General features: G+C 40.6%; 50 protein-coding genes and 1 pseudogene (2 of these 51 running past the window's edge). 22 read left to right on the top strand and 29 right to left on the bottom strand.

From position 1 onward, the window contains the following. Positions 1–1,288 carry the 3' portion of a nucleobase:cation symporter-2 family protein gene (locus FTV50_RS04955; protein ID WP_180023717.1) on the top strand. Its footprint begins 92 nt before the window's first position, so only the last 1,288 of its 1,380 coding nucleotides appear in the window; its start codon lies beyond the left edge, outside the window; its stop codon occupies positions 1,286–1,288. Between the two features lie 201 nt (positions 1,289–1,489). On the opposite strand, the gene FTV50_RS04950 is transcribed toward FTV50_RS04955, so the two are convergent. Then, positions 1,490–1,990: an ureidoglycolate lyase gene (locus tag FTV50_RS04950; protein ID WP_180023716.1), complete on the bottom strand. Its 501-nt coding sequence runs from the start codon at positions 1,988–1,990 to the stop codon at positions 1,490–1,492. Between the two features lie 89 nt (positions 1,991–2,079). Further along, positions 2,080–3,087 carry an allantoicase gene (alc, locus tag FTV50_RS04945; protein ID WP_180023715.1) on the bottom strand — a complete coding sequence of 336 codons (1,008 nt, stop codon included), beginning with the start codon at positions 3,085–3,087 and terminating at the stop codon, positions 2,080–2,082. Between the two features lie 208 nt (positions 3,088–3,295). On the opposite strand from alc, the gene hpxO reads away from it, so the two are divergent. After that, positions 3,296–4,453: an FAD-dependent urate hydroxylase HpxO gene (gene hpxO, locus FTV50_RS04940; protein ID WP_180023714.1), complete on the top strand. Its 1,158-nt coding sequence runs from the start codon at positions 3,296–3,298 to the stop codon at positions 4,451–4,453. Positions 4,454–4,554: 101 nt separating this feature from the next. Here the strand turns inward: hpxO and FTV50_RS04935 are convergent, their stop codons facing one another. Continuing rightward, complete coding sequence (locus FTV50_RS04935) at positions 4,555–5,484, bottom strand: LysR family transcriptional regulator (protein ID WP_180023713.1); 930 nt, start codon at positions 5,482–5,484, stop codon at positions 4,555–4,557. A gap of 248 nt (positions 5,485–5,732) precedes the next feature. On the opposite strand from FTV50_RS04935, the gene FTV50_RS04930 reads away from it, so the two are divergent. Beyond that, the gene (locus FTV50_RS04930; protein ID WP_180023712.1) at positions 5,733–6,788 is read left to right on the top strand and encodes an aromatic ring-hydroxylating dioxygenase subunit alpha; all 1,056 of its coding nucleotides are present in this window, start codon (positions 5,733–5,735) and stop codon (positions 6,786–6,788) included. An 87-nt stretch (positions 6,789–6,875) separates the two neighbouring features. Here FTV50_RS04930 and FTV50_RS04925 read toward each other — a convergent pair whose 3' ends face one another. After that, the gene (locus FTV50_RS04925; RefSeq protein WP_078190743.1) at positions 6,876–7,316 is read right to left on the bottom strand and encodes a DUF2147 domain-containing protein; all 441 of its coding nucleotides are present in this window, start codon (positions 7,314–7,316) and stop codon (positions 6,876–6,878) included. 524 nt (positions 7,317–7,840) lie between these two features. On the opposite strand from FTV50_RS04925, the gene FTV50_RS04920 reads away from it, so the two are divergent. Both FTV50_RS04920 and hcaR read left to right on the top strand, forming a co-directional pair. After that, positions 7,841–8,677, top strand: a complete 837-nt coding sequence (locus FTV50_RS04920) for an SDR family oxidoreductase (RefSeq protein ID WP_180023711.1) — start codon at positions 7,841–7,843, stop codon at positions 8,675–8,677. A gap of 323 nt (positions 8,678–9,000) precedes the next feature. Beyond that, positions 9,001–9,894 (top strand): DNA-binding transcriptional regulator HcaR, encoded by an 894-nt coding sequence (gene hcaR, locus FTV50_RS04915; RefSeq protein WP_180023710.1) that lies wholly within the window; start codon positions 9,001–9,003, stop codon positions 9,892–9,894. Positions 9,895–10,273: 379 nt separating this feature from the next. On the opposite strand, the gene benE is transcribed toward hcaR, so the two are convergent. From benE to catA, 6 genes are all read right to left on the bottom strand, one after another. Then, complete coding sequence (gene benE / locus FTV50_RS04910) at positions 10,274–11,497, bottom strand: benzoate/H(+) symporter BenE (protein WP_180023709.1); 1,224 nt, start codon at positions 11,495–11,497, stop codon at positions 10,274–10,276. 63 nt (positions 11,498–11,560) lie between these two features. Then, positions 11,561–12,346: a benzoate diol dehydrogenase BenD gene (gene benD, locus FTV50_RS04905; RefSeq protein ID WP_180023708.1), complete on the bottom strand. Its 786-nt coding sequence runs from the start codon at positions 12,344–12,346 to the stop codon at positions 11,561–11,563. Positions 12,347–12,360: 14 nt separating this feature from the next. Next, on the bottom strand, positions 12,361–13,377 hold the full coding sequence (benC, locus tag FTV50_RS04900) for a benzoate 1,2-dioxygenase electron transfer component BenC (protein WP_111884641.1): 1,017 nt from the start codon (positions 13,375–13,377) through the stop codon (positions 12,361–12,363). Between the two features lie 94 nt (positions 13,378–13,471). Next, a complete protein-coding gene (benB, locus tag FTV50_RS04895; RefSeq protein WP_180023707.1) occupies positions 13,472–13,981 on the bottom strand; it encodes a benzoate 1,2-dioxygenase small subunit in 510 nt (169 codons plus the stop codon). Next, positions 13,978–15,375: a benzoate 1,2-dioxygenase large subunit gene (benA, locus tag FTV50_RS04890; protein WP_180023706.1), complete on the bottom strand. Its 1,398-nt coding sequence runs from the start codon at positions 15,373–15,375 to the stop codon at positions 13,978–13,980. The genes benB and benA overlap by 4 nt, the downstream gene beginning before the upstream one ends. Positions 15,376–15,460: 85 nt before the next feature. Beyond that, positions 15,461–16,381 carry a catechol 1,2-dioxygenase gene (gene catA, locus FTV50_RS04885; RefSeq protein WP_078193335.1) on the bottom strand — a complete coding sequence of 307 codons (921 nt, stop codon included), beginning with the start codon at positions 16,379–16,381 and terminating at the stop codon, positions 15,461–15,463. A 281-nt stretch (positions 16,382–16,662) separates the two neighbouring features. Here catA and FTV50_RS04880 point away from each other — a divergent pair, with 281 nt between their 5' ends. The 4 genes from FTV50_RS04880 (at position 16,663) to FTV50_RS04865 (ending at position 23,069) form a co-directional block, all read left to right on the top strand. Continuing rightward, on the top strand, positions 16,663–17,577 hold the full coding sequence (locus FTV50_RS04880) for a LysR family transcriptional regulator (protein ID WP_180023705.1): 915 nt from the start codon (positions 16,663–16,665) through the stop codon (positions 17,575–17,577). 191 nt (positions 17,578–17,768) lie between these two features. After that, a complete protein-coding gene (locus tag FTV50_RS04875; RefSeq protein ID WP_180023704.1) occupies positions 17,769–19,142 on the top strand; it encodes an MFS transporter in 1,374 nt (457 codons plus the stop codon). A 126-nt stretch (positions 19,143–19,268) separates the two neighbouring features. After that, the gene (locus FTV50_RS04870; protein WP_180023703.1) at positions 19,269–20,570 is read left to right on the top strand and encodes a DcaP family trimeric outer membrane transporter; all 1,302 of its coding nucleotides are present in this window, start codon (positions 19,269–19,271) and stop codon (positions 20,568–20,570) included. A gap of 369 nt (positions 20,571–20,939) precedes the next feature. Continuing rightward, the gene (locus tag FTV50_RS04865; RefSeq protein ID WP_180023702.1) at positions 20,940–23,069 is read left to right on the top strand and encodes a TonB-dependent receptor domain-containing protein; all 2,130 of its coding nucleotides are present in this window, start codon (positions 20,940–20,942) and stop codon (positions 23,067–23,069) included. A 107-nt stretch (positions 23,070–23,176) separates the two neighbouring features. Here the strand turns inward: FTV50_RS04865 and FTV50_RS04860 are convergent, their stop codons facing one another. Both FTV50_RS04860 and FTV50_RS04855 read right to left on the bottom strand, forming a co-directional pair. Continuing rightward, positions 23,177–24,613, bottom strand: a complete 1,437-nt coding sequence (locus FTV50_RS04860; protein WP_180023701.1) for an amidase — start codon at positions 24,611–24,613, stop codon at positions 23,177–23,179. Between the two features lie 120 nt (positions 24,614–24,733). Then, entirely contained in the window at positions 24,734–26,158 is a 1,425-nt protein-coding gene (locus FTV50_RS04855; protein WP_180023989.1) for a PLP-dependent aminotransferase family protein, read from the bottom strand. Positions 26,159–26,355: 197 nt separating this feature from the next. On the opposite strand from FTV50_RS04855, the gene FTV50_RS04850 reads away from it, so the two are divergent. Then, positions 26,356–27,153, top strand: coding sequence for a hypothetical protein (locus tag FTV50_RS04850; RefSeq protein ID WP_180023700.1), 798 nt, complete (start codon positions 26,356–26,358; stop codon positions 27,151–27,153). A gap of 241 nt (positions 27,154–27,394) precedes the next feature. Here FTV50_RS04850 and FTV50_RS04845 read toward each other — a convergent pair whose 3' ends face one another. Together FTV50_RS04845 and FTV50_RS04840 are read right to left on the bottom strand one after the other, a co-directional pair. Then, complete coding sequence (locus tag FTV50_RS04845) at positions 27,395–27,553, bottom strand: hypothetical protein (RefSeq protein WP_168379604.1); 159 nt, start codon at positions 27,551–27,553, stop codon at positions 27,395–27,397. A 121-nt stretch (positions 27,554–27,674) separates the two neighbouring features. Further along, positions 27,675–28,556, bottom strand: a complete 882-nt coding sequence (locus FTV50_RS04840; RefSeq protein ID WP_218950709.1) for a LysR family transcriptional regulator — start codon at positions 28,554–28,556, stop codon at positions 27,675–27,677. Positions 28,557–28,719: 163 nt separating this feature from the next. On the opposite strand from FTV50_RS04840, the gene FTV50_RS04835 reads away from it, so the two are divergent. The 8 genes and pseudogenes from FTV50_RS04835 to FTV50_RS04800 all read left to right on the top strand — a co-directional run bounded on the left by FTV50_RS04835 (position 28,720) and on the right by FTV50_RS04800 (position 39,429). Next, a complete protein-coding gene (locus FTV50_RS04835) occupies positions 28,720–30,237 on the top strand; it encodes a CoA-acylating methylmalonate-semialdehyde dehydrogenase (protein ID WP_180023698.1) in 1,518 nt (505 codons plus the stop codon). Between the two features lie 15 nt (positions 30,238–30,252). Continuing rightward, positions 30,253–31,143 carry a 3-hydroxyisobutyrate dehydrogenase gene (gene mmsB, locus FTV50_RS04830; protein WP_180023697.1) on the top strand — a complete coding sequence of 297 codons (891 nt, stop codon included), beginning with the start codon at positions 30,253–30,255 and terminating at the stop codon, positions 31,141–31,143. Positions 31,144–31,232: 89 nt separating this feature from the next. Beyond that, positions 31,233–32,888 (top strand): AMP-binding protein, encoded by a 1,656-nt coding sequence (locus FTV50_RS04825; RefSeq protein ID WP_180023696.1) that lies wholly within the window; start codon positions 31,233–31,235, stop codon positions 32,886–32,888. Positions 32,889–33,009: 121 nt separating this feature from the next. Continuing rightward, the gene (locus tag FTV50_RS04820) at positions 33,010–34,137 is read left to right on the top strand and encodes an acyl-CoA dehydrogenase family protein (RefSeq protein WP_180023695.1); all 1,128 of its coding nucleotides are present in this window, start codon (positions 33,010–33,012) and stop codon (positions 34,135–34,137) included. Between the two features lie 80 nt (positions 34,138–34,217). Further along, positions 34,218–34,991 (top strand): enoyl-CoA hydratase, encoded by a 774-nt coding sequence (locus FTV50_RS04815; protein WP_180023694.1) that lies wholly within the window; start codon positions 34,218–34,220, stop codon positions 34,989–34,991. Between the two features lie 23 nt (positions 34,992–35,014). Further along, positions 35,015–36,040: an enoyl-CoA hydratase/isomerase family protein gene (locus tag FTV50_RS04810; protein WP_180023693.1), complete on the top strand. Its 1,026-nt coding sequence runs from the start codon at positions 35,015–35,017 to the stop codon at positions 36,038–36,040. Between the two features lie 205 nt (positions 36,041–36,245). Further along, entirely contained in the window at positions 36,246–37,583 is a 1,338-nt protein-coding gene (locus FTV50_RS04805; protein ID WP_180023692.1) for an MFS transporter, read from the top strand. Between the two features lie 1,157 nt (positions 37,584–38,740). After that, a pseudogene (locus FTV50_RS04800) lies at positions 38,741–39,429 on the top strand (cupin domain-containing protein). Between the two features lie 5 nt (positions 39,430–39,434). Here the strand turns inward: FTV50_RS04800 and FTV50_RS04795 are convergent. The 12 genes from FTV50_RS04795 to paaA all read right to left on the bottom strand — a co-directional run bounded on the left by FTV50_RS04795 (position 39,435) and on the right by paaA (position 50,472). Next, on the bottom strand, positions 39,435–40,034 hold the full coding sequence (locus tag FTV50_RS04795; protein ID WP_180023691.1) for a gamma carbonic anhydrase family protein: 600 nt from the start codon (positions 40,032–40,034) through the stop codon (positions 39,435–39,437). A gap of 39 nt (positions 40,035–40,073) precedes the next feature. Beyond that, complete coding sequence (locus FTV50_RS04790; protein WP_180023690.1) at positions 40,074–41,015, bottom strand: PaaX family transcriptional regulator C-terminal domain-containing protein; 942 nt, start codon at positions 41,013–41,015, stop codon at positions 40,074–40,076. A 57-nt stretch (positions 41,016–41,072) separates the two neighbouring features. After that, the gene (gene paaK / locus FTV50_RS04785; RefSeq protein ID WP_111884657.1) at positions 41,073–42,365 is read right to left on the bottom strand and encodes a phenylacetate--CoA ligase PaaK; all 1,293 of its coding nucleotides are present in this window, start codon (positions 42,363–42,365) and stop codon (positions 41,073–41,075) included. 46 nt (positions 42,366–42,411) lie between these two features. Continuing rightward, positions 42,412–43,632, bottom strand: a complete 1,221-nt coding sequence (gene pcaF, locus FTV50_RS04780) for a 3-oxoadipyl-CoA thiolase (protein ID WP_180023689.1) — start codon at positions 43,630–43,632, stop codon at positions 42,412–42,414. Between the two features lie 10 nt (positions 43,633–43,642). Continuing rightward, positions 43,643–45,190, bottom strand: coding sequence for a 3-hydroxyacyl-CoA dehydrogenase (locus FTV50_RS04775; RefSeq protein WP_180023688.1), 1,548 nt, complete (start codon positions 45,188–45,190; stop codon positions 43,643–43,645). Positions 45,191–45,193: 3 nt separating this feature from the next. Then, on the bottom strand, positions 45,194–45,985 hold the full coding sequence (paaG, locus tag FTV50_RS04770; RefSeq protein ID WP_180023687.1) for a 2-(1,2-epoxy-1,2-dihydrophenyl)acetyl-CoA isomerase PaaG: 792 nt from the start codon (positions 45,983–45,985) through the stop codon (positions 45,194–45,196). Beyond that, on the bottom strand, positions 45,985–46,755 hold the full coding sequence (locus FTV50_RS04765) for an enoyl-CoA hydratase-related protein (protein ID WP_180023988.1): 771 nt from the start codon (positions 46,753–46,755) through the stop codon (positions 45,985–45,987). Before FTV50_RS04765 ends, paaG begins: the two co-directional genes overlap by 1 nt. Positions 46,756–46,780: 25 nt before the next feature. Continuing rightward, positions 46,781–47,839 (bottom strand): 1,2-phenylacetyl-CoA epoxidase subunit PaaE, encoded by a 1,059-nt coding sequence (gene paaE, locus FTV50_RS04760; protein ID WP_180023686.1) that lies wholly within the window; start codon positions 47,837–47,839, stop codon positions 46,781–46,783. A 61-nt stretch (positions 47,840–47,900) separates the two neighbouring features. Then, positions 47,901–48,401 carry a 1,2-phenylacetyl-CoA epoxidase subunit PaaD gene (paaD, locus tag FTV50_RS04755; protein ID WP_180023685.1) on the bottom strand — a complete coding sequence of 167 codons (501 nt, stop codon included), beginning with the start codon at positions 48,399–48,401 and terminating at the stop codon, positions 47,901–47,903. 27 nt (positions 48,402–48,428) lie between these two features. After that, positions 48,429–49,184: a 1,2-phenylacetyl-CoA epoxidase subunit PaaC gene (gene paaC, locus FTV50_RS04750; RefSeq protein ID WP_078193736.1), complete on the bottom strand. Its 756-nt coding sequence runs from the start codon at positions 49,182–49,184 to the stop codon at positions 48,429–48,431. Between the two features lie 15 nt (positions 49,185–49,199). Then, the gene (gene paaB, locus FTV50_RS04745; protein ID WP_078193737.1) at positions 49,200–49,490 is read right to left on the bottom strand and encodes a 1,2-phenylacetyl-CoA epoxidase subunit PaaB; all 291 of its coding nucleotides are present in this window, start codon (positions 49,488–49,490) and stop codon (positions 49,200–49,202) included. Between the two features lie 37 nt (positions 49,491–49,527). After that, positions 49,528–50,472, bottom strand: a complete 945-nt coding sequence (paaA, locus tag FTV50_RS04740; protein WP_111884663.1) for a 1,2-phenylacetyl-CoA epoxidase subunit PaaA — start codon at positions 50,470–50,472, stop codon at positions 49,528–49,530. Positions 50,473–50,734: 262 nt separating this feature from the next. Between paaA and paaZ the strand changes: the two genes are divergently transcribed. The 4 genes from paaZ to FTV50_RS04720 all read left to right on the top strand — a co-directional run bounded on the left by paaZ (position 50,735) and on the right by FTV50_RS04720 (position 55,998). Continuing rightward, positions 50,735–52,849: a phenylacetic acid degradation bifunctional protein PaaZ gene (gene paaZ / locus FTV50_RS04735; protein ID WP_180023684.1), complete on the top strand. Its 2,115-nt coding sequence runs from the start codon at positions 50,735–50,737 to the stop codon at positions 52,847–52,849. Between the two features lie 303 nt (positions 52,850–53,152). Then, positions 53,153–54,538 (top strand): MFS transporter, encoded by a 1,386-nt coding sequence (locus FTV50_RS04730; protein ID WP_180023683.1) that lies wholly within the window; start codon positions 53,153–53,155, stop codon positions 54,536–54,538. A 396-nt stretch (positions 54,539–54,934) separates the two neighbouring features. Beyond that, a complete protein-coding gene (locus tag FTV50_RS04725) occupies positions 54,935–55,171 on the top strand; it encodes a VF530 family DNA-binding protein (protein WP_078193741.1) in 237 nt (78 codons plus the stop codon). Between the two features lie 128 nt (positions 55,172–55,299). Beyond that, positions 55,300–55,998 (top strand): DUF1826 domain-containing protein, encoded by a 699-nt coding sequence (locus FTV50_RS04720; protein ID WP_180023682.1) that lies wholly within the window; start codon positions 55,300–55,302, stop codon positions 55,996–55,998. A 58-nt stretch (positions 55,999–56,056) separates the two neighbouring features. On the opposite strand, the gene FTV50_RS04715 is transcribed toward FTV50_RS04720, so the two are convergent. The 3 genes from FTV50_RS04715 to FTV50_RS04705 all read right to left on the bottom strand — a co-directional run. Then, complete coding sequence (locus FTV50_RS04715; RefSeq protein ID WP_180023681.1) at positions 56,057–56,266, bottom strand: hypothetical protein; 210 nt, start codon at positions 56,264–56,266, stop codon at positions 56,057–56,059. A gap of 194 nt (positions 56,267–56,460) precedes the next feature. After that, positions 56,461–56,742 carry a cation efflux protein, CzcI-like gene (locus FTV50_RS04710; RefSeq protein ID WP_257223855.1) on the bottom strand — a complete coding sequence of 94 codons (282 nt, stop codon included), beginning with the start codon at positions 56,740–56,742 and terminating at the stop codon, positions 56,461–56,463. A 194-nt stretch (positions 56,743–56,936) separates the two neighbouring features. Further along, a protein-coding gene (locus tag FTV50_RS04705) for an amino acid permease (protein ID WP_180023680.1) crosses the window boundary here: on the bottom strand, positions 56,937–57,671 show its 3' portion. The gene runs 669 nt beyond the window's last position; 735 of the gene's 1,404 nt are visible here — the last part of the coding sequence; its start codon lies off the right edge, out of view — the gene reads right to left on this strand; its stop codon occupies positions 56,937–56,939.

The raw sequence follows: 57,671 nt of genomic DNA, 5'->3' as shown, positions 1-57,671 counted from the left end.
GTATGGTGGTATTATTGCTCCACCATTGATTATTGGTACAGCCGCGGGACTTGAACCTGCGCAAATCGGTTTATTGATTGCGGCAGCGCTTTTTGTCGGTGGCTTGGCGACCATACTACAAACTGTAGGTGTGAAATATATCGGTGCAAAATTACCCTTAGTTCAAGGGGTTTCATTTGCAGGTGTGGCGACGATGATTGCCATAGTAACCGCAGGCGGTGGGCTTTCTGCTGTTTATGGTGCGGTGATTGTTGCATCTCTAATTGGCTTTTTCCTAGCACCTTATTTTTCAAAAATTATTCGTTTTTTCCCACCGATTGTGACTGGTTGTGTGATCACCGTGATTGGTCTTTCATTGCTGCCTGTAGCGGTACGCTGGATGATGGGGGGGAACAATAAAGCACCAGACTGGGGAAGTGCTGAGAACATCAGCTTGGCATTTTTAACGTTGGGTATCGTGATTGCGCTGAATTTAACACGTAATGCAACCATCCGACGTTTATCTATTTTGTTGGCCATCGTTTTCGGTACGGTGCTGGCTTATGCCTTTGGCTTTGGCGATTTTTCTAAAGTTGCAAATGGTAACTGGATTCAATTTCCAAGCTTCTTTGCTTTCGGTATGCCAACTTTTGAGTTAAGTGCCATTATTGCCATGCTGATCGTAACTTTAGTGATTATGACTGAAACGACAGCAGATATTATTGCCGTTGGGGAAATTGTTGGTACTAAAGTGGATGCTGAGCGTATTACCAATGGCTTACGCGCTGATATGCTATCTAGTGCAGCAGCGCCAATCTTTGGTTCATTCATGCAAAGTGCTTTTGCACAAAATGTCGGTTTAATAGCGATTACAGGCGTGAAAAGTCGCTTTGTTGTCGCAGCGGGTGGAATGATCTTGGTCGTATTAGGCGTTCTGCCAATTATGGGGCGACTAATTGCAGCGATTCCTGTCCCTGTATTAGGTGGTGCTGGTTTAGTTTTGTTTGGAACGGTTGCGGCAAGTGGTATTCGTACCTTGGCGAAAATTGACTATAACGAGCAAAAGAATCTCATCATAGTTGCGACTGCGATTGCAGCAGGGATGATTCCAATTATCGATCATTCTTTCTATGCAAACTTCCCGAAATGGGTGCAAACACTCTTTCATTCAGGTATTAGTTCAACTTGTTTGATGGCGATTATTTTAAATATTGTGTTCAATCATCTGAATTTATTTAAAAATAAAGAAGTGACTATGAGCAAAGATCAGGTTAAAAAACCAAGCATGGCGATAGATGTGCATCATTAATCATGGCAGATCTTGGGTCTTGAACCATACGATGATTCATAGAATATAGTTTGTATCGAAAAATAAAGCCCTCGAAGTAGAGGGCTTTTTTAATGCGTTATTTTTTAATTAAACTATATCAAGAGGTGAAATTAATTATGTATTAACAATTGGTTAAGTGATTTTTAGTCTATTTAACTGTAAGTGTTTAAGCTAATAAAATTAATTTGAAATGTTAATAGGCGTAGGGAACTGGAACACATCACAATTATGCCCAGTCCCAATACGATCGATGACGGCAAAGCTACTTGGTGCTTCGAGTGTCAGGAGAGGATGATGCCATGTTCCTGCACGATAGTTGACTCCTTGGCTACCATCAGTAATGAAAGCACGTAGCTGTGTAAGATCGGGACTGTGATCATCTAACGCAGGTGCAACAACCACTAAAAAAGCCTGTGCTTGCATTGGAATAAAAGCTTGCGAGCCGTTGGGATGACGCTCCAACATCGAAATTCTAAAAGGTAATTCAGTGGTTTTGATATTTCTAAAGATGCTAATTCCAGCAACCGCATCACCTGAAATTTCTGTTTCTACGAGGGCATGATATCGCTCTGTATGTGCGTCATTGATGTGGAAAAAATCATGTCCAGTCGTACAAATAACCTCACCAAAAGGCGCAAAGCCTTCAATACTTAGAGCTTGTATTTTTATGCTGTGAGTCATGTTTAGATATCTTATAGGGTATTTAATTAAAAAAATTGAAACCATACACATAGGAAGCACGAAGGCTTCCTATTTGATTAACACTGCAATTAAGGATGTATTTTCCCCCATAACCGTATGCGACTAATCCCCCCGTCAGGAATCATATTGATGCGGATATGCGATATTTTTTCATGCTTTAAAATCTCACTCACAAAGCTATGAATATGATCCATCTGCATATCTTGTGCGTTTAGCAAAAATGGCCAGAACATACTTTGCGGAATCAGTTGAGGGTCAGTGGCATCTTCTACATAAATCGCTTGTATGGAAACCTGCGAAGGGAAGTTGCCTTTAAAATGGGCAGTATCAATATCAATTTTCTCTATTGCACCAGATTGGCCCAAAGCCAAAATGCACCAGTCAAAACCTGGTGCACGGCGACGTTTAGTTTCCCAACCATCTCCCATATTGATGCCGCGACCAGGGTTAATTAAGTTTCGTGGATGTCCAAAATGAGCATCACTATAAGCAATAACACGTCCACCATTTTCTAGTGCAACGAGGTCTAATGTGCTCGTACTGTCTTGAATTTGAACCTGAACTTCACCATAGATTTTAAATCGTGCAATACCGCCGTCTGGATATATATTTAAACGCACATGGGTAAAAACCTGATCAGTTGAGACCTTCAATATATGGTGTTGGCTCGGGCCCAATACGGTATTGCCTAAGATATTGACCCATGCTGCCTGTGCTAGTTCACCACTCGGTGCAAAGCAGGCTTCAACTGATGCGGAAGCTGGATAATTCCCTGTAAAGAATGTTGTATCAATATCTAAGGCTTGAATTCGACCAGCGACACCGAGTTGGATAATTGCCCAATCATAACCTGCATGGCGTTTACGACGCGTTTCCCAACCATCCATCCATTTGCCATGATCATCAAATTTATCTTCGACAAAGATAGGTGCATTAAATTGAAGCATGCGTTTTGCTTCTGCAAAAAAATCATCTGAACATTCAAGTATTTTTGCACCAATACGGTCATCTGCTAAATTTGTAAGTGTCTGTAATTGTGCAGGAATATCAAAACTTGGTGCGAGTAAAGTCGCCATATATAAAATCCATTCACTATTTTCATTTAAAACATATGCATTTTGTTTTCAGTGTTAAAAATTTAACATTTGATAAAAACAAGCATTTACACGTGTTTAGAAGCACAGCGTGTGCCAACTTTAGAATTTTTTATTGCTTGTTTGAAAAAATGGCATGCTTTTCGCTTTTTAGGAGAAAGATATTTAAAAAAACACAGGGGAGTTATAGATGGACATTACAATTATTGGTGCAGGTATGGCGGGCCTAACGACAGGGATCGCTTTGAAAAAATTTGGACACCAAGTAACCATCTATGAACAGGCAGAACAAATTTTACCTGTTGGAGCCGCTATTTCTTTATGGTCTAACGGTGTCAAATGTTTGAACTATTTGGGGCTAACCGAACAAGTCGAAAAGCTCGGTGGCAAGATGGATCACTTAGCCTATATTGATGGCTTAACGGGCGATGTTATGACGCAGTTTAGTCTGTTTCCTTTAATCGAAGAAGTTGGACAGCGACCTTATCCCGTTTCACGTGCTGACTTACAAAATATGCTTATGGATGAATTTGGTCGTGAGAATATTCATCTTGGCAAAAAAATGGTGAGCTTCTCAGAACAAGACGATCAAGTGATCACGCGTTTTGCTGACGGAAGTGAGGTTCTGGCTGATTTATTGGTTGGCGCCGATGGTACACATTCATTGACACGGGCGTATGTATTGGGGGAACAAGTTGAGCGCCGCTATGCAGGTTACGTCAATTGGAATGGTTTAGTCGACATTTCAGAAGAATTTGCTGCGGAAGATCAGTGGACGACATTTGTAGGAGAAGGTAAACGTGTTTCGCTGATGCCCGTTGCCGACAAGCGATTCTATTTCTTCTTTGATGTCCCTTTAGCAACAGGTTTAGAAAATGACCGCACACAATATAAGGCCTTATTTAAAGAATACTTTAAAGGTTGGTGTGAACCGGTTCAAAAGTTGATTGATGCCATAGATGCCCAAAAAACCAATCGGGTAGAAATTCATGATATTGAACCTTTTGCAGATTTCTACAAAGGTCGCGTGGTGATTGTGGGTGATGCAGCACACAGTACAACGCCGGATATTGGACAAGGCGGCTGCCAAGCAATGGAAGATGCAATTTATTTAGCTCGTTCTTTGCAAATCAATACTTTGGGCTTACAAGATTCATTGCGTCGTTACCAAAATAAACGTAATGAGCGTGCCAATGAATTGGTTCTGCGAGCGCGTAAGCGCTGTGATGTGACCCATATGAAAGATGAAAGTGTGACGCGTGAATGGTATGCAGAACTGCGTAAGGAACAAGGCAATCATATTATGAAAGGTATTATTAGTAATATTGTGGGTAATCCATTGGATTAAAAAAATAAACTGATAAAACTTTAGCTTTCAGCAACCAGTACGGTTTATTTGTACCGGCTTTTTTTATGAAAGTTTTGCGACCCCAAAACTTAAATAATGGTTTAGGGGTTCAAAGATTTTAAATTGATCTTAATTTCTTCCATTTTTTCCACCAAAAGATTAATCATGATCTGAGAAATTCGAGAGGTTTGGCGTTTCGATGCGACACATAAAGCGATGGTCAAACTGTGTAAGCCTTTTTCACGGATTGGTTTAAAAATAATCTTTTTATTCTCAAGCAGTGGCAAAGCATCCATGTATGACATCACACTGATGCCTAATTGTTGCTGAACCAATGACAATATCATTCTAATGTCATTACATTCGATCTTTTGAATCGGACTAAACTTATGATGTTTATATAAAGTCTGTACATATTCACTAATAATGAGTGGTTCACTCGGTAAAATATGCCGTTCATTTAACGTATCTGAAAGATAAATTTTATCCATCCCACCCAAGGTATGATGCGGTGACATTACAAAGCCCAACGGAATTTCTATAAAGGATAAAATCTCTAATTGGCTATGGCTTTTTGGATTTAAGATAATGCCAAAATCTAATTCTGCATCGACGATTTTTCTGGATATATCATCACTGCTATTCATGCTGATGTTGAGGTTGATCCACGGATAAGTCTCAGCCATCTTTTGAATACAGTCGACGACAAAACTGTCATTCAAAGCTGCAATAAAGCCCATTTCAATGTTTCCACGGTTTAAGCCTTGGATTTCATCAAATCGAGTTCGTGTCAGTTGATATTCTTTTTGCCACTTTAATAAATCGGCATACAGTAATTCACCCGCGAGCGTCAGTTTTAAACCCTGATGTAATCGTTCAAATAGGGCAACCCCGAGTTCTTCCTCAGCCAAAACGATTTGTCGATGTACTGCCGAGACTGAAATAAAAAGTTGTTCAGCGGCTTTGCGTAGACTCCCAGTCCGTGCAACCGCCATAAAATATTCAGAAAATCTAGAAAAGGTAATCGACATACAGGCTTCAATCTCTATCGCGTCATCAGCGAATCATAATGTTATGTATTTTAAGCGATATTCATGCCAGCTTTATCAAATCGTGCAGCGCTCAATGCTTAATGTTCTAAAAAATAGAACAATCTATGCAAATCATTCTAATAGACAGAAATGTGTTTAGAATTTAATTTCGACTTAGAAAATAAGGATTTAGCAAAATTTAAATAGCGCTAAATGCTGAAGAAATATTGAAAATGTCGAGATAAACTATGAATGCCATTCCTGTACTCAATTTATTTACCCAACCTCAGTGCAGTACATTTGATGCCAACGACTGGAATATTTTGGCGCAGCATTGGTATCCCGTTGCACGTGTAGAAGATGTTTCAATTGAACCGCAACAAGTGCAATTACTCGATGTAAAAATGGCGTTATATCAAACTGAAAGTGGAAAAATTCATTTGGTTCGTGATATCTGTCCACATCGAGGGGTGCCATTAACTAAAGGCTGGGTCAAGGGTGAAGACATTATTTGTCCATATCATGGTTTACATTATAACGGCGCAGGAAGGTGTGTAAAAATTCCTGCACAGCCAGAGCTGACACAAATTTCAGAGCGTTTTTCATTAACTAAATTTCCAGTTGTATTGAAATATGGATTGGTGTGGACCAGTTTATTTAACCGAGATGAATCTACGGCCAATTTTCCAAATTTAGACACGTGGGATAACGAGCAGTACCAATCTATATTGCCACCTTATGTAGATATTGGTGGTTCAAGTGGGCGCCAGCTCGAAGGCTTTATTGATGTTGCACATTTCGCATGGGTGCATCATGAAAGCTTTGCAGACCGTGAAAACCCTAAAGTACAAAAATATTCGACAGTGCGTACAGACTATGGACTACATACAGAATATCTTAGTGATGTGAGTAATTATCCGCATGGCTTACAACATTTAGCGCCAGAAGATTTTTTATGGAAAAGAACATTTGATGTCTATCCGCCATTTTCAGCAATTTTAACCATCGATTTTCCTGAAAATGGGGTGTTGAAAATCTTAAATGCCTGTTGTCCTGTATCGCATAATAAAACCCGTTTATTTGTGCCTTTAACTCGTAATTTTGATACCACAGGAGATTTACAAGCGGTCTATGATTTTAATGCACAAATTTTTGCTGAAGATCAGGACATGGTGGAAAGTCAAAAACCTGAGGAATTGCCACTGGATATCAGTATGGAGGCGCATTTCGAAGCAGATCGCTCATCCACAACGTATCGTCGCATATTAGCCGAATGGGGGCTAAGCAAACGTTATACCGTTTAAATTTTATATTCGAATAATTTTATATTTGAAGTATTCATGCAAAAAAGCGACTCAATCGAGCCGCTTTTTGAATTTGTACACTAAGGATTAGTTTACACGTATCCATGTTTGGCTGCGTCCAAGCGCAGATACACCAATATAGCCACGACCATTTAAGGTCTTACCGTCATTCGACATTTTGGCATTGAAGCTATAGGTTTTACCATTTTTCGGGTCAGTAATTTTACCGCCGTCATAGGTATTTTTACCGGTATTTTTCAAACCATTCACGATTTGTACACCGAGTAATGGTTTATTGTGGAATTTACCAACACATTTTTGGCAGTTTTCTGCTTCACCCGGGGTGAGTACATCAACGATTTTTGCAGATAAAACGCCATTTGAGGTTTCGTTAAATTGAACTACAGATAAAGGTTTTTTTGTTTGGTCATCGATGGTTTTCCATTTAGTACCATGCAATGGATCAGCAGCCAAAGCTAAGCTAGACACCAGTGACAAACCGATTAGGCTAAGAGTTGTTTTTATCATTTTAGAACCTCTATTAAACATAGTAAGAGATGTGCATCCCTGATCTTCCAAAAGGTGGATACACAAGACTTGGAAAATTACAAAGCATCAGCCTTGCTGTCTTCAAGGGCTATATTCACAAAAAAATAAGTATATATTGTGGATTTTATATACTGATTTTGAATATCTAGAATCTGGATCGTGTAGAAAAATAGAATAAATGTTGAGCTTTGTTTATAACATTTGGGGTTTGTATCACTTTTATAAATATCAAACGCAGTTTGATTTAAAAGAATTGGAGCTACAATCCGTAAAAAAGCATGAGCTAAGAAGCTCATTAAAGCTTTTAATTTTTGCTCTAATCATGACGAATTACATTCATTTGATTTGAAGAAATAACGCTAAAGAGCTATGTATAGCATTCATATTTTAGAATTAAATAAAATCATTTCATTCATAGATTAGAACTCGTTAAGCTTGTGCTATGAATAATACGAAAATGCGGCTTGATCACTGAACTGGATTAAGTGTGTATAGGAATAACGATGAAAAATTTTAACAACAAAGTCGCAGCCATTACTGGAGCAGGTTCAGGTATTGGGCAGCAGTTAGCTATTCAACTTGCTCAAGCAGGTGCGAATCTAGCATTAAGTGATCGGAACCTTGACGGTCTTGCACAAACGGCTGAAATGATTAAGCACACCGGTGTGAAAATAACTCAGAACCAGTTAGATGTATCTGATCGTGCCGCTATCGAGCAATGGGCGGCTGCAACCCAAGCTGAATTTGGTCAGGTCAATTTGATCTTTAATAATGCGGGTGTCGCGCTAGCCAGTACAGTAGAAGGTATGCATTATGATGAAATTGAGTGGATTATGAATATCAATTTCTGGGGCGTGGTGTATGGGACAAAAGCATTTTTACCGTACTTAAGACAAAGTGGCGATGGACATATTGTGAATATTTCCAGCTTATTTGGTTTGACAGCTCAACCGACTCAAAGTGCCTATAATGCAACTAAGTTTGCAGTCCGTGGTTTTACAGAATCTTTACGTCAAGAATTAGATTTGGAAAATGTCGGAGTGAGCGCTACCTGCGTGCATCCGGGTGGAATTCGAACCAATATTGCAAATACCGCACGTATGAGTGACAGTATTCGCGCGTTGGGTATGAATCCAGATAGAGCCACGAAAGCCTTTAATAAAGTGCTGAAAACACCGCCTGAAGTTGCAGCAAAAGTGATTTTAGATGCAGTGAAACAGAATAAACGTCGTGTTTTAATCGGCAATGACGCCAAAATCATTGATTTAATTCAGCGGATTGCACCTACACGATATGCCCAAGCCATAGATCTGCTCAGTGGTAAGAAAAAACGTAAATAATTCAAAGATCAATAACAAGGGATGATGCAACATGATCCCTTTTTTTTTTTTTGTTTTTGTTTTTGTTTTTGTCAAAATATATATTTGAAAATGTATTTCTAAAATGAATTAAGCGGTGCTAGAGAAGACGCTCTTTTGAAATCACATAATTCCAGCATGAGTTCAATTGATTAAAAATTTTGAACTATTTAGAAGTAAAATATGAGAAAAAATGATATTTAAATAAAAAATGAACACTTCACCACAAAATATAAGACTATTTTAGTTTGCTAACGGAATTGTATTAAAAACGTCCTAAGGATTGGACTACACAGGTGACTTAAATGGAATTAAGACATTTAAAATATTTTGTCATGGTTGCACAAGAACTTAATTTTAGCCAAGCGGCCTTAAAACTTTATACGGCTCAGCCTTCTCTTAGCCAACAAATCAAAGACCTCGAAGAGTTTATTGGCGTACAGTTATTTATTCGCTCTAAACGTAAAGTTGAACTGACCGATGAAGGAATTGTGTTTTTAGAACATGCCAAAAACATTTTAGAAAGTGCCGATAAAGCAGTTGCAATGACGCGCCAAGTCAAAAAAGCCAAAGAGCAAAAAATCACCATTGGTTTTGTACCAGTTGCAGAAATGAAAATTTTTCCTTTTATTATTCCGAAACTCACAAAGATGTTTCCTGACTTAAAAGTTGAACTTTTGAGCTTAAATGACACGCAAATCGTCAGTGATTTACATAATGGGCGTATTGATATCGCCATATCAAGGGCAGATGTTAATAACCATGAAATTTCGAGCCAGTTGATATTTGAAGAGCCTTTGATTTTCTTGATGAATAATCAGCATCCATTTGCAAATCAAAATAAAATATCAGTCAAATCTTTAGAAGAAATAGATTTTATTATTCCGGCTGAGGAAGTGTCGTCAGTTTTGCATCATAAGATTTTAAAATTTGCAGAAGACAAAAAGATCAACTTAAAAATCATCCAGCGCGCCAGTAATATTTTATTCAACATTAATTCAATCAATATCACACAGTCGTGTACGATTTTACCGAGTTATATTGCAGATATTGCTTATGAAAATATTATTGTCAAAAAGTTAGATACGGACCTTCCAACAATCAACTTATATATGAGTAAGCGAAGTACAAATGCGTCGCAAAGTGTGCAGGCATTTATTAATTTAATTAACGATTTTTTTCATTTGAAGTTTGATTGAAGTTTATCATTTAGTTAAGTGATTCTATTCAATAAATAATCTTCTCAGGGGGGTAAAAACCTTTAAATTTACGCTGCTGATAAAGTTTATGTTGGTTCAAATTAGATGGTTTTTTTTAAACTAAGGCTAGGTGGCGATTACTTCATCATAAAAATTGAATCTGTGTGGTGCTATGCTTATTTGCCTAAAGGGTTCACTGGATTCCTAAAGTTGTAGAGCTTTTATTGACTGCTATGGGATTAGATGTGCAAGAAGCTTTTGAAATCGCTCATCGAGAATTGCCTGAATTAACCGAAGTCTAAACGGAAGCATTTTATTTTTGATTAAACAAAGAAGATGTAATTTTCCATCTTCTTTGTATTAGCAATGCGTTTGGATATTATGAACTTTTAGAATCTTGAGTCGTTGTCATCGGCGCTTGTGTAGTTACACGGTTGGTCAAAATGATATGTGCCGCAACACCGATACAAATCCCCCAAAAAACTGAGCTTAGCCCTAAAAAATGCATACCTGAGGCTGTCGCTAAAAAGGTGATCAGCGCTGCATCACGGTTAGCCTCATTTTTCATTGCAACCGACATATTTGTTCCAATCGCACCTAATAACGCTAGACCTGCAAGTGCAGCGACCAACTCTTTAGGTAATAGGCTAAATAACATGACAATACTGCCTGCAAATAAGCCGCCTAAAATATAAAAAATACCATTGGCAATACCGGCTATATAGCGTTTTTCCTTAAGTTCATGTGCATCTTTGCCCATACACATGGCTGCGGTAATAGACGCTAAAACAATGGTAATGCCTCCGACACATGCGACAGCGAGCGAGGCAATACTGGTCGCTGTGATAATCGGCTTGGCTGGCGTGTCATATCCACTGAGTTTCATGATCGCCATCCCCGGAAGGAATTGACCACTCAGACTGACTAAGATTAAGGGAATTGCCAAATTTAAAGTTGAGTTCCAAGTCCAAGTTGGAGCAATAAACTGTGGTATAGCGAGCTGAAAATTTACATCAACAGGATTGATTTTCCCTAATGTAAAACTCAGGACAACACCAGTCAGTAAGACCCAAATCATCGCGTAGCGTGGCGATAGTCTTTTAGAAATAAGAAAGACTAATAACATGCCAAAGACAATGATCGGCATACTATCTGTAGCAGTGAACAGTCCAAGCCCAAACTGAAATAAAATACCTGCCATCATCCCCGCAGCGACATCTTGAGGAATCCATTTTAAGAGTTTGTCAAAATAGCCGGTGATGCCAATCAAAAATATAACGATAGCGGATGTGATATAAGCCGCTATGGCTTCATTCAGTGAAATATTCGGAAATAGGGTGACTAAAAGAGCCGTACCGGGCGCTGACCACGCGTTAATCACCGGGGTTTTATATTTAATAGAGAGATAAATACCCGTCAGTGCTGCACCAATAGAAATGCCCCAAATCCATGAAATCATCATGGCTGGGGAGACTTGGGCTTTTTGTGCGGCTTGGAAAAAAATAATCAATGGGCCTGAATATGAAATCAGCACGGCTAAAAATCCTGCAACCGTCGCTGAGATCGACCAATCTTCTTTTAATGTTTTTAACAGGGGTGCCATCGCTTTTGCCTCCATGCAACTATGTCAATGAGCCTGTTGAATTTAACCAATGATTTTTAGAGATTAACCTTGATCTCCACCACCAACAGGGACGACCGTTCCAGTCATATAAGATGAATCATCGGATGCCAAAAATAGGATGGCATTGACTTGTTCCTGAATTGTGCCATAGCGCCCCAAGAATGTACGGTCAATGGTTTGATCGACCACGTCTTGCATCCATTGTTTTTCATGATCTGACAATGGGTTTGCGTTTCTTGGTACTTTCCGTGGTGGCGCTTCTGTGCCACCTGTGGCTACGGCATTGACTCGAATACCATCTTTTGCATGCTCAAAAGCGAGTGCAGCGGTTAAGCCATTGACCCCACCTTTTGACGCTGAATATGGCACACGGTTAATACCACGGGTTGCAATAGAAGATACATTTACAATCGTCCCTTGCTGATTTTGAATCATTTCAGGTAACACGGCTCGGCAGCACCACATAGTTGGAAATAATGAACGATTAACTTCCTTAACGATTTCTTCTTCTGAAAACTCTTGGAAGGGCTTCATCCAAATCGCACCTCCGACGTTATTGATCAAGATATCAATTCGGCCATATTTTTCAATGGCTTGGGTAGTAACTGATTGAGCGCCTGCATATGTTTCAAGATTGGCTTTAACAATAATGGCATCGCCATTATGGGCTTGAATATCGTTCAGCGTATCTTCAACAAAATCTGAGAGATCTGCCAATACCACTTGAGCGCCTTCTCGAGCCACTTGTAGTGCCACTCCACGACCGATACCTTGAGCGGCACCGGTAACGATGACAACTTTATTGTTAAATCTGGCTTGTTCTGACATTAAACTATTCTCCCTTAATTCGCTGAGAATTTTTCAAACAAGAAGTTTGCAGGTTTAACGCCTTCGGTATCTAACCAGCCACGTACAGCTTCAACCATCGGCACAGGACCACAGAGATAAATATCTACATCGCCGTTGTTTAACCAATCTTTTTCAACATGACTGGTCACATAGCCTTTACGTTCATGCTGTGACTCAGGGTGAGCGACCACAGTACGGTATTCGAACCACGGGAGTTTGCTTTGTAATTCATCGAGCTTGTCTTTTGCCACGATGTCAAAGTCATTGGTTACGCCAAATACAAGACGAACAGGTTGTTCAGAACCTTTTTCTTCAAGCACTTGTAACATGGACATAAACGGCGCAATACCTGTACCACCTGCAAGCATGACCACAGGGCGGACAACATTACGCAGATAAAAACTACCAAAAGGACCTTTGAAGGTCATTTTGTCGCCGGCTTTCGCATCGGCACTCAGGAAGGTACTCATTTTTCCTTCAGGGACATTACGAACCACGAAGCCTGTTAAACGATTGCCCGGCTTTGAACTAAACGAATACGAACGAGTTTCTTCAGTCCCCGGAATGCCGACATTGACGTATTGACCTGCCAAGAAGTTAATGTCAGGTTGATCTTCATCCAGTTGAATATCAAAGGTAATCGTAGAATCCGACATATTTTCAACACGAGACAATGTGCCTTGAAACTCATGAATTTCAGTTTTACACACGTCAGATGATGCACTGATTTGGAAAACCGCATCTGAACTTGGACGACATTGGCAAGCTAAAATATAACCTTGCTCAGCTTCTTCGGGGGTTAAAGCGTCTTCGATATAAGATTCTTCAGGCATGTCGTAAGTACCCGACTCACAAAATGCACGGCATGTCCCACAGGCGCCATCACGGCAATCTAGAGGGATATTGATTTTTTGACGATAGGCTGCGTCGGATAGGGTTTCACCTTGAGCAACACTAATAAAACGAGTAACGCCATCTTCAAATTGAAGTGCAACATTATGGTTTGACATGGCTGAATATCCTTTTGAAAATCTGGTATAACGTGTCCTTTCAGCCAAATATCCTTCTGGCTGAAAGTAAAAACTTGCTTAGTGAAATAAGCTTTTAGAGGTGATAAATATCAATAACTTGGTTGATATAATCGTTTTTCAGAACAACATATTTGCTGAGGATTTTTGGCTGCTCACCTGAAAAATCAATTTCATAACGTGACATGCCAAAGTAGCTATAGTTGGTTTTGTAGCGGAAACTTAAGGTGTTCCAGTTAAAACGCACCGTCACTTTGTCGCCATCACGTTCAATAATCTCGACGTTATTGATGTTATGGCTGGTTCGGGTATCCGGCATCGTGGCAGATGAACGCTCAGTTTTAATGCGGAAGATACGGTCTTCTAAACCTTGGCGGTCTGGATAATAAATCAAAGAAATCTCAGACTGCGGATCTTCTGTCAGCCGGTCATCGTCATCCCAAGCAGGCATCCAAAATGATGCAGATGGGGCATAGCACTCTAGCCATTCATCCCACTTTTCATCATCTAAAAAACGCGCTTCGCGGTAGAGGAACTGAGATACAGCTTCAATGCTTACGCTGTCTAAATGTGCAGTTGCATTCATGCGACATCTCCTTGTTCATTTGCGACTTGTTGTGCCAATTCTTTTTCTTCAGCAATAGCGTGTTTCATGGTTTTTAACCAATATTGATGCTGAGCAAGGTAAAGACCTTCATCTTCGGTTTTGATGCCACTTAAAAGCGGTTTTAATCCAATTTCATTGGCTGCATCATCCGGTCCATGAATCCAGTGTTTTGAACCACGGCACATGTCGTTCCATTCCAGTTCAATCCCTGCATAACCTGCTTGGCAGGCACGGAATTCTTCTAAATCGTCAGGTGTTGCCATGCCTGAAGCATTAAAGAAGTCTTCATATTGACGAATACGACGTGTACGTGCTTCTGGCTCTTCACCGACAGGGGCGATACAGTAAATGGTGACTTCAGTTTTATTGACAGAAATCGGGCGTAAAACTCGAATTTGTGAACCGAATTGATCCATTAAATAAACGTTTGGATAAAGACATAGGTTACGTGAACGTTCAATCATCCATTTCGACATCGGCGCGCCAAATTTTTCGGTATATTCATCGGCTTTGCTAAAGTTTGGACGGTCTTCTGGGTTAGCCCATTGGGTCCACAACAACATGTGACCACTGTCAAAACCATAAGAACCACCGCCTTGCTTGCCCCAAGAACCCGCACTCATAGCACGAATATTATCCGCTGCTTGTGCTTCTTTGCGGTGCTGTGTGGTGGCTGCATAGTTCCAATGCACGGCTGAAACGTGATAGCCATCTGCGCCATTTTCAGCTGTCAGTTTCCAGTTACCTTCATAGGTATAGGTAGATGAACCACGTAAAACTTCTAAACCGTTTTCCGACTGACCTTCAATCATGTCGATAATTTTGGTGGTTTCACCTAAGAATTCTTTAAGGCTTGGCACATCAGGATTTAAGCTACCAAATAAAAAGCCTTTATAACTTTCAAAGCGCGAGACTTTTTTCAAGTCATGTGAACCATCTTGGTTAAAGCAATCTGAATAACCCGCTTCAGCAGGGTCTTTAACTTTGAGCAATTTACCTGAGTTATTAAAAGTCCAACCATGGAATGGACAGGTATACGTCGCTTTGTTGCCTTTTTTATAACGACATAACTGTGCGCCACGGTGTGAGCAGGCATTGATCATTGCATTCAGTTCACCATTACGGTTACGTGCAATGATGATCGGCTGGCGACCAATATGAGTCGTGTAATAATCATTGTTATTTGGAATTTGGCTTTCATGTGCCAAATACACCCAGTTACCTTCAAAAATGTATTTCATTTCAAGATCAAATAACGCTTGATCTGTAAATACTGAGCGGTGCAGTTTAAATTCACCAGTGTCAAAATTATCGACAAGAAGTTCATCAATACGATCTAGATGGCTGGTGTTAATTACAGGAATACGTGGCATGTCCATTCTCCGACTGTCCAATGAGGGGATAGTCGCCGAGTTGTCAAACTTGGATGAGACAGCTCGGCTTCCTTTGAGTGAGTAATTAAGCGCTAGCGCGTCGACGATCTACTTCAGTATTTGGTGCAGCAGCTTGTTCTTTAACTAACTCAACATTAAAGCTAATGTGCTTAAACGGTTGGTTTAGACCACGACGCGCAATTTCAGCTTCGTCTGTGATATCAACAGCAGTTGCCACCAGACCATCACGAGTTGCAAAGGCAAAGTCGTCCCAAAGGTATTTATCACCTTCGATGTTGAATTGAGTAGTTAGCTTGCGGTAACCCGGTGCAGAGATAAAATAATGTACATGTGATGGACGGTTACCATGACGGCCTAGTTTGTCTAAAACAAATTGAGTTGTGCCTTCTGGAGGACAGCCATAACCAACGGGCATCGTAGTTTGTGCAACATATTTACCGTCTTGGTCAGAAAGAATCGTACGGCGAAGGTTAAAGTCAGATTGAGACTTATCAAAGAAAGAATAGTTACCTAGGCTGTTGGCATGCCAAATTTCAACTTTAGCGCCTTCAATGATGTTGCCTTCGGTATCTGTTACTGTACCTTCAATAAACAGTGTTGGAATTTTATCGGTTTCCGTACCATCATCCATACGAGCAAAGCCCACTGATTCAGGTGCGCCAGCCACATATAAAGGGCCTTCAATAGTACGTGGTGTACCACCTGTAATACCTGCTTTCGCATCAGCTTCATCCGCACGTAAATCAAGATAGTGCTCTAAACCTAAACCAGCGGCTAAAAGACCCAATTCGTTTGCTTGACCCGCGTCTGTAAAATACTCTAGACCTTTCCATAGTTCAGTTTGAGTAATATCTAGATCTTCAATCGCTTGGAATAAATCACCCAATAAACGTACCACAACTTGCTGTACACGTTGGTCAACAGGCCCTGTCGCTGTATCTACGTTCATTTGTTTAACCAGAACATCAATCTCTTGACGGTTCATACTATATCTCCTTAAGTATGCATTTAAGTATGGGTGGCTATCACTCGATAAAAGAGGTCTTTGGCTGCCACGTTCCTTGTTTGGTTGTCTAACAATACTTTTTAAGTTGTTTCGTGTAGCGGCTGAAGTTTCTTTCAGGTAATGCGCTGCACGATGTTTTTGATCTGTTGGATGGGATTAAATTTGCTTAATCCTGTCTATGTGATATACCTTAAAAGAATAAAATATTCACGTCGAAGATCAAATTTGCATTTTATTATACTTAATAGGTATTGATGGCCATGGAACTAAGACACTTAAGATACTTTGTCGCGGTGGTTGAAGAGCAGAGTTTTACCAAAGCGGCAGAAAAACTATATATAGCTCAACCACCTTTGAGTCGGCAGATTCAAAATTTGGAACATGAGCTTGGAATTCAGTTATTTGAACGAGGTAGCCGTCCGCTTAAGACTACGGAAGCAGGCCAATTTTTTTATCATCATGCTTTAAAACTTTTGTCTAATGCAGAAGAAATTAAATCGATGACGAAACGAATCGGTTTGACAGAAAGAACAGTGACAATCGGTTTTGTGAGCTCTTTATTGTTTGGTTTACTCTCGAATATTTTATATTTATTCAAACAACAACATCCACATTTAAAAATAGAAATGGAGGAAATGGCGACCACTGAACAAATCAAAGCATTAAAAGAAGGTCGTATAGATGTCGGCTTTGGGCGTTTGCGTATTTCAGACCCCGCGATCAAACGGGTTTTACTGCGTGAAGAACGCTTAGTGGTAGCCTTACATGCAAGTCATCCTTTGGCACAAAAAAAGGAAGGAGTCTATCTTGCAGATCTGATCGATCAGCAATTGATTTTTTACCCAAATCACAACAAACCAAACTTTTCGACCCAAGTGCGTGGCATATTTTCAGAGTATGGTTTGGAACCTAAAAAAGTACGTGAAGTACGTGAATTACAACTGGCCTTGGGCTTTGTTGCAGCGAATGAAGGAGTTTGTATCACCCCAATGAGTGCCCAAAGTGTGCAATTAACACATTTAACATTTGTTCCTATCTTAGATGAAGCCGCGATTAGTCCTATATTTATGGCTGTACGTCATATGGATGAAAGCGAAGATATTCGTGGTTTATTTGATAGTGTTTATCAAGTGTATGATTTAGAAGCGATTCCATATGATCGTGCTGTGTTTTGAGTATGTTGTCGCTAGACGTTCAGATGAACTGCAGTTATGAAATGATCTATTTAAATAAAGCGGAATCAAGGGATTAATTTGTATTCAACTTTTTAGGTATACAAACATGCCTAATCGGTTTTGGACATTAAGCACCGACTTATTCATTGTGAAAAGCGAATTTTACAAGCTTCACAATTAGGAGGTGGGCTATGCAAAACCAGAAAATTAATATTAATACCTTGGTTGATGAAGCCAAATTTACGCCATTTCATTGGGGTGTTTTGATTTGGTGTCTTTTGATTATTATTTTTGACGGTTATGACTTGGTGATCTATGGCGTTGCCTTACCGTTGTTGATGCAAGAATGGTCCTTATCTGCGGTACAAGCCGGCTTACTGGCAAGTACGGCTTTATTTGGCATGATGTTTGGTGCCATGTGTTTTGGCACACTGTCGGATAAAATTGGTCGCAAAAAAACCATTATGATCTGTGTCGGTATCTTTAGTGGTTTTACCTTCTGCGGCGCTTTTGCAAGTACTCCCGTTGAGTTTGGTATTTTACGCTTTCTTGCCGGTCTAGGCATCGGTGGCGTTATGCCGAACGTTGTCGCATTAATGACAGAATACGCGCCAAAACGTATACGCAGTACCTTAGTTGCACTAATGTTTAGTGGTTATGCCATAGGTGGTATGGCTTCAGCGTTATTGGGTGCTTGGTTAGTGCCTGTATATGGCTGGAAAATCATGTTTTATATTGCAATTATTCCATGTCTTGCATTGCCTTTAATTTGGAAATTCCTCCCTGAGTCATTGATGTATTTAACCTCAAAGCATCAAACAGATACGACTCGAACGATTGTCTCTAAAATTGCCCCTGAACAAGTCCTCACAACGGATACACAATTTGTACTCAATGAAGTTTCTGAAGAAGATAACGCTCCGTTAAAAGCATTATTTCAACAAGGCCGTAGTTTCAGTACGTTTATGTTCTGGATTGCATTTTTCATGTGCTTACTGATGGTTTATGCACTTGGAAGTTGGTTACCGAAATTGATGATTCAAGCCGGCTATTCGCTTGGTGCAAGTATGATCTTCCTCTTTGCACTGAATATTGGTGGAATGGTAGGTGCTATTGGTGGTGGTGCTTTGGCAGACCGATTCCATATCAAAAAAGTTCTGAGCATCATGTTCATGTGTGGCGCATTGGCTTTAATCTTACTGGGCTTTAACAGTCCGCAAATGGTTCTGTATACCTTTATTGCTGTTGCAGGTGCAGCTACCATCGGTTCACAAATCTTACTTTATACCTTTGTCGCACAATACTACCCAACCACGGTACGTTCTACAGGTATGGGCTGGGCATCGGGCATTGGACGAATTGGTGCAATCGTTGGACCGGTACTTACTGGTGCGCTGTTAACCATGAATTTACCGCATCAAATGAACTTCTTGGTGATTGCCATTCCCGGTGTCATCGCTGCATTAGCAATCTTTATGGTGAATTTACAAGCTTCAGTAGAAGCGTCTACTCAAGGTCAATCGCCAAAGCTCAATACGCAAGCCATCAAAAATACAGCGAATTAAGCATTCTTAAATAAATTTAACATTACCCCAAAATTTTAAGTTTCCAGGCCCTGATGCACAGCATGAGGGCTAGTGGGAAATTGTGACAAAAAATAAGGAAAGGGCATCGCCTAAATCGAGGTCAGGATGAAAACTCAAAAGCTAAATTTAGTCAAAGAAACCTTTAAAATGAAACCGATGATACTGGCTTGTGCAGCCGTGTTCCCCATGTGGACACATGCGGCTGTCAGCGAAGCTGAAGTTGAACAGTTGCGTGATGAAGTCAAAGCGTTAAAAGCCATGATGCAGCAATATATTCAACAACAAAACACCTTGTCGAGTGAAATCATAGATGTAAAACAACGACCTGTAGTTGCTGCACAGACTCAAACACCGAGCCTGAGTTTAAATACCAAATCGGGTGCTGAGTTTAGCTTGTATGGCAATGTGCGTGCAGATGCATCTTATCAGGCAGAAGGCGTCAGCTTATCTCGCCTTTATAACCAAATGAATAGTGTTCCGCTAGAAGGGAATGCTGAAAGTTCAGATCGTTTAAAAGCAACACTTGCTGCCACACGTTTAGGACTAGACTTTAAAACGCCGACTCAAGTGGGCGATGTAGGCGGTAAAATTGAAGTCGACTTTTTGGGCGCAAATGATGGACTGCGGATTCGTCATGCCTATTTGACCTATGGTGATTGGCTGGTGGGGCAAACATGGTCTAACTTTGCTGTACCTGATTATATGCCTGAAACCATTGATGCATTGGGCTATGTCGGTGGTGCTGTTAAACGTACACCGCAAGTTCGCTATAGTCACAAATTTAGTCCTGAGACAAATCTTGTGCTTGCAGCAGAAGATTCTAAAGATGACAGTTCAAATATGCGTTTGCCTGCATTAACAGCGCGGTTAAACCATAAAATGACAGATACACTCATGTTGAGCGCACGTGCGATGGGTGCTGAAAAGAAAACGGATACGGATACAGAAACAGCATGGGGACTTGGTCTGGGCGCAAAGCTAGATTTGACGGATAAAACAGTGCTCAACGCGGATTATTACCATGTCAAAGGCGACAGTAGTTTTGTGTCATGGACCAACCAAGGTTTTGTGACCAATGCGGATAAAGACATCATCGCCACCAATGAATTTGACTCGATTACAGTAGGTTTAACTCAACAAATTTCAGCACAATGGCGCGGAACATTGGGCTATGGTTATATGAAAGCAGATGGTAATGCAGATTATGTCAACTCATTAGTTGATAAAACCAAGGCCAATAAAAACTTGTGGCAAGCATGGGCAAATGTATTTTACAGCCCTGTTAAGCCGATTAGTTTAGGTCTGGAATATGTCTATGGTGAACGTGAAGCTTTTGGCGCTGCACCAAATGGCAGTACTAAAGGTGAAGATAATCGAATCAATGCAGTCGCGATGTACAACTTCTAATGCTGTTACAGAGAATTGTTTAATTTAAATTGTCTTAGAAATTTCAATATCAATTTAACGAGAGCGTGATTGAAAGTATATTCAGGTTTTGACATCTGACTTTCCGACAATCTTTCAATGCGTACTCTTAATCCATACACGCCCTTGATCTTCTCAGATTGAGGGCTTTTATCTTATTTAGAAACTTTTATTTTTTGACTAAAAAATATAATTATCTGTTTTATTTCATTTAACAAATCATTTGAATATAAAAATACGAAGAAGGATATTGATAAAAATCATGAATTTTGAAATATTTTGATACATACATGATGATAAAACACACTACAATCCTTGCCGTCAAATTCGTTTCACTTAGAAGACGCAATCATGGATGTCCCTCAATTTTCCAAATATAACAACACGTCACTTAAGCTTTTAAGCCTGATGATGCTTACTGCAATGGCACAATATAGTGTTGCGGATAGCAATGTATTACCTGAAATCACCATCAACGTTGAACAAAGTTCAATGGATGATCAAATAAAAAAAGCACTGACCAAAGTAAATGGTGCAACCAATGCGATCGTTGCAGCAGACATTCAAGATGTACCCAAGCGAACAAATGCTGATTTATTTAAAAATCAACCGGGGATATACGCGGCATCTTCAGGAAATGAAGGGGTGAAACTGTCGATACGTGGCTCGGGGATCAATCGTGCACCGGGGGCGCATGCTTCAGGGTTGTATGTAACCTTAGATGATTTACCATTTACAGGGCCAGGAGGAACACCTTATGAACTGCTTGAGCCGCTGTGGGTAGACCATATAGAGGTTTTACGGGGGGCTAATGGTTTAACACGTGGTGCATTAAGCTTGGGTGGTCTAATTAACTATGCTAGCCCAACTGGAAAAAATGCAGCTAAATTTTCAGTGCACCATGAAATGGGTAGCCACGGTTATCAAAAAAGTGAAATCAGCTCAGGACAACAAATCGGTGACTTAGACTATTATCTTTCATTAACGCAAAGTGATGATGACGGTTTTCAAGATCATGCTTCAAGTCAGAGCAAAGGTTTATCGGCCAATGTGGGATATAAAATAAACCCTAACCTAGATACACGTTTTTATCTGCGTTACCGAGAGACTGAACACCAAACACCTGGACGTCTAACCCAACAACAGATTGAACAAAATCCAAAACAAGCAGTCCCCCTAAATATCTCACTAAATAACAATCGCCCGCAGCCGGGAAGCCTTTGGTTAGCGAATAAAACCAATATGACTTTGGACTCCGGTGATCGCTTACAGTTGGGTCTGGCCTATCATCATTATCCGATGGATTTGCAAGAAGGGTTATATAGTACTGATGTAAACTATGACGATATCAGTACCTTATTTAACTACCAATTTGACCGAACCTTGTGGGGGCATGAAAGTCAAAATACTTTAGGTTTCCGTAGTACCACGCATTTGCCAGATGGTCAGGTCGTTGAACGCTTGCGTGTTGCGCAAGGCGCGTATGCTGCGGGTACAGAAACGCGGCATTATACCTACCAAGGTGGTGACTATGTTTTACATTATGCTAATGCCTTGGCACTACACCCACAGTTTTGGCTCGATAGTCGAGTTGCATTGGCGTACACCCATCGTGAAAGTGAAGTGACATGGCCTGTGCAAAGTCATAAAGAAAATATTCGTGAATGGAATGTCCTGCCATCGCTAGGTTTTCGATATCAAATCCAACCAGAAACACAGCTCTTCGCCAATGTCAGTCGAAGCTTAGAAGCACCACATCCATGGGCTTTAATTTGGGGTTCTGATCAATACTTCCCAGATGGTAGTGGCGCAGCAACGGGACGCCAAAGCGCTCCGATTCATTTGAATAGTCAGACTGCGAATACATTTGAACTGGGTGGGCGTGGTCAACATGCACTAGGTGAGTGGAATATTGCATATTACTATTCACAGGTTAAAAATGAACTCTTGGCTGTTGAAATCCAAACAGAGCCTAAAAAGATTATTGCCGAATCGAATGCTTCAGACACCATTCATCAAGGGATTGAATTCGGTTTAAACAGTTCACTTTGGCAAAATGATGAATATGGACAAGTTCAACTGAAACAAGCCTATAGCTTGAATGATTTTCACTATAAAAATGATGCGGTATTTGGAAAAAATGAGCTTGCAGGTATACCAAAACACATCTATCAGGCTGAACTGAAATACGAACATCCTTTAGGCTTTTATGCTGCGGTTAATACACTTTATGCCGCAAAGGTCGCATCCGACTATGCCAATAGCTTCTACGCAAAAGATTGGCAAATTTGGGGAGCATCGTTCGGCTATATACAACCACAAAAACAATATATGGCGTGGTTGGATTTCAGAAATATGGCCAATAAAAAATATGCATCTACCGTGACACCGGGCTATAACGATGCCGGCAAAGATCCTGCTCGTTTAACACCGGGTGAAGGCCGGGCGGTATATGCAGGACTAACGTATCATTTTAATTAAGTATCTTGTATTCAAATACAGCGAACAATTGAAAAGCCTTATGCTGCGGATTTGAATAAAAAAAGGGAGCCAATCAGCTCCCTTTTTTTAACTCTTTGATTAGTTTGTTAAGCAGTTCGAGGCATATCCTGAATACGTCGCCATGGCTGAGCTTCTTCAATTTCATATGCCAGTTCAATTAAGGTTTTTTCATCACCGACATCAGCTGAAATTTGCATACTGATTGGAAGTCCGTCGTTTTGCGTTTCTCCCATAGGAATCGACATGGCTGGAGCACCAACAACATTTTGGATGGGTGTAAAAGTCACATAGTTCTGTATACGTTCAAATAACTGGTCAAACGGTAATTGAGGTGACAAATAGCCGATTTTAGGTGTGGTATGTGCAAGTACAGGCGATAGCAAAACGTCATAATGCTTAAAGATTTCACGATATTGTTGCTGCATTTTCTTAAATCGATACAGAAATAGCGGGGTTTTATAAAAGTTCTTTTTATACAACTTCGATAAACCAACGGTTAAGTTATCTAACTCTTTTGGATTAAAGTCAGCGCCAAAGATTTTCTTGCCAAAGGTACTCAGTAAAAAGGACAACATCCCCCAATATTCACTAAAATCTTCAACAAAGCTTAAGGAAAAAGGTAACTGAAGTTCTTCAACATGATGACCTAATTTTTCTAATAGTGCTGCGCTATGCATTAAGGTTGTAGTTGTTTCGCTATCTATTTGCCCTGTAATCGATTGCGGGACTAAGCCTATGCGTAGTCGACGTTTAGAAGGGCCATGAATCATGCCTATTCGTGGCAGTTTTTTATTGTAATAACTTGACTCCATTCCTGCATAAAAATGCGCAGTATCTCGTATGCTACGGGTTAAAACACCTTCACTGATGATATTAATCGGAAGAGAGCCTGCTGCTTCACTGTCATACGTACGGCCACGGCTAGGCTTTAATCCAATCAAACCGCAGCATGCAGCAGGGATACGAATTGAACCACCGCCATCATTGGCATGGGCAATCGGCACTACACCGGCTGCAACGAGAGCTGCGGAACCGCCAGAAGACGCGCCGCAGGAATAACTTAAATGCCACGGGTTATGGGTGGCTGATCCATCTTTATATTCGGTACTGGCATTTAGACCAAATTCAGGTAGTTTAGATTTTCCTAATACGACAAAACCTTGATCTAAGATTTGTTGGCTAATTTGAGGGTTACGATCGGCTGGTTTTGAGCCGATGGCTTTTGAACCATGGCGTGATGGCAAGCCTTGATAATCTAGATTATCTTTAAAGAAAAAAGGGACACCCGCAAAAAGACCATGTTCAACATATTGATTTTTCTCTAAAGCGCGTTGAAAACAGTCCAGTTCAATGGCATTTAGATACGGATTGACTTGTTCCGCACGTGCAATGGCCGCTTGTGTTATTTCCTGTACAGAGGCTTCTTTAGATTTGATGAGCTGTGCAATCCCCACAGCATCCAGATCTGTGAGTACATCCGAACTAAAGGCATGTATGCGTTGACTGTGTTTTTGATCTTCCATGAACTAACCCATTTGTTTTTTGAATTTTGGTAAATGTTGAATGAATTCGGTGTTATCTCAACAACAAATATATGTATTTGAACAATATCTGTTTGAGCATAATAATGACAATAAAAATTGTCAAATATTCATCTGATCTGAGGAAAGTGCAGAGATTATACTAAGGAGGGCATCTAAAGCCTGTTGAATCTCATCCTTCCATGCAAAGGAACAATTTAAACGGATATATTGAGTTTTGGCTTCTGATACGTTAAATAAACGGCCTGGAGCAACACCGATCTGCTGTTGAATTAAGGCTTCATAGACTGCCATACTTTCAACATTCTCCGGTAATTTTAACCAAAGAAAATAACCACTTGGATGATATTGTAATTTACATCCAGTCGGTAGACGGTTTTCTAAATAACGGTAAAACTGTAATTTGTGTTGTTGTAGACTTTTTCTTAGGACCCGTAAATGTTTTTCATAATGATAATTTGAAATAAATTCCACCAAGGCATTTTGCAATAAGGTATTGACGGAAATAGTGCTCATGAGTTGTAAGTGTTGAATCGCTTGAGAGTATTTACCTGCATGGACCCAACCGACCCGAAATGCAGCGCCCAACGTTTTAGAAAAAGAAGAGCAATGTAAGACCATATTATTTTGGTCAAAATATTTCATTGAAACGGGTTTCTTGGATGCATAATGCATTTCCTCATACACATCGTCCTCAATTAAATGCACATGATATTGGTGTAATAACACGGCAATTTTTTGCTTGATTTCATCGCTGACTGTAAAGCCCACAGGATTATGCGAATTCAGCATCAACCAACAGATCTTGACGGGATAAGTTTTTAGAATATGTTCAAACGCGGTTAAATCAAAACCGTCTTGTGGATGTTCCGGTAAGGTCACCACTTTAAGGCCTAAGCGCTCTGCAGCTTGCAAGGCGCCATAGAAAATATTTTGCTGTAACACAATATAGTCACCCGGTGAGGCTATGGCCTGTAAGGAAAGATTCAGTGCATCCATACAGCCTGAGGTAATCACAATATCCTCTGGATCTGTGACAATGCCTTGCATGCAATAACGCTGTGCAATTAACTTACGTAGGGCTAAATTACCGGGTGGAAGATTATCAATGGCATCGTAACTTTGGGGATTTCGGGAAATTTGCCCCATGATTTGGGTTAACTTTTTAGAAAAAACAATGTCTTGCGCTGGAAAAGCTGATCCCAAGGGAATGATTTTTTCATCTTGTATCGATTTTAAATACTTAAAGACCAGAGAGTTAATTTCAATGGGGGTATTTAAGGACACGATTTGAGCGTGTTCAGCCTCTATTTCGACTAAGCCTTGCGCCACATAGTAGCCTGATTTTTCACGTGCATAGATTAAGCCACGCGATTCTAACTCCTGATAAGCATTCATGACCGTGATTAAACTAAAGCCGGATAACTGCACTTGTTCACGCAAAGACGGGAGCTTTTCGTGCGCTTTTAAAGTGCCATTTTCAATCAGTTGACGTAGGTGCTGAGCGAGCTGTTCCGATTTATACATAGTCATCAACAAGACAAAGTTCTGTTATAAATATATCAGTAAAAGTAGCCTTGCATTATATTTTTATAACAGATGAGTCTGTACTGTTATAAGTTTTTTCAAAATCACTGTATCTAGTTTTAAGTTTGAATTTTTTATAAGGTGCATTGACCACAACACTTGTGGCGTCAAATGGTATGGAAGTTAGGGGGTTGAGTATGTTTAAAGCCAGTGAATTAGAACTGTTACAACATTTACTGGTGGATGTTCCATTGACAGATTCAACGCTGCATCTGTTGCAACAACAGCATACAAATTTAGAAGCGGTGCTTTTACGCAGTCGAATTTTGCGTCAAGTACAGCAAGTGGGCTATGTCAGTATTTGTCAGGAGCATATGAATGCCAAGGCTGAAAATGCGGCTTTCTTATTTGCACCATTTATCCTAGCAAATTTGAATCAGAAGGTGATCTACGCTACACCGCAAAGTCCTGAAAATGTTGCGATATTGAATCATTATTATCATGCTGAGGCTAAACTTAGCGCATTTAAAGTTGATGATGTTTTATCGGGACTAAATGTCTACATTGAGCTACATAATGAACAACTATCGCCAGCAGAATACTTCTATTTTAGTTTGATCAATAGCTTATGTAATCCGAAAGTTTCCAGAATCATTTGTATTACACATCTAGATATCGACTTAGAAAAATTAAAACAGCTCGCTGAATTTTTAGATGTTGAAATCCATGTCTTGGCGGATAAAGCTGAACCGATTGACTTCAATCTAAGTAAAATCAATATGTTAAAACTACTATTTAAAGATAAAGATCAGCAATATATCGATTTATGCCAAAAATTTTCGTTTATTAATGCGCAAATTTTACAACGATTAGGTTTATATGAGTTTGACCGTGCGCAAGTCTTGGTAGAAGACATGTTTTATTCAGAGCATATCTTTGAAAAAATGTCGGTATACGGTGAATATATTCAAACGCATCTACAGCACCAAGTTTAAAAAAACAGAGTCCTGCATAAGCGATTCAGAGGGGAAAGTAATTTTTATAGCTGTAATTTGATCACTTTAAAAATGCAAACAAGCTTGTAAATCTAGACTTACAAGCTTGTTTTAAATTCAAATTTAAACCAATTTATTTGGCCTAATGATCCGATTAATACTTTATGAACTGATCATGAGCAAACATGAAATGTAAGATATACATGCAATAGCGAGTTGCCATATGTGAATAGATTATCGTTTAAGGTAGATAGGAATTATCTGCACCAACGACAAACGCTACACCAATACAGAATAAAAGCACATAGATCGAGAACCAAATAATGGCACGTTTAAAGGCCTTATCTGAAATTTCACTGTCTGCATATTTTTGCGGTTTTTTAGGCTCTTGATTGCTCATAAGATGTACTCTAAATCCCTAGTGGTTATAGGTGATTATTGGGGTATATCGCCTGAAAGCATAGATACAACATTCATCTAAATTTCTATAACAGTTATAGTTTGGAAGGAAGCTTCATCTCTTAATCCATTAATAAACTATGATATTGGTCAGTTCTTTTTCTCAAAAAGTCCCAAACCAATTTAATGCGTGGCTCATGTTGTAAATCGACTAGGGTTAGCATCCAAAAGGTATGCACAAAACGAACATCTTGCGCCAAGACTTGTTCTAATTCGGGTTTTTCCTCGGCCAAAAATTTGGGCAATATTGCCAATCCTGCACCCGCACTCACGGCAATTTGTTGTGCCAAAATACTACTACTTCTAAAGTTAGCATTGAGCTGAATAGGTAAGCGCTCTAAACAATACAGTTCTGGGCTATAGACTAGATCATCTATATAGTTCACAAAAGTGTGTGATTTTAAATCTTGCAATGTATGAATGGGTTGCGTGTTTTTTAAGTATTCTTTACTGCCATAAATCTTTAAACAATAGTCTGCCAGTCGAGTAATAATATAAGGTCCTGATTTCGGTCGATCGATGGAAATAACAATATCTGCTTCACGATGTGAAAGTTTGATCATTTTCGGGACAGGAATAAGGTCGATAGTCAATAGAGGGTATTTTTTGGACAATTCTGCCAAGAGCTGTGTCAAAAATGCTGTTCCAAACCCTTCGGGTGTGCCAATTCGCACACGACCTTGCATAGGTTGGTTAGGTTTTTCGATTTGTAAAAATGCCTGTTCCATTTGTTCTACCCGAGGAACCAGTGCCAAACCTTCTAAAGTGAGCTCATAACCTGTGGCTTCACGTTTAAATAATGGTGTGCCTAAAGCCAGTTCTAGCGCATGTATACGTCGAGAAACCGTACTGTGCTCAACACCGATAATACGGGCGGTATTGGTTAGGGTTTTCGCACGAGCCAAAACCAAAAAATACTGTAAATGATCCCAGTCTACTTTCATTGTTATTGTCATCCCTGTGCATATTTGCACATCAATCGTGCGTGAATCTCTATTGGTAGTCAAAATTTTCTTTGCTAGTTTGAAGTGAATTGGAAAATATAAATATAAGGCTTTTGGATATTTTCTAAGTCAGTACAAAACAATAAGTGCCTATGGAGAGGTCATGAACACAATGTCAAATATTCAGTCAGCGACGGCTAAATTATTAATTAACGGTAAATTTGTAGAGTCAAACACTACAGAGTGGCAAGACATTCTAAATCCTGCAACTCAAGAGGTTTTGGGTCGTGTTCCAATGGCGACTATGGAAGAAGTGGATGCAGCGATTGCTTCAGCGCAAGAGGCGTTTAAAACTTGGCGCTTAACACCCGTACAAGCACGTATGCGCATTATGTTGAAGCTACAAGATCTGATCCGTAGCAATATGAAAGACATTGCCCGTGTACTGACTGCTGAGCAAGGAAAGACACTTGCAGATGCTGAAGGTGATATTCAACGTGGTTTAGAAGTCGTTGAGCATGCGTGTTCGGTTGGCACACTTCAAATGGGCGAATATATAGAAGGTGTTGCACGTGGTGTGGATACCTATACCTTGCAGCAACCTTTGGGTGTATGTGCAGGAATTACGCCATTTAACTTTCCTGCGATGATTCCACTGTGGATGTTCCCAATGGCCATCGTCTGTGGAAATACCTTTGTTTTAAAGCCATCTGAACAAGATCCATTATCGACCATGATGCTTGTCGAACTTGCGATTGAAGCCGGTATTCCAGCAGGTGTATTAAACGTAGTGCATGGTGGTAAAGACGTTGTTGATCGTTTATGTACACATCAAGCTATTAAGGCCATTTCATTTGTAGGCTCTACAGCCGTTGGTACACATGTATATAACCTTGCAGGACAGCATGGAAAACGTGTGCAGTCGATGATGGGGGCCAAAAACCATGTGGTGGTAATGCCGGATGCCAATAAAGAACAAACTTTAAATGCCCTCGTTGGTGCAGCATTTGGTGCGGCAGGTCAGCGTTGTATGGCTTTGTCGGTTGCTGTCATGGTTGGTGAAAGTAAAGAATGGGTCAATGAACTGGTTGAAAAAGCCAAAACTCTGAAGGTCAATGCAGGGCATGAGCCGAATACCGATATTGGCCCAGTTATTTCACCTCGCGCAAAAGCACGTGTACTGGATTTAATTCAAAGCGGTGTAGAGCAAGGTGCGGAGTTGCTGCTGGATGGTCGTGATGTTCAAGTCATTGGCTATGAGCAAGGAAACTTTGTCGGAGCAACGATTTTTAATCAAGTTTCAACCGATATGCGCATCTATACCGAAGAGATCTTTGGACCCGTATTAGCCATTATTCATGTCGATACTCTGGAGCAGGCGATTGAATTGATTAATGCCAATCCATTCGGCAACGGTGTTGGACTATTTACACAAAGTGGTGCAGTTGCTCGTACATTCCAAAGCGATATCGATATTGGTCAAGTGGGTATCAATATTCCAATTCCTGTACCAGTTCCTTTCTTTAGCTTTACAGGATCGCGTGGTTCAAAACTGGGTGACTTAGGTCCATATGGTAAGCAAGCAGTTCAGTTCTATACACAAACCAAAACCATCACCAGTCGTTGGTTCGAAGATACACAAGAAAAATGTGAAGTGAATACCACCATTAACCTACGTTAATTTAGGAGTTCAAGGATGAATATTGCCTTTATCGGTTTAGGAAACATGGGCGGAAAAATGGCCCAAAACCTACTCAAAGCAGGTTTTACGGTTTACGGTTTCGACTTAAACGAAATTGCGATTCAGCATTTTACTGAAGCAGGTGGCATTGTTTGCCAAAGCCCACAAGATGCAGCGAAACAAGCAGATGTTGTGATTAGCATGTTGCCTGCTGCCAAGCATGTCAAAGAAGTGTATTTGGGAGAAAATGGTGTATTAGCGGTAATGAAAGCAGGAAGCTTATGTATCGATAGCAGTACCATTGATCCGCAAACCATTAAGGATATAGCCGAGGCGGGTGCTGCACATCAGATAAAAATCTGTGATGCACCTGTTTCAGGCGGCACTATTGGTGCTCAGGCAGGTACATTAACCTTTATGGTCGGTTCAGATGATCAAACTTTTGAAAGAACCAAAGCTGTATTGGGGCACATGGGTAAAAACATTGTGCATTGTGGTGATGTGGGTGCAGGTCAAATTGCGAAAATTTGCAATAACTTGATTCTTGGTATTTCCATGGCAGCCGTTGCTGAAGGTATGGCACTCGGTGCGCGTCTGGGAATTGATCCTCAAGCCTTAGCGGGTGTGGTGAATAGTTCGAGTGGACGTTGCTGGAGTTCGGATGTATGTAATCCATGGCCAGGTATCTCAGCAAATGCACCTGCAGGACGTGGCTATACCGATGGTTTTGCAACGCAGTTGATGTTGAAAGATTTAGGATTGGCTGTAGAAGCCGCAGGACAAGTCAAACAGCCGATTATTTTAGGTGGACTGGTTCAGCAGATGTATCAACAGCTGTGTTTACAAGGTAATGCACACTTAGATTTTTCAAGCATTGTGCAGCAATACTTACCTAAGGACGCTTAATCGCTTTGAACACCAATCTAGCCTAGGGATGGCTAAAAATACTAACACTCGTGTCGGAATAACAATAAATTGAGACTGAGGTAGAGAAGATGTCGAATTATCAAGATGTTGCAAAGGCATTTGACTTAAATCATGCTGCCAAAGAAATGTTATCAGGCTCTTTAGAGCAATTAAATGCATGTTATGAATGCTGCGACCGTCATGCGATTGATCAAGATAAGGTTGCACTGTATTGGCAAGGCAAAGATGGGCGGAAAGAACAATATACCTTTGCAGAGCTGCAACAGTGGTCGAGCCAATTTGCCAATTTTTTAAAGTCACAGGGTGTGCAAAAGGGTGATCGTGTATCGGGTTTATTACCCCGTACAGTTGAATTACTTGTGGTGATTTTAGGGGCATGGCGAATAGGTGCTGTATATCAACCGCTATTTACCGCCTTTGGCCCCAAAGCCATTGAACATCGTTTACACCTTGCACAAAGCAAATTAGTGATTAGCGATGTTGGTAATCGCAATAAATTGGATGAAGTTGCACATTGTCCTCAAATCGTTACTGTTGCAGATCTAGCGGGTCAAGGGATTCAACAGGGAGATTTAAACTTTTGGGATGAAGTAAACGCACAGTCTACAGATTGTGAAATTGTCCTACAGAGCATCAATGATCCATTTCTTTTGATGTTTACTTCAGGTACTACAGGTCCTGCAAAGCCCTTAGAAGTCCCGCTTAAAGCTTTGATCGCTTTTGGTCAATATATGAAAAATGCGGTAGGGCTACGTGAAGATGATTCGTTTTGGAATATTGCCGATCCGGGTTGGGCTTATGGTTTGTATTACGGAATTACTGGGCCACTTTTACTGGGACATGCAACACTCTTTTACGAAGGTGGTTTTAGCATTGATAGTTTGTGTCAGATCGTAGATGACTACAAGGTGACGAACCTTGCAGGCGCACCGACAGCGTATCGAATGATGATGGCGGCTGATCCTGAACAAATGGCAAAACTCAAAGGGAAATTTAGAGTCGTGAGTAGTGCTGGAGAGCCGCTTAACCCTGAAGTGTTCCGTTGGTTTAAACAAGTCCTCGATGCACCGATCTTTGACCATTATGGTCAGACTGAAGTTGGTATGGTGGTGTGTAATCACCATGGTTTACAACATGATATTCGCGCAGGTGTCGCAGGTTATGCCAGTCCGGGATATCGCGTGGCGGTTGTTGATGAACAAGGGCAAGAGCTAGCTGCAGGAACGCCAGGAGTACTGGCTGTCGATATTAGTCAATCACCGATGATGTGGTTTGGTGGCTATAAAGAAAGTCGTAAGTCACCCTTTGTAAAGCATTATTACCTCACGGGTGATACCGCAGAATTACACGCAGATGGCAGTATGAGCTTCGTTGGTCGTAATGATGATGTGATTACCACATCAGGTTATCGTATCGGGCCATTCGATGTAGAAAGCGCTTTACTTGAGCATGATGCAGTGATTGAAGCTGCGGTCATTGGTGTGCCTGATCCAGATCGGACAGAAATCGTAAAAGCTTTTGTAATTTTAGCTGAGCATGTCACAGCGTCCGAAGAATTAGCAGAGCAGCTAGGGCAATTTGTGAAAAAGCGCTTATCCGCACATGCTTATCCACGATTGGTGGAGTTCGTTCAAGAACTACCGAAAACTCCAAGCGGAAAAATTCAGCGCTTCTTATTAAGAAATCAAGAGATTGCAAAACAATCCACGCAGCATGCAAGTTAAATGACGTAACGATTAACTCTAAATGAATGCCGAACAATCAGGATCAGGAATCAAGCTTTCATTCAGTTCCAATCATTTTCAAAGTGGATGAAAGCAATTGATTGATGTACAGGAAGATAAGATGCAATTTACCGAAGAACAATTATTAATTCAGGACATGGCACGCAGTTTCGCACAGGAACAAATTAAACCTCAAGCGGCTGAATGGGATAAAAACGGTACCTTTCCCAAAGCGGCTTTAGCGCAGATGGGAGAACTGGGTTTATTGGGCATGCTGGTATCAGATGAATGGGGTGGTTCAGATACAGGTAATCTTGCCTATGTTATGGCTTTAGAAGAGATTGCCGCGGCCGATGGGGCAACCTCAACCATTATGAGTGTACATAACTCGGTAGGCTGTGTTCCTATTGCTAAATTTGGCACAGAAGAACAAAAGCAGAAATATTTAGTGCCTTTAGCCCAAGGTAAAATGATCGGTGCATTTGCATTAACTGAGCCGCATACAGGTTCAGATGCTGCTGCCATTAAAACTCGTGCAGTAAAAGATGGCAATGAATGGGTGATTAATGGTGCTAAGCAGTTTATTACCTCGGGTCATAATGCAGGGGTCATTATTGTCTTTGCTGTGACTGACCCAAGTGCAGGGAAAAAAGGCATGAGTGCTTTTATTGTTCCAAGAGAAACACCAGGTTATGAAGTGATTCGTACTGAAGAAAAGCTTGGATTACATGCCTCAGATACCTGCCAAATCGCACTCACAGAAGTGCGAGTGCATGAAAGCCTAATGTTAGGAAAAGAAGGTGAAGGTTTGAAAATCGCCTTATCAAATCTAGAAGGCGGTCGTATTGGTATAGCGGCGCAAGCAGTTGGTCTTGCACGTGCAGCATTAGAAGAAGCAACCCGATATGCCAAAGAGCGTATTACTTTTGGTAAACCAATTTTTGAACATCAGGCAGTTGCGTTTCGATTGGCAAGTATGGCAACAGAAATAGAAGCCGCACGCCAATTGGTATATCACGCGGCACGTTTAAAAGAAGCAGGACAATCTTGTTTAAATGAAGCGTCTATGGCCAAGCTTTTTTCGTCTGAAATGGCTGAGCGTGTTTGCTCCGCAGCGTTACAAGTCTTTGGAGGCTATGGCTATCTCAAAGATTTCCCGATAGAGCGTATATATCGTGATGCACGTATTTGCCAAATCTATGAAGGTACGAGTGATATCCAACGTTTAGTAATTGCTCGCAGCTTATAACGTGGTCATTAAGACATTTAAAACGACAAGGCTTCAGACGAAGCCTACTTATAAATATTGAACAAATATAGGGATATTACATGCAATTTGAAACGATTCTACTCGAAAAGAACAAGGGTGTTGGACTCATTACTTTAAATCGTCCTCAGGCCTTAAATGCGTTAAATAGCACATTAATTCAAGACCTTAATTTGGGCTTAGATGATTTAGACAGAGATTCTTCCATTGGCTGTATGGTTATTACAGGTTCAGAAAAAGCCTTTGCCGCTGGTGCAGATATTAAAGAAATGGCTGAACTGAGTTTTCCAAATATTTATTTGGATGATTTTTTTCATCTGGCAGATCGAATTGCTCAGCGCCGTAAACCTCTAATCGCAGCTGTCAGTGGTTATGCGTTAGGTGGAGGCTGTGAGTTAGCACTCATGTGTGACTTTATTTACTGTGCCGATAATGCAAAATTCGGTTTACCAGAAGTGACTTTGGGAGTAATCCCAGGGATAGGTGGGACACAGCGCTTAACGCTTGCTATTGGTAAGGCCAAAGCAATGGAAATGTGTCTGACTGCGAGACAAATGGGCGCAGTAGAAGCAGAGCAGAGTGGTTTAGTTGCTCAAGTCTTCCCTAAAGAGGAGTTGGTCGAAAAGACCTTAAAAGCTGCTGAAAAAATAGCCGAAAAATCTGTAGTCGCAACCATGATGATCAAAGAGTCAATTAACCGTGCATTTGAAGTCAGTTTGCAAGAAGGTTTACGTTTTGAACGTAGAACATTCCATTCGATTTTTGCCACTCAAGACCAAAAAGAAGGCATGCAAGCATTTGTTGAAAAGCGCCAAGCCAATTTTAAAAATAATTAAAAAGAAAAAAGGATTATATGGATATGAGTACAAATAACTTAATGATTGAAGAACATGGACATTTAGGCCAAATCAGTTTAGATCGCGTGGCAAGTTTAAATGCCTTGTCTTTAGAAATGATCCAAGGCATTCAGCAGCAATTAGCACTATGGGCTGATCAAACCAATATTCATGCTGTACTTATTCGCTCAAATAGTCCCAAAGCATTTTGTGCAGGTGGAGATATTCGCTATCTCTATGATAGTTACATGAATGGTAAAGAAGATCATCAAGCTTATTTTCAAGCTGAGTATGAAATGCTGAATAGCATTCGTGCCTATGAAAAACCCATTATTGTCATACTCGATGGCTATGTACTTGGCGGTGGATTTGGCTTAGCCCAAGCATGTCATGTGCTTGTCAGCAGCGAAAAGTCTAGATTTGCCATGCCTGAAACTGCCATTGGATTTTTCCCAGATGTGGCTGCGACACACTTTTTATCACGTTTAGATGATATTGGTGTGTACATGGCAACTACGGGCGATCAAATCAGTGCTAGCGATGCGTTGTATCTAGATTTGATTGACTACCATGTTCCGAGTGAGCAACTTGTTCAATTAGAAGAAGATTTAAGAAATTCTAAGCAACTCAGTAAGGAAAATATTGAACAATTGATTGCGAAATATATTACTCGACCAGCGGAAAGTGAACTTAGTCAGAATGCAGATTTAATTCGTAAGCATTTTGGTTTTGAGAGCATTGATGCCATTGAAAATAGTCTTGAAAATGAACAGCATAATGATGCTCAAGCGTGGGCGTTAAAAATACGCAATACCTTGGAACAACGCTCTCCAATTGCGAAAAGGATCAGTTTACAACTCCAGCATTTAGGTCGTGGGTTTTCACTAAAGCAATGCATGCAAATTGAACGACATTTGCAAGATGTTTGGTTTCAACATGGGGATATTGTTGAAGGTGTACGCGCATTAATTGTGGATAAAGACAAACAGCCAAAGTGGCAACAGTCTAGTCCGACTTTAGATAAAATAATGGAAGAAATATCTATTTAATCAGTGCTTTAAAAAAACTTTAACGGTTCAAACCATTGGTCAATATTCATACTTAATTTCTTATTCGATATGAACAAGTGACTCAGCGTAAATTAAACATATATAAGATCTGAAAAATATTGATTTTCAAGAAGAAAATCATCATACAAATCAAGCATCGTGAAAATGCAATATAGAAATATCTTGCAGAATAAGGAAGATAACAATGCAAAATGTACAGGGAAACACAGCTCCACCAGCTAAGTCCTCGCATCGTTTAGCGGGTATTTCCAGCATGGTGGGTACAACCATCGAATGGTATGACTTTTTTATCTATGGTGCTGCCGCAGCACTCATTTTCAATCGACTTTTTTTCCCAAATCTTGATCCGTTAACGGGCGTATTGGCAGCATTTGCTACCTATGCTGTAGGCTTTATTGGTCGACCACTTGGTGGCATTGTTTTTGGCCATTTTGGCGATAAAATCGGTCGTAAATCAATGTTATTGGTCACATTAATGTTGATGGGTATTCCAACGGTGATGATTGGGTTGTTACCGACTTTCGAAACCATTGGTTATTGGGCAACGGTCTGTTTAATTATTTTAAGATTTATACAGGGCATGGCCATGGGTGGAGAATGGGGCGGAGCAGTCCTCATGGCGGTAGAGCATGCGCCAGCGGGTAAAAAAGGCTTTTGGGGAAGTTTACCGCAAGCTAGTACAGGTGGTGGTTTATTGCTCGCTTCGGTAGCTTTAGGCTTAGTCTCAATGTTACCTGAAGAAGCGTTATTTAGCTGGGGTTGGCGTCTACCATTTTTAGCCAGCATTATTTTACTGGCTGTAGGTTGGTATATTCGTGTGAAAGTGCCTGAGTCGCCAGACTTTGAAAAAGTTAAAGCGCAAACCGAAACAATTAAAGTTCCAGCAAAACAAGTGTTTAAAAATCATCCTAAGCAGTTGATTACGATTATTTTATCTCGAGCTGCTGAAAATGCTTGGTTCTATTTGGCATCGACATTTGCTTTAGCCTATACCACCACACAGCTAAATATTCCTAGGCAAGATATCTTGTTTGCAACGATTTGTGGTGCTGCAGTCATCATGGTTATTACGCCAATTTTTGGACATTTGTCTGATAAAGTTGGGCAAAAAAACATGTTTAGATTTGGTTTATGCGTACTGGCTTTATACAGCTATCCATTTTTTGCGATGTTAAATACTAAAGATCCAGTATTGGTTTGGACGGCCATTGTGATTGGTATTGGTGTGGTTTTTCCTTTGATGTATGCGCCGCAGTCACAGTTATTTTCGCGCCAATTTCCAGCAGAAATACGTTATAGCGGTATTTCAATCTCAGTTCAATTTGCAGGCGTGCTAGGTGGCGGTTTAGCACCATTAATCGCGACGAAATTGCTAAGTATTGGTGATGGAAGCCCAAATTTAATTATTGCCTATATTTCAGGCTTTGCAGTGATTGCGATTATTGCATCATCATTTTTAAAGCCGGATCAAATAGAGCAAAAGACAAAAGCATTTAGCAGTGAGGAAATGAAATCTTCCTAAATTAACAATCAGGAAAACAGAAGACTGATTTAAATATAGAAATACATGTGAACAGCCATAGCAACAATTGTTATGGCTTTTTCTTATCTAAGGATTGTGTCAGGACAAATTTATTTTTAGCGTAGCTTAGGATCATAGCAATTTGAATACGGTTTATGTGTAAGAGCTGTGAATCATCATCTTAGTAAATAAAGTTGAAGCATTTCGTATAATGTATATTATGTTAAATAAAGTATTATGCAAACCTAAACATGATACTGACCTACCGTCTGGCTACTTAATTCTCTGATTCTTTAATTGGCACAAAAACTATTCTTATTTTCTCACATTGATCACTTGTTTAATGCTTTGATTCCAAAAAATTGTCACATGACGTTTTTCTTAGGATTTAAAACAGAACATCGAAAAATGACCCTATTTTCCTAGAGTCATCTTGTTATGCGTCATATTAACGCCAAGCAATCCTCCCAGCATATTTGAAAAATTTGATAACATTTTAAAATATGCTTTGACACATATTTGGTATCTTGATCAATTCCTAAGAAACAAGCAGAACCCCATGTATATAACCATGGCAAACCAATCCAGCTATAATTTGGTCTAAAACCAATATACCAAATGATCGATGTAATATAAGTTGTAGAAGCACTTTCTAAGTTTTACTGTAACATCGACTGAAAAGTAAATAAGAGTGATCTTTAAAATCACCAAAAAGTCCAAGCAACTATATGCTTTTTAAAGCAAATTAACGTAAGTCCATATCACATCCTGACTATTAAAGTCGCAATCTGCGCGTACGAAATTCCGTCTTCGGCTTGAAATTATAAAATTTTGGGCGCTGTGGAGAAGTTAAAGTCGCAACAGGTATTTTGTTTATAGATAATCACAATGCTGATCTTGCTACGCGGTGTAAGCATACTTTTGAACCGCTAAATTGAGCCATGAATCATCATAGTATCTCCTTGTACTAAGGCCCTAGTGATTACTCGGACCTGCCCTGACCTTTACATACAACCGACATCCCTCCTTCCCATTTCAGTCCATTGCACTGCAATTCACTTAATAATTCAACTGCTGAGATGTTGTTTAAACTCGTATAGTGTTGTTGAAAAAGTTACATTTATTTTCTCTTTAAATTTACAAACGTGTATTGTGTTATGCATCTTCATGCTGATTTTTCAAAACCAATTATCATCACTCCGCAAGATTACCATTGGGTCAAATCTCCAGGCGGTCAAGTCAATCGTATGATGCTTGACCGAATTGGTGCAGAAAAAGCGCGCGCAACCAGTGTGGTTGAATTTTCGCCACAGACTCCATTCACTGAACATACGCACCCCCTTGGTGAAGAGTTTTTGGTCTTAACTGGAACATTTACTGAAAATGAGGATCAACACTATCTTGCAGGATGGTATATGCGTAATCCACATCAATCTAGCCATCGGGTATCGAGTGAAATGGGTTGCCAAATTTTTGTCAAACTCATACAAATGACAGAACATGAAGTGACTCCAACACGCATTAATACTCATGACCCAAAGCATTGACGTATTCAGCAAGGCCGAGAAATCTGCTCCTTATTTAAATCAAATGTTGAACAGACTTTTTTGGAAAAATTAAACCCAATCAATGCATGGCTGAAAGTGCTGAACATGGCATTGAAATTTTTATCCTTACAGGTGCGCTTAGCTCAGCACACCATGTATATCCTATGGGAACCTAGATGCGCTTCCCTTCAGATTATGATATTGATCTAAACGCCACCGAATTAGGTGCAACGCTGTATATCAAAAGCGGGCATTTACAACATGCCAGAGACGTTTGGACAGATGAATTGAATATGTGAAGAGCTTATATCTGTTGCTTTAAGACATGATCTGCCTGAAAATTTTTATAGGTTAAACGTTCCGCTGTGTCATGGGGTAAAGGTTCTACCACTTGCAGACTGTTGAGACAACGCTCGGTTAACTCAATGTACTGCGCCGTACCATGACGTTTCCAAGCAATTTCTTGATCGGTTAAGGCTCTCACCACCCGTGCAGGACTGCCCAATACCAGCATATTATTAGGAATATCTGCTTTTGCCTTAACTGTACTGTTGGCACCTATAATCACATTTTCCCCAATCACAGCTTCATCGAGAATCACACTATTCATGCCAATGAGGGCATTCTTGCGTACCACACAGCCATGCAAAATAGCACCATGACCAACATGACCATACTCTTCCACCAAGGTCACACTGTTTGGAAACCCATGAATGGTACAAGAGTCTTGAACATTGGCATTTTTTTGAATATGAATACGGCCAAAGTCAGCACGTAAGGCAGCAAAAGGTCCAATATAAACCCCTGCCTCAATAATCACATCGCCAATCAACACGGCGCTTGGGTGTACAAAAGCCTGAGGATCGACCACAGGAATCACGCCATCAATGGCATAGCACGGCATTGTTCTATCCTTATTGTTAATTTTAAATTAAACGCTAATTTAATAGCTCAAATCTGGCTGTTTTAAACCACCAAAACGTTTATAAAACTGTGGGTGTGCGGGCGGCATACTGCCTTCAGCCGTACGTGCAACATTTAAGAAAAATTCATCGCCTGCCATAAACACCGCCTGATACAAATTGGTACTTAAATTACGTGCAATTAACGACAGCCAGTCCGTCGGTAACAACTCAAATGGTAAATTTGGATCTTTAAGTAAAATACGACGGAACTGATGAATCAATAAGATACGAATTTGAAAGGCTTGGACAGCATCTATGTCTTCATCTTGCTCGACAAAATAGAAAAACTCACGAAAATCACTAATGAATTTTTCATAGCGTTGATGTAATTCTTGAATGGGCCAATTCACAACCACCATACGTTTAATGGTGGGATAAGATTCTTGCCAAAGTTCTAGGGTTTCGGCACGAAACACCACCACTTGATCAGTCATTTGATGACTGAGTAATAAATTTTGCAGCTTTTGTTGATCACAGCCCGGATACGCCATGACATTGGTCGCTATATTGGCAAAACCTAACCATTCAAGCTCTTTCTTTAAGACCAATTTATTTTCAAGTTCAACTGAGCTAAGGAGCACTAAGTCCCACTTTTTATCCCAATCTTTATGACTAAAACCATAAATTTTCTGATCAGCCATGATAAAACGCTGACGACTACTTTCCGTAATACGGTAATAACTGGTGCGCCCAATTTTCTCTGAACTGAGCCAGCCATTTTGTACCAAACGAAAGACCGCCGTACGCACTGAACGTTCATTCAAGCCAAATACGTCCATTAGCTGAATTAAGCTCGCAAGACTGATGACACCGCCACGGTGATAAATGCTATCACCAAAAATGGTCATGACCAATGAAGTCCCACTGAGCGCTTCACGTTGAATAAACTCATCAATAATTTGTTTTAATTTAGGATTCATTGCGTTTTCATTTACCTATTGAATTGCCTGACGACCTTTATCGTCAGGCATGTTCATTTAAGCGGATTGTCGAATATCAAAAACGCGCTGCGCTTTGCCTTCAGAGCGAGGTAAACTCCCTTCATTCAGCACTTCAACACTCACACTAATCCCCACCATGGTTTTAATCTGTGATTTTAATTGGTTTGCAAGCTGCATCGCCAATTGAGGACTGCTATCTTGACGCATTTCAGTGCGAATATGCAATGTATCCAAGTGACCTTGCTTACAAATATGAATCTGATAATTGGCAATTAATTGTGGAATTTGCAAAATTTGCTCTTCAATTTGCGATGGGAACACATTCACACCACGAATAATCATCATGTCATCACTGCGACCGACAATTTTATCCATACGACGCATGGTACGTGCTGTACCTGGCAGTAAACGTGTCAAGTCACGGGTACGATAACGAATCACCGGCATGCCTTCTTTGGTAATTGTCGTGAATACCAATTCACCCAGCTCACCATCTTGCACCACTTCGCCTGTTTCAGGATTGATAATTTCTGGATAGAAATGATCTTCCCAAATGGTTGGGCCATCTTTGGACTCTAAACATTCCATTGCCACCCCAGGACCCATGACCTCAGATAAGCCATAAATGTCTAAGGCATCAATACCTAAACGCGTTTCAATTTCTTTACGCATTTCATTGGTCCAAGGTTCAGCACCAAATACACCGGTTTTAATAGAACAGTCTTTGGCTGAACCAAACTTTTTCTCAAGGGCTTCAATGATATTCAAGCAATACGATGGTGTCACCATGAGTGCTGTTGGTTTAAAATCGTGAATTAACTGCGCTTGTTTGTCTGTTTGCCCGCCTGACATTGGAATGACAGTAGCACCCAAACGCTCTACGCCATAATGTGCACCTAAGCCACCGGTAAATAAACCATAACCATACGACACTTGAATGGTGTCTTTACTGCTTAGCCCTGCAGCACGCAGCGATCGTGCGACTACGTCCGACCAGATATTGATGTCATGTTCGGTATAGCCAACCACCGTCGGTTGACCTGTGGTTCCCGATGAAGCATGTACGCGCACAATTTGCTCTTGAGGCACCGCAAACATGCCAAATGGATAATTGTCACGTAAATCTTTTTTGGTGGTAAAAGGAAATTTTGCTAAGTCCTCAAGATGTTTAAAATCATCCGGATGTACACCTGCTTCATCAAACTTTTGCTTATACACCGTGCTATTATGATAAGCATGATTGAGCGTCTTTTTTAAACGCTCAACTTGCAGTTGACGTAATTCATCTACAGATGCGGTTTCGATGTGTTCCATTGCATTTTTATTCATTGTCTTACTCCTTACGCAGTCATCGCGACAGCTTGTTTTATGTCAATCAATTACATCCTGAATTGATATTTTCGAGTATTAAGGCAACACCTTGCCCAACGCCCACACACATGGTGCACAGCGCATATTTTCCTTGTTGAATTTTCAGTTGATGCATTGCGGTAAGGACTAAACGTGTACCACTCATGCCAAGTGGATGGCCCAAAGCAATGGCACCACCATTTGGATTGATACGTGCATCATCATCCGCTAAACCCAGTTCACGAATCACAGCTAAAGCTTGTGCTGCAAAGGCTTCATTGAGTTCAATCACATCCATTTGCTCTAAAGTTAAGCCCGTTTGTGCTAAAACTTTACGCACTGCAGGTACAGGCCCAATACCCATATAACGTGCTTCTACACCAGCACTTGCAATCCCTAAAACTTTCACTTGGGGAGTTAAACCATGCTGCTCAGCAAAGGCGTTATTACCTAAGAGTAAACATGCAGCACCATCATTGACACCTGATGCATTGCCTGCTGTGACTGAACCTCCTTCTTTACGAAATGGTGCTTTAAGTGCATTTAAAGCCTCTAGTGTGGTTTCTGCACGTGGATGTTCATCTAGAGCAACACGCACTACACCTTTTTTGCTTTTAATCTCGACTGGTAGAATCTCACGCTCAAAGCGACCTTCAGCCTGTGCTTTTGCGACTTTTTGCTGACTGTTGTAGGCAAATTGGTCTTGATCGGCACGGCTGATATTGTATTTTTCTGCCACGTTTTCAGCAGTTTCAGGCATGCTGTCGACGCCAAAATTGGCTTTAAATAGCGGATTGATAAAACGCCAACCAATAGTGGTATCAAAAATTTCAGGTGTACGGCTAAATGCACTCGTCGGTTTAGATTGAACAAAGGGCGCACGTGACATGTTTTCCACCCCACCCGCTAATACAAACTGCGCTTCACCCGATTTAATCGCACGTGAAGCAAGACCAACTGCATCAAGACCTGAAGCACATAAACGATTGACTGTAATGGCAGGTACACTGTCAGGTAAACCGGCAAGCAAGCTTGCCATCCGTGCCACGTTACGATTGTCTTCACCCGCTTGGTTGGCACAGCCGAGAATCACTTCATCGACCTCCGTCCAAGGCAAATTTGGATGTTGTTGCTTCAAATACTGAATCGGCAATGCAGCCAAATCATCTGTACGAATACTACTTAAACCACCGGCATAGCGCCCAATTGGGGTACGAATCCCATCAAAAATAAATACGTCTTGCATCATTTTATCCTTAACTGGCAGCGCGTAATGGCTGCTGCGTTGACACATGTCCTTGTGCCGCTTTTTTTAATAAATATAGATTAGGACGATAACGCTCTTCACCATAAATACGATACAGATTTTGCAAAGTCTGTAAAATAATGTTGTATCCTAATTCTTGTGCCCATTGGAATGGTCCTTTAGGATAATTCACAGCAAATTTCATGGCTGCATCAATGTCTTGTTCAGACGCAATTTGATGTAAAACGGCCTCGCATCCTTCATTGACCAACATGGCAATAGTGCGCAGTACATATAATCCTGGATGATCCTGAGACCAAATCGGAATAATATTTAGACCGATAAACAACTGTTCAATCGTTTTTTGATCTATCGCTGTACATGCTGGTGAAGCTGTAACTGCAATGGCTTTGGCTTGTGACCAATCGCCATGCCAATCCATCAGTACCACTTTTTGTGTTGCATAATCAATCTCGGCAGATTGCCCCATTGATAAACGTAAAGACACATCACCAATGAGAATTTCAGCCGTAGGCGCCGCTTCAATACGCAGATGAATATGTGCAGATTGTTGCAATAGTGCGATTAAACCCAGTGAATGTGACCAATCACCTTTGACCACCACCTCAATTTTTTCAGGTGATTTACTGTAAATCACAGGGAGTTGATACACTTTTTTAGAATGTTCCGTTCGATAGTCATAAAAACCCTGTTGAGTTTTGCGACCGAAACAGCCTGCATCAACTAATTCTTTTTGAATTAAGGATGGACGGTAACGCGGTTCATCAAAAAAGGCATCATAGACACTCTGTGTGACAGAAAAGTTAATGTCTTGGCCAATTAAATCGGTCAGCTCACACGGCCCCATCGAAAAGCGTCCACATTCACGCATGATAAAATCAAGTTGCTCAGGCGTGGTCGCATTTTCCTGCAGGGCACGAAATCCTTCCGCATAATAAGGACGTGCAATACGATTGACGATAAACCCTGGGGTGGATTTGGCACGTACTGGCACTTTTTTCCATGCTGTCATCAAGCTGACTAAAGCATCAGAAATTGCTGGGTCTGTTTTTAAGCCTGCAATCACTTCCACTAACTTCATCACTGGTGCTGGGTTAAAGAAATGCAAACCGACCACGCGTTCTGGATGTGGAATATTGGCAGCAATCGCAGTAATCGAGATTGAAGATGTATTGGATGCAAAGATCGTCTCAGGCGAGCAGATATCAGCAAGCTGTTGAAATAGCTTTTGTTTAACGTCTTTGTTTTCTACAATCGCTTCTACAATCAGTTGGCTGTCTGCTAATTCGTGTAAATCCGCTGCCACGTTTAAATTGGACAAGGTCAGTTGCAAGAGATCAGCCGCCATTTTTCCGGCATCTACACGTTTTTGTAATTGCTGTTTTAGTGCAGCAAAAGCACTTTCTACACGTTGTGGATCGACATCATACACATGGGTCGGATGGCCATGCATGGCCGCCAATTGTGCAATGCCGATGCCCATGGTACCGGCACCAATCACTGCCACAGGGGCATGCTGTAAGTGAAGTTCTGCCATGATTTAGCATCCTGTATATTGTGGTGTACGTTTTTGCATAAAGGCTTGTACGCCTTCACGATAGTCACTGCTACGCCCTGCTAAACGCTGTAAATCACGTTCTAAAATCAATTGCTCATCGAGGCTATTAGCTGCTGCAGCATGAATGGCTTTTTTAATCAATGACAAACCATAAGTGGGTTGTGTCGCTAAATGTTCTGCCAATTTGCTGGCTTCGGCTTTCAGTTTTTCGTCTTCAACCACTTGCCAAATCATGCCCAATTGTTGTGCTTGCTCAGCAGGAATCTTATCGCCAAGCATAGCCAAAGCCATTGCTTGTGCACGACCAACCAAACGTGGCAAAAACCATGTTCCACCCGAATCTGGAACTAAACCTAAACGACAAAAGGCTTGAATAAAGGATGCTGATTTTGCAGCCAGTACAATGTCACACGCCAAAGCAATGTTGGCACCTGCACCCGCTGCTACCCCATTCACTGCACACAGCACTGGTTTCGGTATTTCAGTAATCAGTTTGATCAGTGGGTTATAATACATTTCAATCGAGCGGCCTAAATCAGGTGCATCGGCATTTGGATCAACCACGCGGTCACTTAAATCTTGTCCTGCACAAAAACCTCGACCTTCCGCAGAAATCACCACTGCACGAATCTCAGCATTTTTTGCCCATGCTTTGAGAACTCCTGAGACTTCTTTGTGCATAGTTTCATTAAAGCTATTAAGTTGCTTTGGACGGTTAAAGGTTAAATAACCGACTGCATTTTTTTCTTCGACAATAATTGTTTGGTAATCCATTACACACCTCTAAATGCGGGTTGTCTTTTTTCTAAGAAAGCTTGAATGCCTTCCTGACGATCTTGGGTTGCTGCCAACCACACAAAATGTTGACGCTCGAGTTTTAAACCCTGGCTTAGGGTCACTTCATGAATACTTTTTAGCGACTGTTTAATCACACGAATCGCCAAGGGTGCTTGCTTGGCAATTTTTTCTGCCAATTCAACGGCATATTGCACCGTTAAAGCTGTTGGGCAAATTTGACTGCTGATCCCGTGCTGAAATGCGGTCTGTGCACTGATCATTTCACCTGTCATCGCCCAGCGCATACACAATTGTTGACCGACCAATCGTGCCAAACGCTGTGTTCCACCTGCCCCGGGCAACATGCCTAAACCAATTTCTGGTAAAGCAAATTGTGCATTTTCACCACTCAACACAATGTCACCATGCAATGCCAACTCAAAACCTGCGCCTAAGGCATAACCGTTGACGGCCATAATTAAAGGCTTTGAAAACTCATCAATCCGCTTCCACAACTGTGGTCGTTGATCCTGTTGAATGCTGACCACATCAAGTTGGGCAAGCTCATTCAAATCCGCACCTGCAGCAAAGCATTGTGAATGACCTGTAATCACGACTGCACGCACTTCACGGTCTGTATCTAAGGTTGTTAAATAATCCGCGAGCTCTTGCAATATGGCATTGTTTAAGGCATTGCGTTTTTCAGGGCGATTCAGTTCAATGAGCACCACACCGGTTTTTGGAGAACTACTTTTGAGATATTGCATGTCCATACTTTCATTCCACACAGCGTTATTCATCAAAACTTAAGCGTACATTGGCAGTGGTTGGACGGGCTTGGCAGCTCAAGACATAACCTCTTGCAACTTCATCCTCTTCAAGGCTGTAGTTGATGGCCATTTCGACTTCACCTTCAAGTACCTTACACTTACAGGTGGCACACACCCCACCTTTACAGGCATAAGGTAAATCTGCACCTGCACGTAATGCGGCATCGAGGATACTGTCATCTTGTTTTGATACCTCAATGATCAACTCACGACCATCTAAAATAATGTTGACCTTTTCTTCACTACGTTGCGCAACTTGTTGTGCTGATGCTTTTGTAGTCGTACCTGTATTAAAACGTTCTGTATGAATCTTGCTGCGCTCAATCCCTAGCGTCGGCAAAATTTCCTCAACGGCCGTCATCATCTCTTCTGGACCACAGGCAAAGCAGTGATCAGTATCTGTACGAATCAAACCGGCTTTGGCCAACTGCTGGAGCTTTTCAGCATCAATACGACCGTTAAAGATCTCGCTGTCATTCAATTCACGTGAAAAAATATTCACCAATTGCAAACGCTGATGAAAGCGATCTTTAAGATCCATGATTTGTTCAGCAAACATGGTTTGTTTCCATGAACGATTGCCATAAACCAGTGTAAATGTGGCATCTTGCTGACGATTCAGCACTGATTTCACGATGGATAAAATGGGCGTAATTCCACTGCCTGCAGCAAAACCTAAATAATGTTGTCCACCGACTTTTGCTGCTTTTTGGAAAAACACCCCTTGAGGTGGCATCACCTCTAACACATCCCCTGCTTTGAGGTGTTCATTCGCCCACGTTGAAAATTGACCTTGGTCAATTTTTTTAATGGCAATACTCATATCTTCTTGCACATCGCTACAAATCGAATAGCAACGACGAATTTCACCTTGCTCTGTGAGATGGCGAATAGTCAGGTGTTGACCTGGTTGATATTGAAACGCTGAGGCTTGTTCATCTTGCACAGCAAAAGAAATACAAATGGCATTTTCCGTTTGCGGCTGGATTGATTTAATGGTTAAGGGAATAAATTGACTCATTGTTAAAATCCTTCTTTTATTTTGTTGCTGTGCTGTTCAGCGCACATCGATGTCCATCAGGTTAAATACATTTAAAGTAATCAAAGGGTTCTAAGCAGTCTTGGCAGCGGTATAAGGCTTTACATGCAGTAGAACTAAACTCGCTTAACAGCTGTGTATGTGCACTGCCACAATGTGGGCAAGCCACGCCATCCGTCAGCGCCACATGCGTACCACACAGATGAGATGAACCTTGTGGTGGTGCAATACCGTATTCACGTAGCTTTTCTTTACCTGATTCACTCATCCAATCCGTGGTCCATGCCTCAGATAAATCCACCACCACTTTGACAGGGTGAATGTCATGCGCCAACAACGCTGTTTTGATTTCGTCTTTGAGTAAATCAGTGGCAGGACAACCGCTATAAGTTGGGGTCAAACGCACCACAATCTCTTGGCTTGCATTGAGTTCTACACCACGAATCATGCCCAAATCCAAGACCGATAACACCGGAATTTCTGGGTCAGACACCTGTTGTAAAATCTCCCAACATTGCTGCTCAACGTGTTGAATTCGGTTCATGTCACTCACTCCCTGTGAACGCTGTGATTACCACACCATCTCTGGATAGCTGCGTTGTAAATATTGCAACTCGGCAAGGACATAACCTAAATGTTCAGTATGCAAACCTTGCTTGGCTCCGCTACGGTAGGCTCCCTCTTGTGGTAGTTGTAGCTCGAAACGCGTTAATTCCGATTGAATCAGTTCTAACCATTTCGCAGGTAATATTGTTAAGTCAGGAACAATGCCGGCTTCTACCAATTGTTTTTCATCGTTAGTCAGTGCAAATAGCTCTTCGGTGAAACGCCACAATTGATTTAAACCATGTTGCACCTTGTCATGCGCTTCTTGCGTACCCAGGCTTAAACGCTCCATCCAAGCTGTAGAAAAACGTTGGTGATATTTCACTTCTTTGAGAGACTTAATCGCAAAGGCAGACAGTTCGGCGTTGTTGCTATTGCTTAACGCGGCAAATAACAAGGCATGATAATGATCCATTAACCATTGACGTACGATGGTCTGTGCAAAATCGCCATTGGGTTGTTCACAGAGCAGTAAATTGCGATATTCACGCTCAGTTCGGAAGTACGCTAAACGATCTTCATCACGTCCTAAACCTTCAATACTCCCTGCCAGTGAAAGCGCAGTACGTGCCTGACCTAATAAGTCCAAGCCAATATTCGCAAGTGCGATATCAAGCTCAAGTTCAGGTGCATGCCCACACCACTCTGCTAAACGATGTGACAAAATCAGTTGGCTGTCACCAATGTGTAATAGAAATTCGGATAAAACTTTATTGGTCATGCTGTGATCCTCCAATTACATATGCTCAATGCCGTGTGGAATGTTGTAAAAGGTTGGATGACGGTAAACCTTATCCAAATGTGGTTCAAAAAACTCCGCTTTTTCATCTGGTTGTGAACAAGTAATTAACTCAGATTTGACCACCCAAATACTGATACCTTCGTTGCGACGGGTATACACGTCACGCGCATTTTGTAAGGCTATTTCATCATCCGGTGCGCGTAAGCTACCCACATGTCGATGGCTTAAACCTTGTTTGCTACGTACGAAGACTTCGTATAAAGACCAATTGTTTTTGTTATCCATGATTAAACTTCCTGTATGTCATTGATGACTTAAATGCTTATGCAATTTTGCGCGTATCATTGAATTGCTGTTGTTTTTTGGCATAGCTTGCTGCTGCATCACGAACCCATTTGCCGCCTTCCCATGCTTTACGACGTGCTTCAATACGTTCATGGTTGCATGGACCTTTACCTGCGATCACATTAAAGAATTCAGTCCAATTCACTTCACCAAACTCATAATGACCGGTCTCTTCATTCCACTTCAGGTCTGGATCTGGCACAGTTAAACCAAGCTGTAAAACTTGTGGCACGGTGTTATCTACGAATTTTTGACGTAAGGCATCATTACTAAACAGCTTAATTTTCCAATTCATGCTTTGTTCACTGTTCGGTGAATTGTCATCACTTGGACCAAACATCATGAGTGCAGGCCACCAAAAACGATTGACTGCATCTTGCGCCATTTGTTTTTGTTCAGGTGTGCCTTCTGCTAAACGCATCATGGCTTCAAAGCCTTGACGTTGATGGAAACTTTCTTCTTTACAAATACGCACCATGGCACGTGCATAAGGACCATACGAGGTACGGCATAAAGCAACCTGATTGACAATCGCCGCGCCATCGACCAACCAACCAATGGCTGCGACATCTGCCCAACTTAAGGTTGGATAATTAAAGATTGATGAATACTTCATGCGACCTGCAATCAGTTTATCCATCATATCGTCACGATCTGCGCCTAAGGTCTCAGCTGCGCTATAGAGATATAACGCGTGACCTGCTTCGTCTTGTACTTTGGCAAGTAATACCGCTTTACGTTTTAAGGTGGGCGCACGGGTAATCCAATTGCCTTCTGGCAACATACCAATCACTTCAGAATGTGCATGTTGTCCAATTTGGCGAATTAAAGTTTTACGATAAGCGTCTGGCATCCAATCCTTTGGCTCAATCGATACATTATTGACAATGTTGTCATCAAATCTTTGTTGTTGCGTGTTCATGTTGTCTCACTTATCCCAAGTGTTGTTAGATTCAAATTAATACGATACAAAAAATAATTCAATTGATTTTTATTGGTATCATATAAATATTTTTAACACCTATTAATAAGATATTGTTTTTATTTAATTAATATTTTTTTCATACTAAAAAATAATTTTTTCAACAAGGAATTTGATTGACAATCTGTTTTTTTGAATGCAATTTATGAAACACATATTATAAATTTAATATTAACAACGTATCATAAATGGAGTTATATCGATGTTGGATCTTGAGCAAAATTCACAAGACAATACCATTTCAGTGGATGGCAAATATGAGCCATCGGAATCTTTACTGCGCTTAAGTTCATTGGTTCTTGGACAAGAACACGTTGCATCAGAAGACTTACGTACAGTATTTCACGCCATTTCAGGTCAAGCCATTTACCAAGTCAGTAGTCATGGCATTGACACTCAAGCCGTGGTGCAATATGCCAAAACGCATGGTTCAAGTGTTGCCAATTGGACCTTTCATCAACGTGCCAATGCATTAAAGCAAATTGCACAGTACTTATTGGAACGTAAAGAAGACTACTATGCGCTTGCCACAGCAACGGGCTGTACCCGTAAAGATGCATGGATTGATATCGAAGGCGGTATCGGCACATTATTTGCCTATTCAAGCTTAGTACGCCGCGAACTCAGCGATGAAAAAGTTTGGATTGAAGATGACTTCATTCAACTGTCTAAACATGGTTCATTTGGTGCTAAGCATTTACTGAGTCCCAAAGCTGGCGTGGCAGTGCATATCAATGCCTTTAACTTCCCGATTTGGGGCATGCTGGAAAAAATTGCACCGACTTTATTGGCGGGTGTGCCGTGTATTGTTAAACCTGCAACAGAAGGTGCTCAGTTGACCCATGCAGTGGTGAAGGCCATTCATGAAAGTGGTTTCTTACCTGAAGGTGCATTACAGCTGATCTGCGGTCAAACCTACGATCTCTTTGAACATTTAAATGAACAGGACACCGTGACATTTACTGGTTCTGCCTCAACGGGACAAAAATTACGTGCACATCCGCATTTAAATGCCTATTCCATTCCATTTAGTATGGAAGCCGATTCAGTCAACAGTGCCATCCTGACAACCCAAGCCTCAGATGAAAGCATTGATTTGTTTGTCCGTGAAATTTTCCGTGAAATGACCACCAAAGCCGGACAAAAATGTACCGCGATTCGCCGGGCATTTGTCCCTACGGCTTTATTAGAGACGGTGCAACAGCGTTTGATTGAGAAGCTAAAAAAAGTCGTGTTGGGTGATCCAAGCCAAGAAGGTGTGACGATGGGTGCTTTGGCGAGCTATAAACAAAAGCTCGATGTTGCAGAAAAAGTCGAAATATTGGCACAAGATGCTGACATTATTTTTGGCAGTCATTTACGCCAAGATATCACTATAAATGGTTCATATTCTGAAAAATCAGCCTTATATCCACCTGCAGTTTTGCTTTGCCGTCAACCGCTTGATGCACAGTACGTCCATCAGGTTGAGGCCTTTGGCCCGGTGGTGACACTGATGCCGTATAGCACAGAAAGCGAGTTGGCAACCTTAGTCGCAAAAGGTGAAGGCAGTCTTGTGGCGTCCATTGTACGCAATGCGGATGAAAATATTGAAAGCTTAGTCGCAAAAATTGCACCATGGCACGGTCGCCTGCATATTCTAGATACCGAAAGTTCACGTGAAAGTACAGGTCATGGTTCACCCCTACCACTTTTAGTCCATGGTGGACCTGGGCGTGCGGGTGGTGGTGAAGAATTAGGAGGCTTACGTGCAGTCAAACATTATATGCAACGTACAGCATTACAAGGCTCACCAAATGTGTTAACCCAAATTGGTCATCGCTGGACAGCAGGTGCACAAGTCTTTGAAGATCGCGTGCATCCATTTAAAAAGTCATTTGATGAACTGCGTATTGGTGAGCGTTTACTAACAGCACGACGCACCATTACCGAAGCAGATATCGTTAATTTTGGTGGTTTGAGTGGCGACTATTTCTATGCACATATGGATAAAATTGCCGCTGCAGAATCATTATTTGGTGAACGCGTTGCGCATGGTTACTTTATTGTGTCTGCCGCAGCGGGTTTATTTGTAGATGCTGCAGCAGGCCCAGTCATTGCCAACTATGGTATGGATAATTTACGTTTTGTTGAGCCGGTCAAAATTGGTGACACCATTCAAGTGGAACTGACCTGCAAGCAAAAAACACCAAAAACCTTGCGTGATCCTGAACAAAAACCACACGGCGTGGTGGTTTGGGACATTAAAGTGAAAAACCAACGCGGTGAATTGGTGGCAACCTATGACATCTTAACGCTTGTCGAGCGTGATGTATAATTTCGACTCAACCAAAAAAGGAATCAATATGATTCCTTTTTTTTATTTCATAGATATATCTGTATCTTTTTTTTTGTAAATAGCATTGACGAATAATGAATTTCAACCTAAATTCGATTAATGATACTTTTTAAAATTAAAATAAATAATAAATGTATCAAATATATTTCAATAATAGCTTTGCACAGGAAGTTGCAAAATGAATGACAAAACAATGGTTATAGAAACAGTTGGTTGCATCAAGCAACCTGCCATTTTAATCAAAGTAGGTAGTTATATGGACATGAATAAAAGGAATTTCGCATGAATAATTCGCAAATAGAAATGAATACACCAGAACTTGCACTGGATATCCCCGAACAATCGAGTACACAGAAAATTGCTTTAGCAACCATCGTTGGTACCACCATCGAGTGGTATGATTATTTTATTTATGCTGCTGTTGCAGGTTTAGTTTTTAACCAACTTTTTTTTACACCTGCCGGACCTGCTTTCGGAACCCTATTAGTCTTCGCTTCGATTGGTATTAGTTTTATTTTCAGACCCTTTGGTGCCTTTATTGCAGGTTACTTTGGCGATAAATTAGGACGTAAAGCTGTACTCGCTATGACTTTGCTTTTGATGGGTGGGACGACGACCATGATTGGTTTACTTCCAACCTATGAGAATATTGGTATCGCAGCTCCGATTATTTTAATTTTATTACGTATTTTACAAGGTATTTCTGCAGGTGGTGAATGGGGTGGAGCTGTATTAATGGCTGTTGAACACGCTCCTACCAAAAAACGTGGCTTATTTAGTTCATTTCCACAGTTAGGTGTACCACTAGGTTTGTTACTTGCATCCTTTGTTCTGGTGATTATGACCGCTTATGTTTCTCCTGGTGACGCATTTTTAGAATGGGGATGGCGCGTACCATTTTTACTCAGTATTATTTTATTTGGTTTAGGCTATTGGATTCGTCGCTCAGTTGAAGAAAGTCCAGTGTTCGAACAATTAAAAGAGCGTAAAAGCACAGCAAAAAAACCAATACGGGAACTATTTTCTGAGTATAAAAAACTTATTTTAACAGCTTCCCTTCTTACTGCTGGTACAACTTCACTTGGTTATATGACAGCAGGCGGTTTCATTCAAAGTTTTACTACTAATCCAAATGGCATGGCGTTAGATCGACCAACAATTTTGAGTTTAGTCTGTACTTCTGCAGTCATTTGGACATTCTTTACTTGGCTTTCAGCAGTCATGTCCGATAAATTTGGTCGAAAACCTATTTATATTTTAGGTTCAATCATCCAAATTTTAACTGCACTATTCTTATTCCCATTGGTTAGCACTGGTGAATATGTATACATTATGCTTGGTTTAGCAATACTCGCTATGGGAATTGGAATCACCTATGGTGTGCAAGCTGTTTATTATTCTGAACTCTTTCCTGCATCTATTCGATTCTCTGGTATTTCGATTACTTATGCACTGGGTTCAATCATTGGTGGTGCATTTGCTCCCCTGATTGCTGCAGCTTTAATCACTAAAGCTAACGGCATTTTCTTGGTAAGCACCTATCTGACGGTTATGGCTGTTATTGCTTTCATTGCAATCTGTGTACTTAAAGACCGCACAGGTATTACACTGGAACCAACCGATGAAGCTGAGAATGCACAAAAGAAATCGCCATTTGTTTGGAAATAATCTTAGCGTTTAGATTTTTAAAATGACTTGCACATGATGTCATTAAAAATAAGACTTGACTCGGACTTTTCAATCCGAGTTTTTTCTTGACTGATGCTTATAAATTTCTGCATATACTAACAGTCAAAAGAAGTATAGGCTGACTAACTAAAAATGAATTGTTTAAATTAATTATTTTATGAATGTTAATTCTTCTTTTATTAATTTTACGCTTATAAATCTCATACCCAAGATCTTATCTAGAGTGTTTCTTTGTTTTTAAGCAATCTTAGTCTTGCAAAATGGCTTCGGAAATATGTTAAATATTGAATATGAATCACATTTCAGTTCAAGCTCCCACTTTTTTCAACTCGCTCAGGTTATAATGATCGTCTCCCAAAATACGATTGATCTAATATGAGCACCTCCAATGACCCTTTACACGGCAAAAAACTTGCTGACATCTTGGATGAATTATTGGATTACTACGGCGGTTTTGAGGGCTTAAGCCGTAAAATTGAAATTAGATGTTTTTGCATAGATCCAAGCGTTAAATCATCACTACGATTCTTACGTACTACACCTTGGGCACGTGAAAAAGTAGAAAGCTTATATTTGTATGTCTTACGCCAAAAAGCCAAACAGAAAGCATAACGATTAATACCTAAGCTCAAATAATCTTGTATAGCAGTTTGTGTTTTAAGATAAAATGAAACTGCTGAATCCTTCTAGCTATTCCTTGCACGCAGTATTTTCGCCTCAGATTTAATTCGATCCCTATTATGAGCAATCCTTTTTCCCAGCATCCTCAAATTGGTGTAGTTACTACATTTTCTGAATTGATTCATCGTCATTTCGAAGGTCAAATGAATGCGCTTTGCTGGCAACGTAGCTTACAAGGTGACTTTAAAGAAGTAGTCAAAAAACTCGAACTGATTGAAAATATTACTGAAGTTTCTATAGATGATCTGATGGAATTAAAGCTTTCAGCGCAAGGTCATTTAGCTAGAGAAATCATTTTAAATGACATGCAACAATTAACAGCATTTGGTGCATCACCCTCGCTGAATTTGCTTAAATGTTATGAACGCGATGATGAATTCGATTTCATCTCAACCGATGTTTATTCTTTTCATGTTGATCGATCACCCATCGCTACCGATACCTTTTTATGTACGTATTATGGTGCTTCTAGTGATATTGTGCCAAATGATCAAGTCAAACAAAAAATCTTAATTCCTGAAATACGAGAGCAACTCAAAGCTTTATACGATGGCCCTGACTCAGAGTTTGATGACTTTTTAAAGGAATATTTTTTTGATTTACATTATCAACTCAAAGACAATGCTGTGCCTGTAAATTTAGGCAATGGTCATCTATGGCGTTTAGCGGTGGATCATCCTACACAGCCAGTTTTACCTTGTGTGCACCGCGCACCTGTTGAAAATGCAGGTGAATATCGGCTTATGCTGATTTGCTGATTTGCTGATTTGCTGATTTAAATATTGACAAATTCTGAGTCCATACGATCCATTCTGTCTAATGAATGAACCGTAATTGAGATCGAGCTGAATTAAGGCAACAGTAAAGCACTGGCAGTAGCCAAATATCTGTTTGTGCTCGGTCGTTTTGTACTTTGGCAAATGCAGATTCCAAACTGCTGACATTTTCCGCAAAAGTACTTTGTAAGGCCGTCGAAATACCGACAGCTAAACCTAGACGTATAAACGCCGTAAAATATAAAGACATGATTTTTCCCACTTATTTATTAAAAAAAGTGGCGGGAATGTTTTAGGCTACCCCGCCATTAGCGGGGCATAAACAGGAGGAGGTGTTTGCAGGAAGAGATCAGGCGCTTGATAAAGATTCTTCCAAACAAATTTTGGCGTATATTCAAAGCTCTGATGTGCAATAAAAAGAATCGCTTGTTGATTTTGTACAGTCTAATGCGTCATAGACGGCAAATGGTCTTGATGATCTTCACCGAGTTGCAGATCACTTGCGGTATTTTTGTCTAGTTTGCTACTTGATTCAGATGCTTGATGCAACGAATGCTGTGGATTGGTTTCACTGCTGACGCATAAGGTATTTTGATGATGACCAAAATGATAGCTTTGAACAACTTGGGTTTGCTCTTCATGCACACAGAAAGCGGCTGCCACGTTCCAAAGGCTTTGGAACATGAACAATCCGACTAAGACTGTTATCCATGTCGCAGAACGCATATTGTATCAATCAAGAAAATTTTAACGATTATAAAGCTTGGAGTCGGTCGAAGGTCAAGTGAATCTTTGAATTTGTTTTAAAAATGGATTGCCATAGAGATATAACGTAACGCATTCGCTTTAATCCCCTGACACGGCACATTCTAAAGACAATCCATTGGTTCATGATTACGATTTTTATCAGCGAAACTTTTTTAATTTAGTTCGGAATCATTCTTCAACTTAGCTTTTCTTGTCACCACTATGCCGCAGAGAACTACCAATGTCGTAACACCTAAAGATAATGAAGTCTCATAACTGTAGACTGGAGATAAAAACATATAGATCAGCACACTTAAAATCACAATAATGACAGCCCATGTCAGCCATGGAAATAGCCACATTTTAAACGCAACCTCAGTTCCATTTTTTTCGATTTGTGTTCTCAATTTAAGCTGTGAAAATGCAATCACTAAATAAACCAATAAGGCAATTGAACCTGTTGTAGACAGTAAAAATCCAAATACTTGGCCTGGAAATAAATAATTGACTGCACAGCAAATTAAGCCCACTACAGACGATGCCAATACTGCAATTGCAGGCACACCAGAGGCATTAATAGATGTGACCCATTGAGGTGCTTCTTTGCGTGTCCCCAATGAAAATAACATCCTTGATGAACTATAAAGTGCAGCATTCATACAACTTGCAACCGCAATAAAGACCACACTATCAATAATCAATTTTGATTGAGGGACATTTAAACTGACCAAGACATATTGGAAGGTGCCTAATTGTTGTAATTGCGGTGAACGCCAATCTACCAGTGCAACCGTTATAAAAATTGAAACCACAAAAAATAAGATGACCCGATACAGTACTAAATTGGTTGCACGTTTAATTTTTTGCTCAGGATCTTTTGATTCTGCTGCAGCGATCGATAAGATTTC

The sequence above is a fragment of the Acinetobacter sp. YH1901134 genome (genome assembly GCF_013416965.1).
GTDB lineage: Bacteria > Pseudomonadota > Gammaproteobacteria > Pseudomonadales > Moraxellaceae > Acinetobacter > Acinetobacter amyesii.
Note: the sequence above shows the minus strand (reverse complement) of the source record. Positions and strands in the feature narration are given on the sequence as shown.

Coding starts and splice junctions, on each gene's coding strand:
- FTV50_RS04865 (WP_180023702.1), top strand. CDS start 20,940: ATGGATGTCCCTCAATTTTCCAAATATAACAACACGTCACTTAAGCTT.
- paaB (WP_078193737.1), bottom strand. CDS start 49,490: ATGGATAACAAAAACAATTGGTCTTTATACGAAGTCTTCGTACGTAGC.
- FTV50_RS04710 (WP_257223855.1), bottom strand. CDS start 56,742: ATGCGTTCTGCGACATGGATAACAGTCTTAGTCGGATTGTTCATGTTC.
- benA (WP_180023706.1), bottom strand. CDS start 15,375: ATGCCACGTATTCCTGTAATTAACACCAGCCATCTAGATCGTATTGAT.
- FTV50_RS04725 (WP_078193741.1), top strand. CDS start 54,935: ATGAGCACCTCCAATGACCCTTTACACGGCAAAAAACTTGCTGACATC.
- alc (WP_180023715.1), bottom strand. CDS start 3,087: ATGGCGACTTTACTCGCACCAAGTTTTGATATTCCTGCACAATTACAG.
- FTV50_RS04930 (WP_180023712.1), top strand. CDS start 5,733: ATGAATGCCATTCCTGTACTCAATTTATTTACCCAACCTCAGTGCAGT.
- FTV50_RS04825 (WP_180023696.1), top strand. CDS start 31,233: ATGTCGAATTATCAAGATGTTGCAAAGGCATTTGACTTAAATCATGCT.
- paaK (WP_111884657.1), bottom strand. CDS start 42,365: ATGAATAAAAATGCAATGGAACACATCGAAACCGCATCTGTAGATGAA.
- FTV50_RS04880 (WP_180023705.1), top strand. CDS start 16,663: ATGGAACTAAGACACTTAAGATACTTTGTCGCGGTGGTTGAAGAGCAG.
- FTV50_RS04820 (WP_180023695.1), top strand. CDS start 33,010: ATGCAATTTACCGAAGAACAATTATTAATTCAGGACATGGCACGCAGT.
- FTV50_RS04850 (WP_180023700.1), top strand. CDS start 26,356: ATGTTTAAAGCCAGTGAATTAGAACTGTTACAACATTTACTGGTGGAT.
- FTV50_RS04950 (WP_180023716.1), bottom strand. CDS start 1,990: ATGACTCACAGCATAAAAATACAAGCTCTAAGTATTGAAGGCTTTGCG.
- FTV50_RS04790 (WP_180023690.1), bottom strand. CDS start 41,015: ATGAATCCTAAATTAAAACAAATTATTGATGAGTTTATTCAACGTGAA.
- mmsB (WP_180023697.1), top strand. CDS start 30,253: ATGAATATTGCCTTTATCGGTTTAGGAAACATGGGCGGAAAAATGGCC.
- FTV50_RS04875 (WP_180023704.1), top strand. CDS start 17,769: ATGCAAAACCAGAAAATTAATATTAATACCTTGGTTGATGAAGCCAAA.
- benE (WP_180023709.1), bottom strand. CDS start 11,497: ATGGCACCCCTGTTAAAAACATTAAAAGAAGATTGGTCGATCTCAGCG.
- paaZ (WP_180023684.1), top strand. CDS start 50,735: ATGTTGGATCTTGAGCAAAATTCACAAGACAATACCATTTCAGTGGAT.
- FTV50_RS04860 (WP_180023701.1), bottom strand. CDS start 24,613: ATGGAAGATCAAAAACACAGTCAACGCATACATGCCTTTAGTTCGGAT.
- paaG (WP_180023687.1), bottom strand. CDS start 45,985: ATGGATTACCAAACAATTATTGTCGAAGAAAAAAATGCAGTCGGTTAT.
- FTV50_RS04715 (WP_180023681.1), bottom strand. CDS start 56,266: ATGTCTTTATATTTTACGGCGTTTATACGTCTAGGTTTAGCTGTCGGT.
- benD (WP_180023708.1), bottom strand. CDS start 12,346: ATGTCAGAACAAGCCAGATTTAACAATAAAGTTGTCATCGTTACCGGT.
- paaC (WP_078193736.1), bottom strand. CDS start 49,184: ATGACCAATAAAGTTTTATCCGAATTTCTATTACACATTGGTGACAGC.
- benC (WP_111884641.1), bottom strand. CDS start 13,377: ATGTCAAACCATAATGTTGCACTTCAATTTGAAGATGGCGTTACTCGT.
- FTV50_RS04815 (WP_180023694.1), top strand. CDS start 34,218: ATGCAATTTGAAACGATTCTACTCGAAAAGAACAAGGGTGTTGGACTC.
- FTV50_RS04795 (WP_180023691.1), bottom strand. CDS start 40,034: ATGCCGTGCTATGCCATTGATGGCGTGATTCCTGTGGTCGATCCTCAG.
- paaA (WP_111884663.1), bottom strand. CDS start 50,472: ATGAACACGCAACAACAAAGATTTGATGACAACATTGTCAATAATGTA.
- FTV50_RS04720 (WP_180023682.1), top strand. CDS start 55,300: ATGAGCAATCCTTTTTCCCAGCATCCTCAAATTGGTGTAGTTACTACA.
- hcaR (WP_180023710.1), top strand. CDS start 9,001: ATGGAATTAAGACATTTAAAATATTTTGTCATGGTTGCACAAGAACTT.
- FTV50_RS04810 (WP_180023693.1), top strand. CDS start 35,015: ATGAGTACAAATAACTTAATGATTGAAGAACATGGACATTTAGGCCAA.
- FTV50_RS04925 (WP_078190743.1), bottom strand. CDS start 7,316: ATGATAAAAACAACTCTTAGCCTAATCGGTTTGTCACTGGTGTCTAGC.
- FTV50_RS04855 (WP_180023989.1), bottom strand. CDS start 26,158: ATGTATAAATCGGAACAGCTCGCTCAGCACCTACGTCAACTGATTGAA.
- catA (WP_078193335.1), bottom strand. CDS start 16,381: ATGAACCGTCAAGAGATTGATGTTCTGGTTAAACAAATGAACGTAGAT.
- FTV50_RS04870 (WP_180023703.1), top strand. CDS start 19,269: ATGAAAACTCAAAAGCTAAATTTAGTCAAAGAAACCTTTAAAATGAAA.
- FTV50_RS04920 (WP_180023711.1), top strand. CDS start 7,841: ATGAAAAATTTTAACAACAAAGTCGCAGCCATTACTGGAGCAGGTTCA.
- FTV50_RS04765 (WP_180023988.1), bottom strand. CDS start 46,755: ATGCAATATCTCAAAAGTAGTTCTCCAAAAACCGGTGTGGTGCTCATT.
- FTV50_RS04775 (WP_180023688.1), bottom strand. CDS start 45,190: ATGGCAGAACTTCACTTACAGCATGCCCCTGTGGCAGTGATTGGTGCC.
- FTV50_RS04840 (WP_218950709.1), bottom strand. CDS start 28,556: ATGAAAGTAGACTGGGATCATTTACAGTATTTTTTGGTTTTGGCTCGT.
- pcaF (WP_180023689.1), bottom strand. CDS start 43,632: ATGCAAGACGTATTTATTTTTGATGGGATTCGTACCCCAATTGGGCGC.
- paaD (WP_180023685.1), bottom strand. CDS start 48,401: ATGAACCGAATTCAACACGTTGAGCAGCAATGTTGGGAGATTTTACAA.
- FTV50_RS04730 (WP_180023683.1), top strand. CDS start 53,153: ATGAATAATTCGCAAATAGAAATGAATACACCAGAACTTGCACTGGAT.
- FTV50_RS04935 (WP_180023713.1), bottom strand. CDS start 5,484: ATGTCGATTACCTTTTCTAGATTTTCTGAATATTTTATGGCGGTTGCA.
- FTV50_RS04805 (WP_180023692.1), top strand. CDS start 36,246: ATGCAAAATGTACAGGGAAACACAGCTCCACCAGCTAAGTCCTCGCAT.
- paaE (WP_180023686.1), bottom strand. CDS start 47,839: ATGAGTCAATTTATTCCCTTAACCATTAAATCAATCCAGCCGCAAACG.
- hpxO (WP_180023714.1), top strand. CDS start 3,296: ATGGACATTACAATTATTGGTGCAGGTATGGCGGGCCTAACGACAGGG.
- benB (WP_180023707.1), bottom strand. CDS start 13,981: ATGAATGCAACTGCACATTTAGACAGCGTAAGCATTGAAGCTGTATCT.
- FTV50_RS04845 (WP_168379604.1), bottom strand. CDS start 27,553: ATGAGCAATCAAGAGCCTAAAAAACCGCAAAAATATGCAGACAGTGAA.
- FTV50_RS04835 (WP_180023698.1), top strand. CDS start 28,720: ATGAACACAATGTCAAATATTCAGTCAGCGACGGCTAAATTATTAATT.